The organism is Paenibacillus phytorum (assembly GCF_013141715.1).
GTDB lineage: Bacteria > Bacillota > Bacilli > Paenibacillales > NBRC-103111 > Paenibacillus_E > Paenibacillus_E phytorum.
In genome coordinates this window covers 57,672-115,342 of record NZ_WHOA01000099.1, presented here as the reverse complement: position 1 = coordinate 115,342, position 57,671 = coordinate 57,672, and the positions used below count along the sequence as shown (strand labels likewise).

The following is a 57,671-nucleotide window of genomic DNA, read 5'->3' as shown; positions in this document are numbered from 1 at the left end:
AAAATCGGTTGAGCTCGTATGGTATTTGGTAGGTGATGCCAATAAGGACACACCTAAGGTTATGGACGAATTCAATAAAATGCTGAAGAAGGATCTGAACGCAACGGTTAAATTGAACTTCACCACTTGGAACGATTGGCAAACCAAGTACAATCTGCTGCTGACAGCTGGTGAGAAAATCGATATGATCTTTGCCTCCTCATGGGCAGGATATTTCAAATATGCCAAGCAGGGTGCATTCACGGATCTGACTGCTTTGCTTCCCAAGTATGCGCCTCAGGTTCAAAAGCAAGTTTCAGCACAGGATTGGAGTGACGTCACCATTGGCGGCAAAATTTTCGCGGTTCCGAACACGAACCCGGAATACACGCCGAACGGTATTGTCTACCGCGAGGACTGGAGAAAAGAGTTGAACCTTCCAGAAATCAAAGATCTGGCTTCCATCGAGGCGTATTTGGATGGCGTCAAGAAAAATAAGCAGAACGTTATCCCGATCAACGGAAGTGCATGGAACGAAATTAGCACTTTATTCTCCGCAGTTCAAGGCTACCAGACAATCGGGGGAGAGAGCGGTGTTGTCGTAGCTAAAAACTACAACAGTCCTAGAGATATTGTCGCTTACCCATTCACACCTGAATATGAGGCTTGGGTGAAGAAAATGAAGGAATGGGCGGACAAAGGCTACTGGTCAAAGAACACACTGTCCTCTAAACAAGAAGCTGGCGATCTGATCAAGACGGGCACAGGTGCCGTTTACTGGCGCAACCCTCCGGGCGCAGCTGGATTTATTACTGATGTACAGAAGAAAGATCCGAAGATGGAGATCGGATACTTCCCGTACACACGCATGCAAGGCTTTGCGATGCCGACGATGGGTATTGCCAATGGTATGGCGATTCCGAAGAGCGCAGCCAACCCGGAGCGTTCACTCATGGTACTTGAGAAGATCAGAACAGATGCGAAGTATTATAACCTGATTACCTACGGCCTTGAGGGCTATCACTATGATTTGATCAACGACGGTAAAAATATCGTCACTCCTTCCAAAACCCAGGATGCTGCGAAGGTTCAAGGCTACGGTATCGCGGATTGGGGCTGGAGAAACAAGCCGCTTATGAAAGCAGGCGTCGGCGGTTGGGACGGTCTGGATAAGCTGAACGAAGAATTCTCCAAGATGAGCAAGCCGGACATTTTCTCGCCGATATCCATGGACTACGATGCTGTGAAGACAGAGTACGCTGCTGTCAATCAAGTCATCGATCAATACGGCAAGCCGCTCATGATGGGATTGGTACCGAATGTGGACCAAGCGCTCAAGACTTACCAGGATAAACTGAAATCTGCTGGTATCGATAAAGTTCTCGATTATGTGAAGAAGCAAGCTACGGCTTACTACGACGAAAAAGGCATTAAGTAAGAATAGAATAACAAACAAGTAAAGAGCATGGGGCCGAAAGGGCAGCAGCCGGCGTTAACGCTTGCGCAGGCCGTTGGCCTCTTGTTTTTTAGAATCTGTAGAGGAGCTGACATGATGAGCAACATACAAGTATGGCAAACGACGATTGATGAGTCGAAAAAACTGGCGCATATGGAATCGATTCCATTTTCTGGAAGCAATAAGGAGATTACTGATTACGTCATCACCATTGACGAGGCGGTCACCTATCAACAGATGGACGGTTTTGGAGCTTCTTTTACCGATGCCTCGGCCTGGCTAGTGGTTCATGCTTTATCTGAGGAGCTTAGGGATGAACTTATGAGGAAGCTATTTGACCGGGAAGAGGGTATTGGGGTTTCGTTCATACGTCAGCCGATGGGAGCTAGTGATTTCGCGTGGAAGATCTATAGCTATGACGATGTTGAGCCTGGAGAAAGCGACTATGAGCTTGCACGGTTTTCTATCGATCACGATCGGAATTACATTTTACCTGTTCTCCATCAGGCTTTGCAGCTGAACACTGAGCTGAAGGTGATGGCTTCGCCATGGAGCGCACCGGGCTGGATGAAGACATCCGACGCGATGATCGGCGGCACGTTGAAGCCGGATTGCTACGGGGTTTACGCAGATTATTTCATCAAGTTCCTAGATGCCTATCAAGCGGAGGGGATTCCGATCTATGCGGTTACCATGCAAAATGAGCCTGGCTACGAGCCGAAGGAATACCCGGGTATGATTGTGAAGCCGGCAGAAGAAGCCGCGTTTATCAAGTCACATTTGGGACCACGGCTGGCTAAGCGGGAGCAACCGACCAAGATCATGTGCTATGACCATAACTGGGATGTTCCCGGCCATCCACGCAAGATCTACGAAGACCCCGAAGCAAGCAAGTATGTCGCTGGAACCGCATGGCACGTGTATGGGGGACGGCATGAGGTGATGTCGCAGATCAAGGAACAGTTCCCGGACAAGGATGTTTGGTTTACCGAGGCGTCCGGAGGGCAGTGGATTCCGCCGTTCCACGACGCTTTCATGGACCAAATGAAGCATGTAATCCGCACGACAAGAAACTGGTCGAAGTCTGTTATTTGGTGGAACATAGCTTTGGATGAGAACAACGGGCCTACCGTTCTGTCGCGAAGCACGTGCCGCGGCGTGGTCAAGATCAATCAGCAGACAGGAGAGCTTACGTATAATCTTGATTACTACACTCTCGGCCATATAAGTAAGTTCGTGAGTCCGGGTGCTTATCGAATCGACTCGAATACGTTTGAAGATGACTTGGAAACGGTAGCGTTTCGCAATGAGGATGGTTCCAAGGTGTTGATTGTTTCAAATCGAACGACGAAGCCGAAAACGTTCGCCGTTGCAATCCATGAAAGGACTTTCGAATACAAGATTGATGGGGAAGCGGCCGTTACTTTTAAGTGGGAACAATGATGAGAAAATTAATGCGAACACCGATTGTGGTGGGCATTATCATTGTCCTGATAGCGATGCTCGGCTTCCTTAAGTACGGTCTTCATTCATCGCAAAGCCCAGTGAACGTGTGGATTACCACAGCCGATCAAAGTAAGCTGCTTCATCAAGAAGCGGATCTGGCTTGGGTAAAGGACAACACACCGAATGATTCTACCATTGTCATCTATGGAGAGAAGGTGTATCAGCAGATCGACGGTTTCGGTGCGGCTATGACGGATTCGTCCGCCTGGTTGATTGCGAACAAGCTGAATCCTGAGCAAAGAAGCGATCTGATGAATAAGTTGTTCGATCATAAGCAAGGCATCGGCATTAGTTATTTGCGGCTCCCAATGGGAGCCACGGATTTCTCGTTAAAGAGCTACACGTACGATGATATGCCAGAAGGGCAGACGGATCCGAAGCTGCAGAGCTTTTCGATCGATTATGACAAATCTTACATCATCCCGACTCTCCACAAGGCAAAGGAACTCAATCCGGATTTGAAAATCATGGGTTCTCCCTGGAGCGCACCGGCCTGGATGAAGACGTCTGGCTCCTTGATTAAAGGAAGCTTGAATCCGGACTTTTATCAAGCCTACGCTGAGTATTTCACGAAGTTCGTTCAGGCCTATGCAGCAGAAGGGCTGTCAATCGATGCTATAACGCCGCAGAATGAGCCCCACTTCGAGCCTGATGGATACCCGGGCATGAGGATGGAACCGGCGGATCAAGCCAATTTTATCAAATCCCATCTGGGTCCAGCTTTCGAGAAAGCAAAGCTTGGAACGAAGATCGTGATATGGGATCACAACTGGGATGAACCTTACTATCCGATACAGATTCTGATCGACCCGGAAACAAGCAAATACATTGCTGGATCGGCGTTCCACGGTTATGCAGGAGAAGTGTCCAGCCAACAGAAGGTGCACGATTTGTTCCCGAACAAAGACATTTACTTCACAGAGAGCTCGGGTGGAGAATGGGCACCTGATTTCGCAGGCAGTCTGAAATGGGATATGCAGAACCTTATCATAGGCTCGACTCGTTTTTGGGCAAAAACGGTGCTGAAGTGGAATTTGGCCCTTGATGAATCGTTCGGACCCAAGAACGGTGGATGTCCCAACTGTCGCGGCTTCGTGAAAATCGATCAGAAGACCGGGGCGATCTCTTATAACCCGGAGTTTTATGCATTTGGGCATGCGAGTAAGTTTGTAAGGGCAGGAGCATATAGGATTGATTCGAATACGCTCGGAAGTGGAAATATCGAGGATGTCGCTTTCCGAAATCCTGATGGATCCGAGGTACTCATCGCGTTTAATTCGGCTGCGGAGAGCCGATCGTTCAAGGTGCAGCAGGGAGGGAATGCCTTCTCCTACACGCTTCCTGCTGGCGCGGCAGCAACATTTATATGGACGGGAGAGAAGAGAGGCACGAAGTAAGGCGAGATATCCAGAATGCAGTCATAAATAAAATAAAACCGCCATGTTTGGCGGTTGACGAATTAAGGTTCATCGATATATTCTTCTTCGTTCGGGATACTGCTCAAAAGGTTTTTATCTACTTTTTTCTGATCTTGCTCGGTGTTGGTGTCGCAGTTAACGATACAATTCATTATTTCTTCGGAATTATCTTGGATATTTGTGTACTCAACCATGTATGAACCTCCTTTCATAGAAATTAGAGTTTCCAAGATCAAGCCATTTATTCGAGAAGTGTAAGCCTAACTCAAGGTACCAAGTTGAATAAAGCGACGCTCCTATAAAGAAGCGTCGTTTTCCTGTTTACTATTATCAATCACTGGAAAGTGTTGACCCAGTTTCAAGCAATGTCTTCATTCCCGAAAGTACAATAGGTAACCCCATTTCAAGAATCTTTGCGGTGTTTATTGCTTGTTCGAATTCATCATGCACGACTGTTACGAGGGTCACACCGACTAACTCAGTATGAGAATCGATTTCCCACGTAATACGTGAAGGGCTCTCAGAGGCCGTGTCTGGAAACGCGGGGAACTGCCAACTCATAACCAGCTTATGTGGAGGAGATATTTCGAGAATGATCCCATCTGCTAGTTTTTTCTCCTCTGGGTTCCATAGTTCGAAAGAGGAGCCAATTTCCCAGTTGGATCGGATTGCGCAATTGTACCAAAACTTTGATGTCTTGGACGGATCTGTAATGGCTTGCCACACTTGTTCGGGTGTCGCTTTAATAGCAATTCGGTTAACATGCCTAGGTTTGTTTTCCATATTCGTTTCACGCTCCAATTCGTTTTTAAGTGATGTTAATTCGATAGCCCAGGGTTCGGCGTATTTGCTAACCCAGCGGTCGTAAATTTGCCGTATGGGGACAGAATTTAGATAATGCAGCTTTTCTCTGCCAACTTTTCTGGTGGTTATGAGGTTAGCTTCCTCGAGAATATTAAGATGCTTCATTACACCGAATCTTGACATTTGCAAAGGGGTACAAAGATCGTTCAACGTTCGCCCATCAGTTGCGTGAAGCAAGTCTAAGAGTGTGCGACGGCTGGGATCAGCAAGTGCCTTAAATATATCGTTATCTATTTGGAACACCTCCTTCTAACAGTTTACTTACGAGCATGCTTTTTTCACCCTTGACATGTGACTTAATGGTAACGTATTATAAAGGTGACAGTATAGTCACATATTAGCACAAACAAGTTTGTTTGTCAGCCGGCGACAAATAGACCCATCTAACTCGACTAGTTATTTTAACATAATCGCTCCAAAACATTGTTGACTCAAAGTATTTCATGTAAGTACAAAAAAGGAGATGTTTTACTATGAAAACGATTGAACAGAAGAACATTGAAACGGTAACCGCGTTTATTGAGGCTTTTTCCAATCAAAATGATTTGGATTCCACCGATCAATTCTTTTCTAAACAAATAGGGGAGGCATTTCCTGATAAACACTACGCAGTGGAAGAGGTCATTGCCCAAGGAGAGAAGGTAATAGCTAGAATATTTATGACTGGTACGCATAAAGGTACGTTTGCAGGAAATTCACCTACAGGCAATTCCGTAAAGGCCACTCAGTTTCGTGAATTTCGTGTAGTAGATGGCCAGATTGTTGAGCATCGTGGATGGTTCGATACAGCGACACTTTTGCCTCAAATTAAAGCCAATTAACTTCAGATTCAGAACAACAATATGATAATAAAGGCAAACATATAAAAAAGGAGATGTTTTATTGTGATAACTATTGAACAGAAAAATATTGAGACGGTATCAGCGTTTATCGAGGCTTTTTGGAATCAAAGTGATATGGATTGTACGGAACAATTTTTGTCAACCGATTATCAAGAACACTCTTATCAATCAAAAGAAGGTCTGAAACAATTTGCTGGAAAAATATTAGAGGCGTTTCCTGATAAACTCTACACAGTGGAAGAGATCATAGCCCAAGGGGAAAAGGTAATCGTAAGAATGGTTGTGAAAGGTACGCATAAAGGGGTGTTTTTTGGAAACTCACCTTCGGGGAATTCCATTGATGTCACGCTTTACCGTCAATATCGAGTCGTAGAAGGTAAGATTGCCGAACATCGTGGTTGGATCGATATGATGACAATGTGGCGCCAAATACAAGGCAACTAATTAACTCAAAATAGAAATTCATGAGGAGGCTCTTTATATGCTGAAAATTGGAATCATATTGGGAAGTACAAGACCTGGACGGGTGAGTCCGCAAGTGGGAAATTGGGTCAAAGAAATTGCAGATAAACGAGGAGATGCAAGCTACGAGATAGTGGATATCGCAGACTACAAATTACCCTTTTTTGGTGACGCGGGTAGCGAAGAACAAATCAAAAATTGGACTGAAAAATTGAACAGTCTTGATGGTTATATATTTATTACGCCGGAATACAACCACAGCATTACTGGTGCTTTAAAAAATGCACTCGATTTAGCACGTGAGGAATGGAATAACAAAGCTGCGGGTATCATTAGTTATGGGTCAACTGGCGGGGCACGAGCGGCGGAACATCTGAGAGGGATATTAGGAGAGCTACTAGTTGCTGATGTGAAAGCACATCCAACCTTATCGATTTTTACCGATTTTGAGAACTATAGCACATTTAAGCCAGCCGAATTACATCTCAATAATATTAAACTTATGCTGGATCAAGTGATCGCATGGAGTGGAGCGCTTCAAACACTACGCAAGTAGGTACTAAACTATCACCAGATAAAAAACGCTTGGTCCTTAAACTAAGGGATCAAGCGTTTTCTATTGATTTTAACAAATATAAAAGGACTCCAGCATTGCAAATTAAACGGATTAATGATTTGATACTAATACAATTAATAAATAACATAATAGGAACAATGATGATATGAAAATTGAATTTGAAAATAATACGATAGAATTTAATGTTCAATATGGAATTAGAAAAAAGATTTCGATTCATATTGATTCTATGGGTTTCATTACCGTTAAAGCTCCTAATGATACAAGTAAAGAGATGGTTATGAGTGCTGTGAAACATCATGGTAAAACGATTTTGGAGAAATTACAACTCATAGCGGAAGCTCGAGAAACCCCGAAGACAAGAGAGTATCAAGATAACGGAAAGTTCCTTCATCTTGGGAAATATTATTATCTCCATGAGTTAATTGAGACGAATGAGCTAAATGAAGAAGAATTGAAAATGAAACTTAAGAAGTTCTATTTCTCAAGCTGCAAGAAGATTATTGGGGAACGAATCAAAATTTATCAAACACAACTAAAAGTAAAGCCCAAAACGATTGAGGTAGATGAGTCAAAAACCAAGTGGGGAAGCTGCAGCTCGGATAAAAAAATAACCTTTAATTATCGGTTAGCCATGGCTCCAATTGAAGTTATTGATTATGTCATCATTCATGAGCTATGTCATCTCCTTCATATGAATCATGATCGATCATTTTGGAGACGTGTAGGTAGCATTATGCCGGATTATAAAGAAAAGGAAGCGTATTTAGCACGGCATGGGCATGCTATGACACTTTGAGGCTATGTGATGAAATTCCAACTTTTTTCTCCCCTACATTTTATGGTAAACTCCTTTTGTAAATACTATTTTTTTGCGTGAAAGGCGGTGGAACCGATGCTGAAAATGCTCGTGGTCGACGATGATAAATTCGAACGGGACGGGGTCAAGTTTTTAATCGAAAAATACGGCTTGAACCTGGAGATTAGCGAAGCGGACAGCGGGGAAAGCGCACTAGCGTACATCGAAAGCAATGATATCGATATATTGTTTTCTGACATCCGGATGAAGGGGATGGACGGATTGCAGCTTGCAGCAAAGGTGCGTGAGCTCGGACGGCCGGTTAAAGTAATTTTTATGAGCGCTTACGGTGAGTTTGAATATGCTCAGCGGGCGATCGATTTGAAAGCGATCCGCTATATTTTGAAGCCGGTTCAGGTGAGCGAATTTATTAAGGTTGTGTCCCAGGTCATCCAATTGTGCGAACAGGAGCTGAAATCGAAGGCGCAGCAGGAGCGGATGGAAGAGGCGTATAGGAAAGAGGTCCATTACGAGAAGCAAAAGCTGATGACCGACCTCATTCTCGGCAAAGCCGAAGTGGCGGATGAAGACAGGGAGCTATCCATGCCGATCACTGGGTTCGATGGATATTGTTATGTGAGGATGCTGATGCTAGATTCGCGCAGCCGTTTTTTTGACCGGCTCGATCCCGATTTCGAACGTCAGCTTGCGGAAACGGTTCGACGAGGTTTTGATTTCATCCATTTGAATGAATTTCAAGGTTTGCTGCTCGTGGAAGCTTTTGCCGAAGAGTCGCTGGAAGCTTTAACGGATCTCGGACAGCAACTGATCCGATGGTTCCGGGACAAGTACGGACGGGAAATCTGCATAGTGGTCAGTGGTTTGGTGGACGATGTGAAACAGCTGTACAAAGAATATTACGCGATGGAATCGATGCTGGAAAACAAGTTTTTTTTCGACGAAGGAACGGTGCTGCTGGCAAACCGCACATCATTTGCCACAGGTGATGTTACCGCAGCGGTCAACGATGGACTGGAGGAGCTAACGTTGAATATTCAGCACAACCGTTATGATATCGCGAGATTGCGGTTCGAACAATTGTTTGACGCTCTGCAGGGCAGCGATCATTATTCCGTCATTTACGTCAAATATGTTTGTTCAGAAATCGTCAAAGCGATATTCGACGCTTCTGCCAAAAAGAACACGGATAAATTCAAATTGAGTTTGGAAAGTATTTATAGGACAACAAAGCTGAACGATTTACGCAAAGTGGTACTGACGATCCTGGAGGAAAACGAATCATCCGGAAGAACCAGCGCCGAAGCGATGCCGAAAGCAATTGAAGAGGTTGTTCGCATAATTGAAAGCGAATACAATACTGATTTGTCTTTGGAATTATTAGCCGAACGGATCTATTTGTCGCCAAATTATTTAAGCCATTTATTCAAAAAGCAAAAAAGAATCAGCATCAACAAGTTTATCACATTGTACCGGATGGAAAAGGCGAAGGAGCTGTTGCGTTCGACAAACCGAAAAATCGTCGACATCGGACATGACGTCGGTTACAGCAATTTTCCGTATTTCAGTTCGTTGTTTAAAAACCATTACGGCAAATCCCCGTCCCAATTTAGGGAAGAGGCGTAACCAGTGAAAAGGGCTATATTCGGACTATTCAACCGGCTGCGCTTTAACCAAAAGTTGTTTTTGTCCTATCTGACAGTTATCATCATTCCGATTTTGGTGCTTGGCCTATACGCCTACAATCAATCGAAGCAAATGCTGAATTATCAGGCGTTTCAAGGAATTGACAAAAACGTCAGTACGATTTCGGAAAGCATCAACAATTCTATCGAACGGTATAACCATACAATCCGGTCGATTGTCTTCAACAAGACATTTCAAAAAATCGTCGCCAATGATTATCTCGATCTGGTCAACCTGTCAGGTGATTTGAACAATTACTTATCGCCTTATTTCATCATGATGATGAATCTGGACAAGGAAATTGAAAAAATAACGTTTTATACGCAAAGCAATGTCCCGGAATACGGCGACTCCGTTGTTTCCTATAAACGTGTCGAAAACGAACCTTGGTACACTGAGACTGTCCAAGGAAGCGAAAATCTATGGTTTTATGATAAGGGTCTGTTTGTAACTGCTAAATTCCCGAAATTCTTCGCGGAGCGGTACACGAACATCGTCTATATGCGTATAAATGACAAAAGTTTTTTCAGAAGTGTGACCGATATGTCCAAGGATTACGCCATTGTCATCGCAGATGCTCAAAACCGGATCATTTACGCGAACCAAAGCGCAAAGATGACATCCACCTTAGACTCTAGAGAAATGATGGAGCTGAGCGAAGGAAGGTTAAGGATCGGTTCAACTGAGATGTTTCTTGTCAAAAAAACAGTGCCGCAAACGAATTGGACCATGTATTGCTTCGTACCTGCCGAGCAAGTGTCCCCAAACGCTGGAACGATTATCAATGCAACGCTGATTGTGATCCTGGCATGTATCGTCAGCTTGCTTGTCATCATTTCGATATTTTCCAAAACGATGATCCGACGCATTTTCAGGTTGAATGCAATGATGAAGCGGGTCGAGATGGGGGAATTGAACTTGCGGGTTCAAAGCTCATCAAGAGATGAAATCGGCGAGCTTACGAATCGGTTCGGCAACATGCTGATCCGGCTGAATGAATTGATTGAAGAATCGTTTCGCAGCAAAATCGTGCAAAAAGAAGCAGAGATGAAAGCACTTCAGTGGCAAATCAATCCACACTTTTTGTACAACACGCTTTCATTCATCAATTGGAAGGCGCTGCGGAGCGATGCTCATGACATCAGCCATGTTGTCACGTCGATGTCGAAATTTTACCGAACAGCACTTAATCGGGGCAATAATATCATTTCTGTACGGGATGAATTAGAAAATATCAAATCGTATGTAGAAATTATTCAGGTTATGGGTGAATATAGCTTCGATGTTGTTTATGAAATCGACGCAGCGGTTTACGAATATTCGACGATCAATCTCATCCTGCAGCCGTTGGCCGAAAACGCAATCAAACACGGCGTCAATCAGAAAACGTCTGGGAGGGGATTGCTCCAAGTGAGCGCCCGACTCGGTCATAGTACGATCGAATTCGCAATCGAAGACAATGGTCCGGGTATGCCGCAGGAGACGATCGATACGATACTGACAATGCAGTCAGTCGGATACGGGTTGAACAACGTCAACGAACGGCTGCAGCTACGGTTTGGAGCTGAATACGGCATAGGCATCCAAAGCCGGATCGGTCATGGTACGGTCATGACCGTCGTTATCCCGCAATACATGAATGCTTCATAGTGATCGTGAATCAGTTACATCATTCTCCTACCCAAGTCTGCCGCCCGGCAGGCTTTTTTTGCAACTCCGTAAAAAACTGAATAATATCATTACTATTTGATAATTTTTTCTTCTACAACCCATGCTATAGTTTAGTTATCGAAACGGAAGCGTTTACATGAAGGAGGGAAAGACAGCAATGAACGAAACTGTGGCGACCGTCAGCACGAATCGAACGCTAAAGCGAGAAAAGACCAAAAAATACAAGCAATACCGCGTGCTGCTCATCATGATGATCCCGGCGATCATCTATTACTTCATTTTTCACTATCTTCCGATGATCGGCGTGTTGTTGGCATTTAAAGATTTTAAAATTACGCAGGGCATTCTCGGCAGTCCTTGGGCAGGACTCTATCATTTTGAGAAAATCATCCATGATTCGTATTTCTACACGGTATTGAAAAATACGATTGTCATAAGCTTATACAAGCTCGTGTTCGGGTTTCCGGTACCAATCGTTTTCGCACTCTTGCTGAGTGAAATTTCGAATATGAAGTTTAAAAAAGTAGTACAGACGGTTTCGTATTTGCCGCATTTTATATCGTGGGTCGTCTTGGCCGGCATTTTCTTTACGATATTTTCGCTGGACGGTCCGATCAATGCGATCGTGAAACTATTTGGCGGCGATCCGATGTTATATTTGGCGGACGACCGCTACTTTCGGACAATCCTCGTAGTTACGAGCATTTTTCAAGGGTTTGGCTGGGGTTCGATCATTTATTTTGCAGCGATATCGGGCATTGACCCGCAGTTGTACGAAGCGGCTGTTATCGACGGGGCGGGGCGGTTCAAGCGGATGATTTACATATCCATCCCAATGCTCGTTCCAATCATTGCGATTATGCTGATTTTGTCTATGTCCGGCATTCTGGATGCGGGTTTCGATCAAATATTCAATATGTATAATGCCAAAGTGTATAACGTATCCGATATTATTGACACTTATGTGTATCGCAAAGGGTTGATTGAGCTGAATTACAGTTATGCCACAGCGGTTGGGTTGTTCAAATCGGTCGTCGCTCTGTTCCTGATTATTGCCGTAAACCGTATCGTTAAATGGATCGGCGGAAAGGAGCACGCCATATGGTAGTTTGTCGGGTGAAGGAGCGAGAAAGATGATAAATGTGAAAAAATCGATAGGCGACAAAATGTTTGACGTCCTTTTATACGTCATTTTGACTTGCATTATGTTCTGCACATTGTACCCATTCTGGACCCAGGTTGTTATTTCCTTGGACGGTGGGGGAGCCAAAAGCGCAGCTTACTCATCTGGGATCATATTTCTGCCTACACAACTGACATTCGATAGCTACAAGCTAGCCTTCAAGTTCGATGCGTTATGGATGGGCTACAAGAATACGATGGTTAGAACGGCTATCGGTGTCGTATTGTCCATATTTTTCACGGCGATCACGGCTTACCCGCTTGCGAAGAAGGATTTGCCCTTCAACAGAACGTTCACTAGCTTCATTTTATTCACGATGCTGTTCGGCGGGGGTACAATCCCATCGTATTTACTCATCAAGGAACTGCACATGCTTAACACGGTTTGGTCACTAGTCATTCCAGGCATGATTGGAGCATTTAACGTATTGATAATGCGCAACTTTTTCCGATCGATTCCTGATGAGCTGGAGGAGTCAGCTAGGGTTGATGGTGCCGGATATTTGCGGATTTTCACTCAAATCGTCATTCCATTATCGAAGCCAGTTTTGGCAACGATTGCTTTATGGGTAGGGGTTGGCCATTGGAACGCATGGTTTGACAGCATGATCTACATCTCCGATCCCAATAAACAGATGCTGCAAATCGTTTTGCGCAAAATTATTATTCAAAACAACATGACGGATATTAACAGTGTCATTCAACATATAGGCAGCAAAACGGAGTTTTCCGGCAGGCAGCTGCAAGCGACGGTTGTGATGTTTTCGATTATTCCGATGCTGATTGTATATCCGTTTATACAAAAGTATTTTGTCAAAGGCGTTATGATTGGCGCTATTAAAGGGTAATCTTCCCTATTAATAGAATCATAAAAGAAAAGAAAGGGTTGGTTAAAATTGAATAAAAAACGTTGGTTGTCTGGAGCCTTGTCCGCGGTTTTGATCATGTCCGTGATGGCAGGGTGCACCAAAAGCGAATCATCCGGAGATACTGCCGATAGTGGAAAAAAACAAAGTTCCGAGTCCACGGATAGCGGACAGAAACCGAAGCCCAAAATGAAGCTGACGTTTTGGAACCTAGATGAAAATCAAAATCCGGATTCCGTCGGCGTAAATGCGCTTAAAGAAAAATTTAGCATCGATATCGATTTTAATTCAGCCACACGTGAAGCAATGAAAGAAAAACTGAATCTAATGATTTCTTCGGGCGAAATTCCTGATTGGTGGAAAGAGCCGTCGTTCACGGAATACGACAAGTTCCTTCAACAGAACGTAGCGGCAGAAATCCCGCAAAAGCTAATCGAGCAAAATATGCCGAAATACATGAGCTGGTTAAAACGGTTTCTCGGAGACGATCCATTTAAATACGTCAGAAGAGACGGTAAAATTTATGGCTTGCCAGTCATCTGGGATATTGGCATCGACGGTTTGCAGCTGGCCTTTCGGCAAGATTGGTTGACTAAAGTCGGTATCACAAAAACGCCGGAAACGCTTCAAGAAATGGAAGCCGCTTTGATGAAGTTCCGCAACGAAGATCCAGACGGTAACGGCAAAAAAGACACGTACGGCATTACATCTTCAGGCGACAATATCGAAAGCATGTTCAGTTCGGTGTTCGGCGCATTTGACGCTTATCCGAATATTTTCCGGGAAAAAGACGGCAAAATCGTTCGTGGTGAAATCGAGCCTGGAGCGAAGCAAGCACTTGAAGTGTTGAACCGTTGGTACAAAAACGAGCTGATTGACCCTGAGTTTGTTGTCAACAAGGGCAATAACGTCGAGGACAAAGTACTTACCGACAAAATCGGTGCCATCGAATATTATTGGTGGACGCTCTTGCCGGGCAATGCATTCCTTGGGGGAGATCAATGGCATGACAAGCTGGCTAAAAACCATCCGGGGTTCAACTTTGCGATTGTTGGCGGCGTTAAAGGACCAGACGGCAAATACGGCATGTCGCAATATAACCCGGCGTATGCTTCTGGCGTCATGTTCGGTAAGCAATTGGAGAAAGATCAAGACAAACTGGTCAAATATATGCAAGTTTTCGAAGCTACCCAATTCGAACCTGAAGTTTACGAAAAAATGAACTTCGGCGAAAAAGGTAAGCAATGGAAATTAAGCGACAATGGAACAATAGAATATATTGCGCCTTATACGGATGAGAAAGAACGTAAAAAAGCAGGTCTAGGCGGCTATTCGATGGCCGGTTCGTTCAACGATTATGATTTCCAAACGTCGTATACTTCGGAAAAAAACTTGCGACAGCTGGCAAAGGACACGCGTGCGAAAGGAACGAGAAACATCGATATTTTGGCGCCGTTTAATAAACCGATTTACAACGAAACACAAGATAAGCTGAAACAGTTTACGCTGCGAACGTATATCGACTTCATTACCGGTCGCAAGTCGTTGAATGATTTCAATAACTTTGTAACCGAATGGAAGAAAATGGGTGGTGATCAAGTGCTCGAAGAAGCGCAAAAAGTATACGACAAAAACTTGAAAAAATAAGATTGATTTGAGTGTCCTTTCCAAATTCGCAAGAATTGGGGAGGACATTCGAATTTAAGGCTTTACGTTGGACAACTAAACTCGAAAAGGGATGAGAGAAAGATGTATTCATGGCAAGCTGGAAAATTGACAATAGTACTAGACGGAAAAGGCCAAATCACAGATATGACCAATGCGGTCAGTGGAAAATCGTACGCATCGGCGGCACATGCAACACCTCTCTTACGTGTTATAATCGACGGGCGTTTGGAAGCGCCTTTGACGGCAGATTATGAAGTAGGCAGTGGCGTGCTGACGTTTCTATTTGAGGAAAGCGGTGCTAAGGTAGGCGTTGTGATAAGGGTAAAGGAATTGTATATGACATTCGCAGTGACGTTCATCGATGGAGCTGATGTGGATGCAGTCGTTTGGGGACCCTATGTGACAACGATTGCCGGTTCGATTGGCGAGGCGGTTGGCGTTGTGCATAACGGGCAGTTTGCGATCGGCATTCAGGCGTTAAATGTGAAGACGATTGGCGGCTGGCCCATGGAGGCAGAAAAGCTGCAATTCGCCGATCAATCATTTGAGGATGCCAAGTTTGAATATGAATCATGTGCAGCGTGGCCTTCGAGTGAAGGAAGCCTACTGCAATTGTTCACGAGAAACCGGACCAAAGCCACAAGGCGCCCGGTTTGGAATTTGCCGGACATTGAAGTAGCTGCGATAGGCGGGGGAGAAGCGGAAATTGTGGGCTCGTCAATCGCTATGTTCGGTTGCGAGGCGAACCGGGTGCTGGATACGATCGAAGCGGTCGAGCTAGGGGAAGGATTGCCGCATCCGACGATCGAAGGTGTCTGGGGGAAAACGTCGCCTTCGGCGAACCAGTCGTATTTGATCACCGACTTCTCCGAATCGACGATGGCGGAGGCTGTTCAATATACGATGAAGGCCGGTCTGAAATATGTCTATCATCCCGATCCGTTCGGGCAATGGGGCCATTTTTCCTTAAAGCCGCACAGTTTTCCTAACGGAGATGACGGACTGAAAAACTGCGTTGAATTGGCGGAGTGTATGGGCGTTCACGTCGGCCTTCATACGTTGTCTAACTTTACGACACTGAACGATCCGTATGTGACGCCTGTGCCGGACGAGCGGCTGCAAGCAGTTGGGGTGGCAAGGCTGACTGAACCGGTCGGAATGGACGACCAGGTTATGGTTTTTGACAATCCGCGCCCGTTTGCGGCGCATTTGTACCGACGTTCAGCGCGAATCGGCAGCGAGCTGATTGAATACGATGCGATCTCCGAGAGCGCGCCATGGACGCTGCTCGGCGTGCGGCGCGGTGTGAACGGCACGGCGGCTTATGCGCATGAAGCAGGTACGGAAATCAGCCGATTGTGGGATCACGGGTACGACGTCTTTTTCCCTAAACTTGAGCTTCAGGATGAATATTGCCAGCGTATTGCTGAGCTGTTCAGAAAGACGGGACTCAAACAAATTTCATTCGATGGACTGGAAGGCTGCTACGCATCCGGACACGACGGTTATGGTGTGAATCGATTCGTGAAGATGTGTTACGAAGGCTGGGGAGAAGAAGTGATCAATGACGCAAGTATAGTTGTTCCGAATTATTTATGGCATATTTTCACGCGCTTCAACTGGGGAGAGCCTTGGGGAGCGGCAACACGCGAAGGCCAGCTTGAGTGGCGGCTCAGTAATCAGCGTTTTTTTGCCCGGAACTTTATTCCGCCGATGCTTGGTTGGTTTCTCGTCCGTTCAGCCACCGATCAATTTGAAGCGACTGTTCTGGACGAAATCGAATGGGTGTTATCGAAAGCGGCCGGATTTAACGCCGGTTTCGCGCTCGTAGCTGACATGGGCGTACTTCAGCGTAACGGCAACATTAACGAGTTGCTTGAGTCAGTAAGTCAATGGGAAATGGCTCGACAGGCCGGAGCATTTACAGAAGAACAGCAGGAACGGCTGCGCGACCCGAAAGGTGATTGGCATTTGCGGTCGGAGGGCGAAGGACGATGGAGTCTGTATCCGGTCTCTATCTCTAAGCCGTTCGTGTGTAATCCGGCAGAGCTGCAGCCTGGGCAGCCCGGTGGAGCGGATTGGACGTTTTATAACCGCCATGCCGATCAGCCGCTCAAGTTCATCTTGCGAGTGATGCCTTCGTACGGCAATGACGATGCTTCGGTGAAACGGCCGGCCTTTTTTGCGAACGGTGTTTATATGACTTTTGAAACGGAAGTTCTCGCAAATCAATATCTTGTTTGCGATGGAGACCGGACTGGCAAAATTTACGATCTAAACTGGAATTTGCAGAAAACAGTGGAAACGTCGGTGGATGCGGTGATCGTTCGGAACGGCGGACAGACGTTGTCATTCAGCTGCAAATTCGAAGGCGAACCGAAGCCGTTGGTCAGCGTCAAAGTGTTCACTTGGGGAGAGCCGGAGACGGTAGAAGCTAGTTCAAGATAAGAACATTCAGAGGTACCTGCGGATTGATTTCCGACCAGGTATCTTTTTGCATGACCGTGTAATATCTAAGAAATATTGAACCTTCTATTTGATTAGAAAGTCCAAATTATTATTGGGAATCTCCAATATGCAAATAATTCCTTGAAGGTCAAGATGAAGAACTATATGGTTAAATTTCTTTTTAAATCTGCTCTTGTATTTGGTACTCTCGTTTTTATTGTTTATTTGCTTCTATTTCTCTTCATTTATTCTAGAACACCAGAACAAGCCATACAGAAAAAAATAGGCAATTTAGAAACAACATATATCGTAAATAACGCTGACTTTATCGATAAAGACGGAAGCAATCGCTATTATATAAGTGAATTGGATGGAAAATTTACTGATAGTATTCCTCATATTTTTTACTTGAAAAAAACAAGTGCTGGTTGGATTATAGTGAATTATGGTAATGCTCCATAATGCGCTTATTGAAACAATATAGACTATTTTACGGAGATATGTTCTTGTCTTTTTGCTCAAGAGAAGAACATATCTCCTTTGCCAATTCTGGACAACATGTTGTAGCTAATGTCAAACTCGTAGCGGAGTGTATTGCTTAAAAAATGTAAATATACTTCGAAAAAAACGTCAACTTTTCATAAAACTTAATTGATATGATAAGAATCAAGAAACAAGAAGGCAATGCACTGTGGATAGAACAAAAGGAATGGTGGGATTTACATTTTGATGTTGGAACGATTGGGAGTTTTGACGGATGAGGTTTCAGCTAATTTCGAGGAAGCGTTGGATTGGGCAGTCGAACAGGGTTTAAAGCATGTTGAAGTCCGTGTCATTAACGGACTGAATGTCGTCACTCTAAATGACGATCAAGCAATGGAAGTCCGGCGTCAGGTTGAAGCCCGCGGGTTATTCATTTCCACTATTGCCTCTCCTTTGTTTAAATGTGCGCTGGATCCGAGCAGACCGATTGCCACTGGAGACACTTTCGGCCAGAAAGAAGAGAGCGTGGATGCGCACTTTGACAAGCTGAAACGCGTGATCCAGCTAGCTAAGCTGCTAGGCACGACACGGATTCGTATTTTTTCTTTTTGGCGTGAAGCGGATCCGCAGCTCTATAGGGAAGATATTGTCCATCATCTGCGCCAAGCTGTTCAAGAAGCCCAGCGAGAACGCGTGCAGCTTTTGCTTGAGAATGAGCCATCCTGCAATGGCGGCTTTGCGGAAGAAGTTGCTGCCATTGTGCGCAGTGTCGATTCATCCGCTTTAAGAGGATTGTGGGACCCGGGCAACGAGGCATACGGCGGTCGTGAAGCTTTTCCGGCAGGTTACGGATTCATGAGGGATACATTGGCTCATGTTCACCTTAAGGATGCTTATGTAAGTGCAGACGGTAAAGCTTATTGTGTGCCACTTGGCTCAGGCAGTGTACCTGTGATTCCACATCTCAAAGCTTTGTTGGCAGACGGATATGATGGACTCTTCACCATCGAAACGCATTTCATTCCTGAGGGTGGCAGTCAGATGACGGGTACTCGTATGACACTCGATGCGCTGCGTGCGCTTCTAAGTGAGGTATAACACTATGACAACGTGGAGATTTGGCATTATTGGATGTGGATCCGTCGCTGACTTTCATATCGAGGCAATCCGCGAGATAGAGGACGCAAGCTTAACCTTTGTTTCCAGCCGTAAAGAAGCAAGAGTGAAAGCGATTGCGAAGCAGGAGAATTGCGCTTGGACGACCGATTATCAAGAGTTGATCCATAGTCCGGATGTAGATATCGTCTGTGTGACGACTTCAAGCGGAAGTCATGCCCGCATTGGGCTAGACGTTTTGAACGCTGGAAAGCATCTAGTTTTGGAAAAACCGATCGCGATGAACACGCATGATGCTGCAAAACTTGTACGCACGGCAAAAGAGCGTGGAGTTACACTGTCCGTTATCTCTCAACGGCGCTTTGAAGCCCAACATCAAGCAGTCAAACGTGTGCTTGATGAAGGGGCTCTTGGCAGACTTCTACTCGTGGAAACATCACTGTCATTTTCTCGGACGCAAGCGTATTACGACGAAGCCGAATGGCGGGGGACGATTGCCGAAGATGGTGGCGTTCTTATGAATCAAGGTATACACATTTTGGATCTGTTGCTTTGGTTTGCCGGAGAGATTCATACGGTCTACGGTAAAATAGCCACTCAAACACATCAAATAGAAGTGGAAGATTTGGGGCTGGCGATTCTGCAATTTAAAAATGGCGCTTTCGGCACGATTATGGCTTCAACCAACATCCAACCTGGGTTCCCGGCAACAATCAATCTCTTTGGCGAAAAAGGCACAATCAAGTTGGAAGGTTCTACCATCGTACACTGGACAGTTCCAGGCAGAAGCGAGCCCAATTGGACGCAAGCGAGAACTTACGGAGGGGTATCTGATCCTCGCAGTATTGTTTCCGATTTTCATCAAAGCCAGTTTATTGATGTGATAGCATCTATCGAAAGCGGTATAGAACCCCTCGTTACTGGCGAAGACGGATTACGAGCTGTGCAATTAGTTGAAGCCATCTATGAAAGCTCGGCCAAAGGTGTTCAGCTCCACATGGAATAATGGCATCTAGAATGATCTCTTTCGCATAGCCATTCGGATGATCGAGAGGAGTATGGAAATATGAATGAATTACCAATCGTCTTTAAACAAACGGTCGATTCTTTGAAGGTTAACGTATATAACGACCGTCGTGCTCTAGGGGCTGCCGCAGGCGCTGAAGTTGCCGCAAGGATCAAGCAATTGCTGTCCGTAAAACATGGCATTCGAATCATTTTTGCAGCGGCGCCGTCACAAAATGAGGTTTTGAAGTATTTATCAGAGGATGAATCCATTGACTGGTCCCGAATTACAGCCTTTCATATGGATGAATATAACGGTCTGCCTTTAAATGCGGAGCAAAAGTTCAGCCGTTTTTTGAGTGAGCGCCTGTTTGATCAAGTAAAGCCGGGTACGGTGCATCTGATTGACAGCTCAAATGAGAGCGAAGAAGAATGCCGCCGTTACGGAGAACTGCTGCTGCAGGCTCCTATCGATATCGTTTGTCTCGGAATCGGTGAGAACGGGCATATCGCTTTCAACGATCCACCAGTAGCCGATTTTAACGATCCGCAGGTTATCAAAGTTGTAGAACTGGATGATGCTTGCCGGCAGCAGCAGGTGAATGACGGTTGTTTCCCTTCATTCGAGGATGTCCCCACCCATGCGCTAACGTTGACTATCCCGGCCTTGCTCTCAGGCTCACATTTGTTCTGCGTTGTTCCCGGACCTACGAAACGCAAAGCGGTCGAGCGTACGCTTAATGGATCAATCTCAATCGAATGTCCGTCAACGATATTGCGGAAACATCCGGATTGTACCCTTTATGTGGATAGGGATTCTTATGGGAATTAAAGACATGAACTTGAAGGCCATTCATTATGCAACGGGTGAGCCTGTCTCGATCTGCATGGAGCAGGGGGTTATCAAGAGCATAGAGCCGGTCAAATCGGAGAACCGAGATACGTCAGAGCTGGCGATTGTCGCTCCAGGACTAGTCGATCTGCAGATTAATGGTTATGCAGGTCATGATTTTAATCAAGTGCCGTATCCTGACAAGATGGTTGGTGAAGTGATTCGCAAGCTTTGGCAGGAAGGGGTGACATCCTGCTTTCCGACGGTCATAACTAATAGTGATCAAGCCATTCAAGAGGCTTTGGAATCGATAGCTTTGGCATGCCGGCAGGATCCTGTTGCAGATCATGGCATTGCCGGAATCCATCTGGAAGGTCCGTTCATTTCGCCGAATGACGGCGCTCGCGGAGCACACAATTGTGATTATGTAAGACCGCCGAATTGGGAGTTGTTTAACCGTTGGCAGGAAGCATCCGGTGGACGAATCCGGATTATCACTCTGTCACCAGAATGGCCAAACAGCGCTCAATTTATCTCCAAATGTACGGAAAACGGCGTAACGGTTTCGATCGGGCATACATCCGCAACACCGGAACAAATAGCAGAAGCGGTGGAAGCAGGCGCCCGGATGTCAACTCATCTTGGCAATGGTGCTCACCTGATGATGCCGCGCCATCCTAATTATATTTGGGAGCAATTAGCTCAGGACCGGTTATGGAGTTGTGTGATTGCTGATGGCTTCCACTTGCCCGATCAAGTACTGAAGGTTGTGTTTAAAGTGAAAGGTGCTCAAGCCATGCTGGTAAGTGATGCGGTTTCACTAAGTGGACTGCCGGCGGGTACTTACACATCACACATTGGCGGTTCCGTCGTTTTAACACCGGAGGGCAAGCTGCATCTCGCTGATAACGAGAACCTCTTAGCTGGATCGGCGCAAATGCTGCTTAGGGGCATTGAGCATGTAACGAATCGGAATCTTGCTGAGTTAGCGGATGCTTGGGACATGGCTTCAGTAAGAACGTCCCGTTTTATGAAGCTGCCTACTGCTGCGGGCCTGACTCCAGGAGCTCCGGCCGATTTGGTTCTGTTCCGTAGAGAAGGAAGCCGAATTCGTTTGGAACGTACGTTTAAGTCGGGCAAACAAGTCTTCTTAAGGGAGGAAACATAATGAAGTTCGCGGCATTTAGTGGCGTATTTATGGAGCATAGCATTCAAGAGGCGATGCTGCTCACTAAACGACTAGGCATGGATGGCATTGAAATCGCTGTCCGTGAGCACCATCTATCCTCATCGATCAGTCAACCCCGGATCAATGAAATTAAAGCATTGTCCGAAAGCTTGAATCTCGAGATTCCTGTTTTGGCCACCTATACAGGTGGGTTTTCTACGGCAAGCGATAAAGAATGCCAACAGACGTTCGACGAGTTTCAAAGGCTCCTTGACATTGCAAATCAGCTAGGTTCCTCGATGGTTCGTGTTTCACCAGGTGGTCCAAATGCCTTTAAGGCACAAGATTACCACTACGCTAAGGCGGCTTACTGGCTCAATCGATGTGCGGAAGAAGCGAATGCACATAAAGTCGATATTATTATGGAAATTCATAATCAATCACTCATCGAAACCGTAGATAGCAGCTTGCGTCTACTTGACCTTATCGCTTACGATAATATTGGCATGATCCATGATGCGGGAAATATGTATATAACTGACACCGATTACGGCCGCGATTCCGTATTGAAATTGGGCAAGCACTTATTTCATGTGCATGTCAAGGATGAGCTGCGTGTCAGTGAAGTTGGTGCTCCAGGCACATTTACCAATGTCACCCACCGTGGTGAAGAGATGTTCCTTCAATGTCGTCTAGGTGAGGGAGAGGCTGATCATAAGCCGTTGTTTGAGGCTCTTCTCGAAACGGGCTATGCAGGTTGGGTTACTTTGGAATGCCATGCACCGTTTCCCGCTTATGAACGATTGGCACACGATTTTCAATTCGTGAAGAAGCTGATGAGTCCATCATAATGAAATGATTGTAGGTGGTAGTGATATGGGGATGGAAGGGGAAATACCCTTTTATCAAAGCAAGGATCAGCTTAATAAAGCGTTTCCTTTTAAAATCATGCGTTACTCCAGCAGTCTGCTGAAGCAGCCCATGCATAGTCACGATTATGTTCAGATCGTTTATGTCCTTCGCGGGGTGTGCAATCATCAAGTACGCGGAAAGTCGCTTACAGTAAGCAGAGGCGATATTTTCATCATTGCTCCCAATATTGGGCATAGTCTGAGTGCGATCGAGGATAAAGAGTTCGAAGTGGTGCTTGTCGATTTTATACCTAGTCTAGTACAGGAGCAATTAAAGCCCTTTTCCGATACACTAAATCCTTTACTTCAGCATTCCGACGAGGACTACAAGATTCCTTTCATACACCAATCTTGGCTTCATTTCGGGAAAAGCAAGCAGATTTTCGTCGAGCAGCTCCTTCAGGATATTCAGGATGAATACGAGCATCGTGAAGTCGGATTCGAACACTCGATCTTGCTTAACTTAGCCAAGTTGCTGATCTTAGTCGACCGCGAATACCGAAAGGCGAAGCGGAAGCCTGCCAAACAACCAGCACTTGCGGACCAACATCCGATTGATGATGTGAAACGATACATTTATGATAACTACAGTCAAGATATTCCGATGGAGCATGGGGCATTCATTGCGAATATGGCTCCAGCTTATTTCAGCCATCAGTTCAAAAAAGAAACAGGACAAACGTTTGTAGATTTCGTCACTGAGGTACGGATTGAGAGGGCGATGGAGCTTATCCGGCGCGATACGCATACGATTACACAGATCGGTTTTCAGGTCGGGTTTCATCATCTGAGCCATTTTATCCGAACCTTCAAGAAACGTTGCGGAATCACACCTACGGAATATAAGAAAACATTCGGCAATAATCAGTAAATTGACAAAGAAAGAGGTGTACCATTTATGAGTCAAAAGGTATTGAAGGTTGGTATTATCGGACAAGGCCGCAGCGGTCGCGACATTCATGGCAATCTGCTCGTTCAAATTAAGGAATATTATACGATTGTCGCCGTAGCCGATTCGATTCCAGAACGTCAGAAGCGTGCGGAACAGGAGTATGGCTGCAAAGCCTATGATACCTGGGAGGAAATGGTTGCGAACGAGGAGCTGGATTTAGTCGTCAACGCATCACCAAGTCATCTGCATTTCCCTATCACCCTGGAGTTGTTAAATAAGGGTTTTCATGTGCTTTGCGAAAAACCGCTAGCCAAATCAGTGGAAGAAGTGGATCAACTAATTGAAGCTTCGAAGCGATCAGGTAAAATATTGGCGGTATTTCAGCAATCCCGTTATCAGCCTGCTTTTGTCCAGATTCAAAAAGTGATAGATTCCGGCGTGCTAGGCCGTATCGTCCAGATTGATTTCTCCTTGAACGGCTTCGCTCGTCGTTGGGATTGGCAGACGCTGCAAAGCAACAATGGCGGCAACCTTATGAACACCGGACCGCATCCTTTGGATCAAGCGCTGCAATTGTTCGGAAGCGATGGATTACCTCAAGTAACGTGTATGATGGATCGAACGAATACGTTTGGGGATGCAGAAGACTATGTGAAGCTGATACTCAGAAAACAAGGTTATCCGACAATTGATCTTGAAATATCATCGTGCGCTGCGTTCCCTAATGAGCAATTTAATATTCAAGGCACGAATGGCGGTCTCCACGGTACTGCTGGGAAACTAGAATGGAAATATTTCAAACCGGAGGAAGCACCGGATCAAAAGTTGACGAAAGAACCGCTATTCGACAGCAATGGAATGCCCGCTTACTGTAAAGAGACATTAACTTGGCACTCTGAAAGTTGGGACGTATCGATCCCAGAAGGCAAGTCGGCGTTTGACCATATGACGGAGAAATTATATTTGATGCTTTACCGTACTTTATGCAACGGCGCTCCGCTAGAAATCACACCGCAGCAGGTACGACAGCAGATGTGGGTAATGGAAGAATGCCGCCGTCAAAATCCGCAAATTTATATTGTTTAAATCGAGGGGGGATAACGAGCATATGCATGTTAAATTGGATACATCCCTTATGTCCGAGGCTCGGCCTATTAAGGCTGTCATTATCGGCGCAGGAAACCGAAGTCTGATTTATGCTTCTTATGCTTTAGAGTATCCAGATGAATTACAAATCGTTGGCGTTGTTGAGCCGAACCCAGAGCGTCGACAATTAACAGCAGAACGCTTTGGTATTTCTCCGGAACATTGCTTTGCATCCGTTGAGGAGCTTGTTGTTCATCCTAAATTAGCGGATGCCGCTATTAATGGAACGATGGATCGGTTCCATCTGGAGACAACGTTGCCGTTATTGAAGGCGGGATACGATGTTCTGTTAGAGAAGCCGATCGGCGTAAGTGAAACGGAAGTATTTGAACTGTACGAAGCAGCGAACTCCTATAATCGTACTGTGATGATTTGTCATGTAATGCGTTATGCACCTTTTTATTTGGAAATCCGCAAGCAAATCGAAAGCGGAATCATCGGGGATATCATCGCCATTCAGACAGAGGAAAATGTCAGCTACCACCATATGGCGACTTCTTTCGTACGGGGGAAATGGAATAGTATAGCGAACTGTGATTCCTCCATGTTATTAGCCAAATGCTGCCATTACTTAGATATGACTTCTTGGATGAAAGGCAGTATACGACCGAAGAAAGTTAGCAGCTTTGGCGGATTATTCCAGTTTCGTGCGGATAAAGCTCCGGAAGGCGCTGGTACAAGGTGTCTTGTTGATTGTCCGATTGAAGCCACATGTACGTATTCCGCCAAGAAAATGTATATGGAACAAGAGTTGTGGGGTATTTATGCATGGGACAATATGCACCTAGGTACAGTCCCTACCCACGAAGAAAAAATCGAATCGTTGCGTACGTCTAATCCATACGGACGCTGTGTATGGCGCTGCGATAACGATGTTGTCGACCATCAAACGGTCATCATCGAATTCGAAGACGGAAGTACGGCATCGCACAATCTAACTGGCGCCACCTCCAAGCCGTGCCGGACGATTCATATCACGGGGACCAAAGGCGAAATTTCCGGCACGATGGAAGATGGTTACTTCTTGGTTAGGCAACCGGATACAAGGTCCGGTCATGTATACAAGGAAGAACGTATCGAGCTTAATGTAGCAGCTGACATGCATGGTGGCGGCGATTTGCGGTTGGTTGCAGATTTTGTTCGTACTTTACGGGGAGAAAAACCTTCTCTGTCTTCGACAGCTCTGGAGAAATCGATTTATGGCCACCAAATCGGCTTTGCCGCAGAACGATCTAGATCGGAGAACAGTGTTGTGGAAATCAGTCTTTAGTAGTCATTACATAAACGAAATACACAAAACTAAATTGTCTGCTCGAGCTATTCGAATGCTCGAGCAGATTTTTTTGCGTAAGAGGAAAGCGTAGTTAATTGTCGAATAACTCTGTCAAATATGATGGATCGATTCTTAGGATTTGAGAAAGAGGGGCTTCACGATGTCCATGCGATTAAATTGGCAAAATTGGTGGTTTTCCATTTTCACAAAGCTGTTGGTCATGTTCATTCTTGTCATCCTTCCTGTATATGCCATAGCTATTCAGATGAATGATGCGGTGAACAATGAATAACCAGATACGTAGAGATCAATTATATGGGCTGCTCGGTAAACTGCCAACCAACGTGGAGTTTATTCAGGTTACTAAAATACATGAGGAAGAGCATGAGAATTATATATTGGAAAAGCTGTTGTTGGAACTCAATGGGATTCAACCGGTTCCCGCCTATTTCCTGCGCTCCAAGAAAGCGGGGAGTAAAGCGCCAACCATCCTATATAACCATTCCCACGGCGGATTCTACACCGTCGGGAAGGATGAATTATTAACGCCCGCTCCCTATATGCAAAAGCCATCTTATGGCGAAACTCTTACGCAACAAGGGTTTTCAGTTCTGTGCATTGACTGTTGGGCTTTCGGAGAGAGAAGCGATCGAACCGAAACGGAGACGTTTAAGGAAATGCTATGGAAAGGTCAAAACATGTGGGGAATGATGGTGTATGATAGCTTACGTGCACTAGATTATCTCGTATCCCGGCCTGATGTAGATCCTAACCGAGTCGGCACATTGGGCATGTCGATGGGAAGTACAATGGCCTGGTGGTTAGCTGCTTTGGATACGCGAATTAAAGTAACCATCGATATATGCTGCCTGACGGATTATGGGGCATTACTAGACGAACGTGGTTTAGATAGACACGGCGTATATTATTATGTACCTGATCTATTAAACCATTTTACAACAGCACAAATTAATGCATTGATCGCTCCTCGTCCTCATTTGAGCTTAGCAGGCAATCTTGATAAATTGACTCCATACGCAGGATTGACCAAAATTGATAACGAACTGAAGAAAGTATACTTAGATCACAATGCAACCGATGCGTGGAAATTATTAAGATACGACGTAGGACATATAGAAACGGAAGAAATGCGCAAAGAAAGTATATCTTTTTTGCGAAAATGGTTATAGTGAACAACAATAAAAGGGAAGTAAATCCTATTCGAAACATGGGAAGCTCAGTGTATTTGAACAACTGAGCTTCTTTTTTTTGCTAATAATAATTAATAGGTTGTGTAATTTCCGTTGTACAGCATTGAAGAGCCATCGGAGCGGGTGTTAGCATGCACCTTTGCACTGCCGGAAGCTACGTTGACGATATAACCGATGCCGTTGAGATTGACCGAGTTGCCGCTGAAATCATTATTCGTGCCTGTTGGATAGCTGGAGCCGTGAATGCGGTTCTGAAACGCATCTGCGATATTGCTGTTACCGTTGCGATTACCGGTGTTATTGTAAATCTTGGAATTAACTCCCTTGAAATCGATGAAGCTGTCTGCTGAGTTGGCTCCGTTGATACCTGTACCGTTAAATGTACAATTTTGAACGAGGGTGCCATCTGCACCTTCTTTGATGTCAATGTGCTCGGCGGTGACGTTTGGACCGATCGTCGTGTTAAGGATTGAATTGTTCTTGACTGTGTGGTTGTAAGAGGCTGCCTCGTCTGAACCGACGTACACTCCCTCACCATAGCCTGGATCCACTTTGCCTACGTCGTGAATGTTCGAGTTCTTCAGCGTGTTGTAAGAGCTGCCGTCACGGAAATGTATACCTTCTGCACCGATATTATATACCTCCACTCCGTCGATTGTCGTATGGTTGGAATTATCGAGCATGATGGCTTTTTGCGAGTTGGTTACCTTGATGTTTTGAACCATCCAATAATCACCTGTCACATGCAGGCCGTAACCGCTGCTGGTGCTTGGACCTTTCAAAATCGCTTTGCTCGAGGAACTGGCACTTTTGATAGTGATCGGTGCGGATGAAGTTCCGTTCACAGCACCAGTGAACTGGCCGTTGAATGTGACACCCGCAGCCAGTACAATAATGTCTCCGGGCATGGCGTTTGCCAAAGCGTTCGTCAAACAAGAACTCGTACTGCAATTGATAGTGGCGGCGTTCGTTGTGCCTGCGCCCCATAGCGAGCAACCGCCGGCCAATGCGATAGACAGTAGTAATCGTGAAGATGCCTTTACTTTTAAATTCATTAATAATTCCTCCCATTATTCAAAATGTAATCGCTTACAATTTTTGATTATATCAGAATGGATTTTTAACTGTAGGGCATCATTTATGTTTTATTGGTGTTTTTTTAAGTAGTAGGGAGGGCTAAAAGTCACGTGATCAGGCATAATGTGTGATCCAGAGGTAGTAATATCACATTTATATTACAAATTATGGTATTATGTTGAAGGGTTAATGGAATGGGGGGAATATATGGGAGCAAATAAGTTTACAGGAATACTTGTGTTAATTGTCATTGCGGGCACGATCTCTTTGGCCGTTGTACATGATGCTGTAAACCGTAAAGTTAAGGATTTTGCAATATCAATAGATAACAAAACAGACGCTTCGACATGGTTAGCCTCTCCAGAATCGTTATTTGACGGAAATGAAAACAAGAAACTTAAGCCTTTACTCGGCCTGATGTCAGGGGCAGTCGCACTACATTACGAAGGTCCTTATCAAACGGTAGAAGTTAACATTGAATACTGGAAGAACGGCGTGAAAACAAATATATCGAGTGGTATGGGAACGACCTTTCAGGAAAAAAACAATCAAGGTAATTATCAATATGACGGAGATTTCGTATATTCGTTTCAGGACCGTCATGATCCGAGTGGAACTGTATATAGCGAACTGGTTTATGCATTTGTTTCCGAAAGTGGTTATGCCAGTACGGCTGTAAGAGTTGACAAACCAGCTGGGATCAACATGACAGGGGAGATGAGATTGCAACAGAAGGAAAAAGTCCCGCTTGATGAAAGTACGATAGTTTGGGGGTTGCAGGGTAATGATAAGCAACAGATGTTCTCTTACTCTTCAATTGTTGAGACTCTTCAAAGCGCGCAGTGGGCGATGGTCGTTCGGGTTGGGTTTAATGCTAATATGAATCTATGAGGAACGTTAACTAATATAAAACGCTAATGAAGCAAGCGCCGCGGCGACCTGCTTTTTTTGTGATAAAGGACAGGTTAATGTGATGAATATCATTCCTTTTGGAAAACTTATCAATGTAGTTTAACAAAGGGGGATTATCAATGAGAAACAAATGGGTCATTGTTTGTGTTCTAATCATAGCATCATTAATTACGTGGCAAATTTCTTGTGTTGCTGCAGCAAATAAAAAGCCCGAAAAAGTGTTAAACATATAGATCGATTAAATGGGTTTCGAGGGTTTGAATTTCAGATTACACTTGAAGCAACTCCTACTGTGGGACTCGTGAAATTTGAACATTTGAAGGGACCCAACAAAAAAGACTTTCCACCGAATTATCAAGACCTCTTAAAATAAAGCATTACAGAACTAACGATTTGGGAAAAGGTGATGAAATTGATTTATCGGTGTATTAGGAGTATCGTGCTAACTCTTATTCTTCTGTTTTCTTCAAATGATTACGCTGAAGCAATTCCGACAAGTGGTACGGTTGAAGCGAAAATGTATTTTAAAGTTACATTTGTTCTGGATGGCTACGGAACGAAGGAGAAACCATTCAGTGATAAAGCACTTAAATCAATACCTAATGCACGATTAATTGTGATTGACAGTAACGGTATCATTGTAGCAAATGGATTAACAGACAAAAAAGGGGAGTGGAGTGTCAAAATAAATACGCCAATTGATCCGCGTTTTCAAATAAAGAAAATGGGTGTATTGACTGTTATTACTGTGGCCGATGGATTTAATGAGTTCATTAAGTTTAATGTGCCTGTAAACGAGAATGGAGATGGAGAAGGCACGGCTTTAATCACTCTTAGAAGGATTAGACCTGATGTTCGCAATGAACCATCCTTCGATGTTGCATTTCATCGTTTTACGGTTTTTGGTATGTTGGATTACTACGCCAATCAAATCGGACTTGCAAAACAGGAACAGATTAAAGGTGCAGATGGATTTGGTGAAGTTGATATGCCTTGGAGCGCAAAGTTGAAGTAAACAAGCAATATACAAATTTAATGATATTAATAATTAATATAGATAAATAAATGCATTGCTAACATAATCCTAATAAAACAGTCAAGCTATCGGTAATTGTCGAGGTTTGACTGTTTTTGTGTATTGCACACTAAGCCCATGTTTTCCTAACAAAAAAAATGCTACACAGCAGGAATAGACTTTATTATAATGGAAATATATCGATAAATTCTTTTGCCAAAAAAGGACAAAGGAGGATCGCCTTGAAATCTTTGGATGAACGGATCCAACAGATTATGGACAAGCATCGGATCGTTGGTCTAGCAGCCTCGATGATTTACGAAGGGCGTAAGATATGGAGTGGAGGGTATGGATGGGCGAATGTGGAAAGGCGCATACCCGTTTCGACTCAAACCATTTTCCGGATTGCTTCAATTTCAAAGACAGTGGTCGCGTCAGCGATTATGCAGCTTGTGGAGAAGGGCTTATGCGGTATCGATCAGGATGTAGGAGACCTACTCGGGTTTCCAGTGCGTAGTCCAAAGTATCCAGATAACCCGATAACGCTCAAGCACATCATGACCCATACTTCGGGGCTGCATGATGAATATGTTCGATTTGTCGGTGACTCGCGAAGTGAGAACCCGCCCCAAAAACGTCTTGCGGATATTTTGCTGCCAGACGGGACTTATTTCACGGACAACCTCTGGGGAGAAGGGAAGCCCGGGGATCCGGATTGCTTTGAATACTCAAATCTGGGTGCCGTCATTCTAGCAACTGTCGTTGAACGGCTTTCGAATGAACGTTTTGACGAATTTTGCAAGTGGCATCTGTTCGAACCGCTTCAAATGAATGAGACGAGTTTTCATATCGGCGATCTGAATGATATGGATTCCGTTGCTGTGCTGTATGAATATTCCGAAGTCGATGATCAATTTATTGTAGGAACGGACGATTTTCGTGGAAGAAAACCGGACGCAATCGATTACAGCGGATATGTTCCGGGCACCAACGGAGCGCTTTTCAGCCCTCAAGGCGGATTGCGCACAAATGTAGATGACTTGACGCGCTTTTTGGAAGCGCATACGAACGCGGGTAAATTGAACGATGTTCAAATTTTGAAGCGAGAAACGGTGGATCTCATGCACTTCCCTCATTGGTCGGGGCATAGGCAAGATGGCTTCTTCCGTAATTGCGGGCTCCAGTTTCAGATTACAGACGATCTGATCCCGGGGCACAGACTTATTGGACATTCCGGTGATGCTTATGGACTGCTTAGCGATATGTATTTTCATAAACAGGAAAAATGGGGCTTCATTCTACTCATGAACGGCCTTATCCAAAGAAAAGAACAGGGCGTTTATTTTGAGGCAGAAGAAGAACTTGCTCGGTTATTGCATGCCACTTTCGCCTAGTAAGTGATTCGTTATTTACAACATGTTAATTCGATGTTAGAATATATTACATCATTAGTGTTCTAGCTTCTGGCGGTCGTAGGAAGCACCACCCTTCCCACATCCCGCTCGGAAACCGATCAGAATGCTAATTAGGAGAGTGGTCGTTTGCTATACGACAAAGACACAATTTATGTTATCGGCGACGCTCAAGCTTCCGTGAACAATCCTATTACTCAGCAGTACAACGCATTTTTTATCGGACTTGTCGTAGATACCACCAGCCATAAAATTATCGATGCAGGATGTTCATCTACAATTCCGCTCACATCGGATTTTGTCCGCTCGATCTTTATCGGTCACAATATGCTGCTCCTTGATGTGGTGACGGAGGAAATCCGACGCAGATATCATGGATCATCCCAAAAGGCTCTGATTGTAGCGTATAAAGACGCACAAAAAAAATATAAATTAGCACTTAACGGCCGGGAAGAGCTGGGCTTCCAATCTTCCGGTACAGTGTAAGCTGCTTTATTTATCCGTATGGAAACATACCCGTAAATAAAACCCAGCAAATAGTCTCTTGGGAGGAATGTTCCCATGGCTGTTTGCTGGGTTTTTGCAACTCTACACTATGGGAGGATAATCTATGAAACTGTATATTTCCATTGATATGGAAGGCATCACGGGGCTTGTCGACAACACGTTTATCGATTCTAAGCAGTACAACTACACACGCGGGCAGCACATCATGACGGAAGAAGCCAATCATGTGATAGGAACCGCTTTTGATGAAGGCTGCAAAGAAGTCATTGTCAATGATAGTCACTCCAAAATGAACAATCTGTTGATCGAGAAGCTCCATCCCGAAACACAGTTGATCTCAGGTGATGTGAAGCCTTTTTCTATGGTACAGGGGTTAGACGCCTCTTTCGCAGGAGCGGCTTTTCTAGGTTATCACACTAGAGCGGCTACCAAAGGGGTACTAAGCCATACGATGATCTTCGGCGTTCGTAATATGTACATTAATGATCGAGTAATTGGCGAGCTGGGTTTTAATGCTTATGTTGCCGGACATTACGGCGTACCTGTTCTATTGGTAGCTGGGGACGATGAGACTGCGATTGAAGCGGAGGAGCTTATTCCAGGAATCACGACAGCGATTGTAAAAAGACGGATTTCCCGGACTTCGGCTTTGTGCCTAACCCCGGAAAAAAGCGGGCAGCTGCTCCGGGAGAAAACGAAGGAAGCATTGGCTAATCGCAGTAAGGTCAAGCCGCTCGTACCTCCAGAACATCCGGTGCTGAAGATTGAATTTGCCAACTATGGTCAAGCGGAGTGGGCACACTTGATGCCGGGTACGACCATTGATGATAATAGCCCATTTGTTACTTTTCAGGCTAAAAATATTCTAGAAGCCTACCGAGCCATGTTGGTCATGACGGAATTGGCGATGAGAACGGCATTTTGTTAAAAAGCGGGAGTGGGTGATAGCGTGGCACAATATATTCTTCGCAGATTTATCTCCATGATTGTCACACTGTGGCTAATTATTACGGTTACTTTTGCACTGATGCATGCTGTTCCGGGTTCGCCTTTCGAAAAGGAGGGCAAGAATTCGAATCCGACGGCGGTTCAGAACTTGATGGAATTTTATCATTTGGACCAACCCATTACGACTCAGTACGTGCTTTATTTAAAATCGCTGCTTTCATTGGACCTTGGACCGTCCATTGGCCACTTTCCCGACACCGTCAATTCCATGATCGACAGGGGATTTCCGGTTTCGTTTAAGCTCGGTATCGTGTCCATCCTTATTTCTATCGTGACCGGTATCGCACTCGGCACAGTCGCTGCACTCCGGCAGAACCGAATCATAGACTATCTCGCAATGATCTTTGCCGTTATTGGCATTGCGGTACCCAACTTCATTGTGGCGACCTTGCTGATCAAATATGTAGCCGTCGAATGGAAGCTCCTCCCGGTAGCTACTTGGGGAACCTGGAAACATGTCATCCTGCCTGCACTTGCGTTATCTACAGGACCTCTAGCGATTATTGCTAGATTAACAAGAGCCAGCATGCTCGAGGTATTGACCGCAGACTACATCGAAACGGCAAGGGCCAAGGGCTTGTCGCCCGCAACGATTGTCTTGAAGCATGCACTTCGCAATGCGGTACTTCCGGTCGTTACCTTACTCGGCGCTTTGGTGGCTAACGTTCTTACAGGGAGCTTCGTTATCGAAAAGATTTTCGCCATTCCGGGAATGGGCAAATATTTCGTTGATGGCATTAATAATCGGGATTACTCACTTATTATGGGCACGACAGTATTCTATAGCGCTCTATTAGTCTTTATGATGTTCTTGGTAGATATCGCCTATGGCATCATTGACCCACGCATCAAGCTGCACAGGAAGGAGGGGTAGGATGAACGTTCCAGATTCCTTATTTGTCCCAATGAGCAAGAATAAAGGTACGGCTGAAGCGATTGTCCGAATACGGCTGTCGTTCTGGCAGGAAGCATGGATTAGGCTTCGTGCAAACAAGCTGGCCATGGCGGGGTTAATCATCGTTCTATTAATGTCGCTGCTGGCCATCTTTGGACCGGTCCTTACCGACCATAGCTACTCGAAACAGGTGCTGCTCGATGCCAATCAAAAACCATCGGCAGCCCACTGGTTCGGGACAGATGAACTTGGACGCGACGTCTATGCCCGTATCCTTTATGGAGCACGCATCTCGCTATTTATCGGTCTCATGGCTGCTTTAATCGATTTTGTAATCGGCATTATATATGGCGGCATCGCCGGTTACTTAGGCGGACGGATCGACAATCTCATGATGCGGTTCGTTGATCTTTTGTACGGGATCCCTTATTTACTTGTCGTCATCCTGTTGATGGTCGTCATGGGCCCTGGCCTATTGACCATCATCGTGGCTTTAAGTGCCACAGGCTGGATCGGAATGGCACGCATCGTACGAGGGCAAGTGCTTAGTTTAAAATCATCGGAGTATGTGCTGGCGGCAAGGACGTTAGGCGGAGGCGCGGGTTATATTATCCGCAAACATTTGCTGCCCAACGCGCTAGGAGTCATAATCGTTCAAATGACGTTCTCGGTGCCATCAGCCATCTTCGCAGAAGCATTCTTAAGCTTTCTTGGCCTAGGTATTCAGCCTCCCTTGGCAAGCTGGGGCGTCATGGCCAATGACGGTCTGTCGACCATTTTGTCAGGCCAATGGTGGCGGCTGTTCTATCCGGCGTTTTTCATATCGATGACAATGCTTGCTTTTAATCTGGTGGGCGATGGATTGCAGGACGCTTTTAATCCGAAGAGGAGGAGGTAGCCAACGTGAATGCAAGCAGCACATCCAATGTTCTATTGGAAGTGGATAATCTTCATGTCTCCTTCACCACACATGGGGGAGAGGTTAAGGCGGTCCGCGGAGTCAGCTTTAAATTAACTAAGGGTGAGACTTTGGCTATTGTAGGTGAGTCCGGCTGTGGCAAAAGTGTAACCGCCCGCAGCATGACGCGTCTTCTTCCCGAGCATAGCTCGAAGATCAGCCAGGGCAGCATCCGCTATAAGGGCAGGGAACTGACATTACTCAGTGAGAAGCAGCTGCGAGAGCTGAGAGGCTCTGAAATTTCTATGATTTTCCAAGATGCGATGACAGCCTTAAATCCCACCATCTCCATCGGTGAGCAGATTATGGAAGGAATCATCCGGCATCAGAAAATATCGCGTGCAGAAGCCCGTAAACAAGCCACTGAAATGCTCGGGCTGGTAGGCATCTCCAACCCCGAGATGCGTTTGAAGCAATATCTGCATGAGTTCAGCGGAGGCATGAGACAACGGATTATGATCGCTATTGCAGCGGTATGCAAACCTTCCGTTCTTATTGCGGACGAGCCGACTACGGCACTGGATGTCACCATTCAAGCCCAAATCATTGAGCTGTTCAAAATGCTCCAGAAGAAAACCGGCGTCTCTATTATCATCATCACACATGACCTTGGCGTTGTTGCTAATATGGCTGATCGGGTCAATGTGATGTATGCCGGTAAAATCGTCGAAGCAGGGACCGTATTTGACCTGTTCCACAATCCTCAGCATCCGTATACCAAAGGGCTGCTGGCTTCCATGCCGCGTCTGGACACAGACAAGTCGCTTCCGCTTACACCGATTGCGGGAACACCGCCGGATTTGTTTGCTCCGCCACAAGGCTGCGCTTTTGCAGCGCGCTGCAGTTATGCCATGGAAGTATGCGGTGCCTATCAGCCAGAGCAGACTGCTGTATCGAGCAGCCATTCGGTAGCCTGCTGGTTTCAGGATTTGCGCTCTCAATTTGTATTCCAGCCGCCGATGAAGAGTAACATTATGTCGGCTCTAGGATAAATAAGACCATGAACGAAGGGGAGATGTGCTCATGAAAAAAGTTTCAGCATTGCTAATCAGCTCCGTATTGGTATTCGGTACGTTACTAGCCGGATGCAGCAAAGATCCAGGGTCCGGAACGCAAGATTCTGGAGCCAAACAGACGGAAGCAGCCAAAGAAACGAAGTCCAAAATCCTCCTTTACAACAATTTAAAAGAACCAACATCACTCGATCCTCCGAAAGGATTTGACCAAGTTTCCTACGACGTTGTCAACAATGCGTTTGAAGGATTGACGCGTCTTGGCAAGAACCAGGCTCCTGAGCCGGCTATGGCGAAAGAGTGGAAAGTCAGTCCTGATGGGAAAAAGTACACGTTTACGCTGCGTGACAGCATTAAGTGGTCCAATGGAGATCCCGTTAAAGCTGCCGACTTTGAGTATGCCTGGAAGCGCCTTCTGGATCCAAAAACAGCATCTGATGCGGCTTTCCTCGCATATCCTATTGAAGGTGCTGAAGCTTTCAACTCCGGTAAGGGGACAGCCAATGATGTAAAAATTAAGGCTCTGGATGATAAGACACTTGAGGTTACTTTGACACAGCCTGCTTCTTGGTTAGTTGGCATGGTTTCAAGCCCAGCATTTTTCCCAGTGCATAAGGCTACTGTGGAAGGCAATGCCAAATGGGCAGGTGAAGCGGCCACGATTGTAAGTAACGGGCCGTTCAAAATTACCGAATGGAAGCACGATAGCGAGCTCAAAATGGTGAAAAACGACCAGTACTGGGATGCCGCAAACGTAAAACTGACAGGCGTTACTTTCAAAATGATCAATGATACCAACACCGCTTACCAGCTCTTCACCACTGGTGAGCTTCATACAACTGGATCCATTCCGGCTGACATGAGCGATAAATTGTTTGCAGAAAACAAAGTGAAGGTTGAAGATGCCGCAGGAACTGCGTTCTACCGCTTTAATGTGAAAATGGCACCTTTTAATAACGTCAACATCCGTAAAGCGTTTGTTGCGGCTGTAGACAGACAAAAGCTTGTAGATTTGGTATTAAAGCAAAAGCAGAAACCAGCAGACGGTTATGTATCTCCTGGACTTAAGGATCCTGCGGGTGGAGACTTCCGCAAGGTTGGCGGCAGTCTGATCAAGTTTGATGCAGCCGAAGCGAAAAAGCTTTTGGAAAAAGGGATGCAGGAAGCCGGATACACGAAGCTGCCTGAAGTTACTTTGACTTATAACACGAACGATGTGAGTCAACGAATTGCTCAAACGCTTCAAGCTATGCTCAAAGATAACTTGGGTATCGATGTGAAACTCGCGAACAAAGAAGGTAAAGTTCTGACTACCGAACAAAAGGCTCTGCAGCTGCAATTGTCACGTTCTTCGTTCCTCCCGGACTTTGCCGATCCGATCAACTTCCTGGACGGCTTCCAATCGACGAATCCGTTCAGCCGAACAGGGTGGGTTAACGCTTCTTTTGATAAATTGATCAAAGACGCATATGTAGAATCGGATGAGGCTAAACGATACAAAATGATGCATGATGCGGAGAAGATTTTAATGGACGAAGCTCCGGTTCTGCCGCTTTACTTCTATAACTCCACTTACCTGCAAAGTGACAAATTGGAAGGCGTCGTTAGACACGCTTTCGGCTTCCTCGACTTTAAGTGGGCAGATTTGAAATAAAATTGAATGACGGAGGGATGCACCTGTTAGAGGTGCTTCTCCCTTTTTTTCAGGCGTGAAAGGAGTGCTTCATGGATGGTTGAGCTTATAAAGCCTAGGCGGTTAAATCCTGGCGATACGGTAGCCATAACGGCCCCGGCTAGTTGGGCAGACAAGGATCAAGTGAAAGCGGCTTCGTCCTATCTGGAGGAGCTGGGGCTCCATGTGCGGCTAGGAGATACCCTCTCTATGCAGCATGGCTATCTGGCAGGAACGGATGAGCAGCGGGCAGCAGAATTGAATGCCATGTTCGCCGATCCGACGATCAAAGCGATCATTTGTGCGCGTGGCGGTTACGGTACTGGGAGAATGGCGGATTTACTGGACTATGAGCTCATTCGCGCTAATCCGAAGATTTTCTGGGGCTACAGCGATATTACCTTTCTACATGCGGCGATAGGACGTTTAGCGGGATTGGTTACCTTTCACGGTCCGATGTTGATCGATCTGGGAAAAGAAGATGTGCACCCGCTCACGATTCAAAATTATGAAACGCTTCTTCGCCCGTCCGTTCTTCGCTATACGGAGGAGATTTCCCCTCTGCAAACCTTAGTTGAAGGAGAAGCGTTCGGAGCCCTCGTAGGAGGGAACATTTCCTTGATTGTTAGTACGCTTGGAACTCCATATGAGCTGGACACGAGAGGGAAACTCCTTTTTATTGAAGATATTGATGAAGAGCCCTATAGGTTGGATCGGATGCTAAACCAGCTAAGGCTTGCGGGTAAATTTGCCGATGTGGCCGGCATTCTAATCTGCGATTTTAACAATTGTATGCCGAACAAACGGAAGGTGTCGCTTACTTTAGAGCAAATATTTAACGATCACATCGTTTCTGCAGGGAAGCCGACACTCGCTGGATTTAAGATCGGCCACTGCTCTCCCAATATTGCGGTTCCGATGGGCATAGGAGCAAGAATGAGTACGTATGATAAGCTGCTGGCATGTACGGAACCCGGTGTAGAGGCATAAGCTTATGCTTCCGAAGTCGTTTTGTGGCATAAGCCCGCTTCGCTTGCATAGCTGCACAAAACTTTCAGGAGGCAAACATGAACATTCAAAGTGTTGAAGTAATGCGGCAATCGACTCCGCTCATTAAGCCATTTAAAACAGCACTGCGTACGGTGTATAAAACGGAGTCTATCATCGTTCGGATTCAGGCTAATGATGGCAGGATCGGATGGGGAGAGGCACCGGCAACGATTGTTATAACCGGTGACAGCCTGGATAGTATCCATTCAGCAATTGTAAATACGTTCACCCCCTTACTTATTGGCAAAAACCTACTGGCGTACGAACGCATTCTGCAAGAGATTCATCATTCCATGATAGGCAGCAGCAGTGCCAAAGCGGCAGTAGATATGGCTATATACGATCTAGTCGCGCAGTATTGCGGTCTCCCATTGTACCAGTTCCTCGGTGGTTATAAGGATCAGATAGAGACGGATTACACGGTAAGCGTCAATTCACCTAAGGAAATGGGAGAAGACGCTATCCGTTATGTGCAGGAAGGCTTCAATGTACTGAAGATTAAGGTTGGTAAAGATGATATTCAAGAGGATATCGAAAGAATTAAGGAAATCCGCAGCTGTGTCGGCAGCAGTGTGAAAATTCGCATAGATGCGAATCAGGGGTGGCAGGTAAAGGACGCCATCCGGACTATCCGCCGCATGGAGGATTTTGGGCTTGATATTGAATTGGTAGAGCAGCCGGTGAAAGCTAACGACATCGAAGGGCTGAAAATGGTTACAGATAGCGTGGAAACCCCCATTATGGCAGATGAGAGTGTATTTTCTCCGGCACAAGCCTTCGAAGTGCTGAAACACCGCGCAGCCGATTTGATTAATATCAAACTGATGAAATCCGGCGGTATTTACAAAGCGCAAATTATTAACCATATCGCGGAAGAATTCGGTGTCGAGTGCATGGTGGGAAGCATGATCGAATCTCGTGTGGCTGTAACAGCAGCAGCTCATCTGGCAGCTAGCAAGAAGAACATTACACGGTTCGATTTCGATGCCCCTCTCATGATGCTGAACGATATCGTGATAGGCGGTGTGAAGTATGATGGTAGAATGATGACCTTCCCGAAAGAAGCAGGTCTTGGCATCCGTGATGTGGTCCCCAGCGAAAGTGTAGTGGGGTCATGAGTATGCAGAAGAGGATGATAGTCGCTGTATCCGTCGCAACGGTTTGGACGAAGCCCGAATCTCCACGGCCTTTGGATGAACTTGCTCTAAGGCATCCGGTTGAAATTAGAGAATGGCTGAAGCGCATGACGATAGACGATAAGCTGGACTTGTGGGAAGGGAACCGGATTCAGACTCAAATTCTTTATGGTACCAACGTGCTGGTTGTGGAAGAACTGGACGATTGGCTAAAAGTGCTCATTCCTCAGCAGGGAACACGTAAGGAAGCTTTGGGTTACCCCGGCTGGGTGCCAAGATGCCAGCTGGTTACAGAGCCGGAAGCCCCTGCTGGCTCGAAGCGAGCGGAAGTGAGAACAGCTCAAGCGTGGCTGTACCGGAATCCGTCCGAGCGCTCGATCGAATTGAGTTATCTGACCTCATTACCTGTCCTTGATGAAACCGAAGAATGGGTAAAGGTGAAGATGCCAGAGGGTGCTGGTTATTTAAAAGCGAACGAGGTCCGCTTGATCGATGGCTCTTTGATCCCCGAGTCTGGTGAAGGCCATATCGGACGTGGAATCGTGGAGCAGGGGAGAAGATTTCTTGATCTGCCTTATTTATGGGGCGGGTTGTCCTCATTTGGCTACGATTGCTCCGGTTTTGCTTATAGCATGCACAGATACTTTGGGATTTCGATTCCAAGAGACGCCTCTGACCAAGCTAAGCAGGGGACGCTCATTACAAAGGAACAGCTGGAACCGGGGGATTTGCTCTTTTTCGCTTATGAAGAAGGCAAGGGAGCTATTCACCATGTGGGGATCTATGCCGGAGACAATCGGATGATCCATTCCCCTGAATCGATCAAATCAATTGAAATTGTGGATTTAAGCAGCTATAAGCTAGCCAAAGAGCACTGCGTGTCAAGGCGGTACTGGAGCTAGCTCAGTGTTCAAAAAGCTCGTAAGATGAAGATCTTACGGGCTTTTGTTATTTTAAAGGAGTGAATAGTTAAGAAAGTTCATAAAAAGCAATATTTTATATATGTGATTTAACATACTTTTTGATAACTGTATAGATTATTCACTATTAATGATAGAAGCGGCTGTGTATACTTCAGTAGAATTCTAATTCAACTAAGGGGGTACATAGTATGACGAAGTTTAATAACCTTCGAACGAAGATCATAATGGCCATTCTGATCCTTTCGATGGTGTATCCAGTCATTGCTTTACCATCTGCATCCGCAAGTGCGCTGACTGTTTTATTCGAGGATAATTTTGAAAGCGGTTCAACAAATAGGTGGACGCTTACTGGCGCGGCCAATTCGTGGTCGATCGCTACGAATGACACCGACAATGCGGCCAACAAAGTATTTTATCAGAACAATACATCAACAGAAGCTTTTGCTATTGCGAACAATCTATCGGCTGCCGACTATGCGATTGAGGCTAGGGTGAAGCTGACAGATGGAGGCGCTTATCCTGGTATAGTGGCACGATACACAGATGCGAGCAATTACTATATGTTCAGAGTAAACAAAACGAGTGAAGCCAGAGTCGAACTCAGCAAAAATGTGGCCGGCACATCAACTATGCTTGCAGCGGCTGTCCCTTTTGCAAGCGTTTCGAATAAATGGTACACGCTGAAGATGGTACTAAAGGGTACCTCAATTCGCTGTTTTATCGACGATGTCTTGGTTTTCGATGTGACGGATAGCAAATGGACGACAGGCAAGGTCGGATTTCGTACCAAATGGGGACTGGCTCAGTTTGACGACGTGAAAATCACAGACGCCTCTAACCTACCTGCCGCTCCTGCCAACTTGACTGCTGGGATTGTAACGGCGACGTCGATCCCGTTGACCTGGGATCATGTAGCTGACGCAACGGCTTACCGTGTTTACCGATCGACCAGCGCTAACGGTACGTTTGCGCAAGTCTACAAAGGTTCGGCTAACGCCTTCCGTGACACAGGCCTTAATGCGCAAACAACGTATTATTACAAAGTATCGACGGTGGTTAGTGCGCTGGAATCGACATTCTCCACAGCGAAGGACGTTACGACAACTGCGAGAGCGGCCGCTCCGACGGGTCTAACCGCATCGAATCCAACGGACCATTCCATTTCCTTGAACTGGCATGCAACAAGCGGTGCAAGCGCTTATGTTCTTTACCGGGGAGGCAGCGCGTCTGGCCCATTCACGAATGCGGTATACACGGGCACCGACACTTCGTATGTGGATACCAGTCTGCGAATGGGACAGACGTATTATTACAAGTTGTCCTATAAGGCAACGGAAGAAAATGCCTTTGATGAATCGAACTTGTCCGAAGCTGCAAGTGAGACGACCACGGTCACGCCAACGGATTCGGATGATCAAATCCCAGACCCGACGGAGCAGGGAAATATCGCCAACGGCGTCCCTTGGTTAGACACGGACGGCAATGTGATGCAAGCCCATGGCGGCGGTGTCATCAAATCGGGCGACACGTACTATTGGTTCGGTGAAGACAAGAGCCACAATTCGGCTGTCTTCAAGGCGGTATCGGTGTATGCATCTAAGGATTTGATCCACTGGGAATTCCGCAACCAGGCGCTCACGATTGCGTCGGATACGGCCAACCTCACCGACGCCAAGATCGAACGTCCTAAAGTGCTGTATAATGAGAAAACGAATAAGTATGTCATGTGGGGCCACTGGGAAGTGGGCAGCAATTACAACGAGGCGAATGCTTATGTGGCAGTATCGGATACAGTCGACGGCAATTACCAATTTGTCGCGAAGTTCAGACCTTTGGCAGATAAAGGGGTATATGAAGCAGATGGCCGGTTAGGTAAGGACAATCGGGATTTTACCGTATTTCAGGACGATGATGGTACGGCTTACTTGATTTCTTCGACGAACGGCAATAAAGATCTCGGTATTTATCAACTAACTGAGGACTACACGGGAGTAGAGAAGCCTCTTTATACGCTGTATGCCGGACAGAGAAGAGAAGCGCCTGCCATTTTGAAGAAAGACGGTATTTATTATTTGCTTACTTCCGGCCAATCCGGCTGGTACCCGAATCAAGGGAAGTATTCAACTTCTACCTCAATCAAGGAAAATATGTGGTCGGATCTGAAGAATTTCGGAGAAAATTCGACCTTTTACAGCCAGCCTTCATTTATTATTACAGTGCTTGGCTCACAGGAAACGTCCTACATTTATGCCGGTGACCGATGGTACGCAAACCAATTAGGAAGCTCGCAATATATTTGGCTTCCGCTTGAACTTAATACCGAGAGCCGGACCCTTGACATGGAATACAGCGGCAATTGGAGTTTGAACGCCGAGACGGGTATCATCGATCAGTCCCGTTACATCAACGCTTCGCAAGGGAAAACTGCGACGGCGTCAACCGAAAGCGCAGCGCTGCCATCAGCCAATGCGGTTGACGGCAATTATGCCACCAAATTCGATACGGCAAACACCAACGTGCCTTATTGGTGGCAGGTCGATCTTGGCGCCTTGTACGATCTTAGCCGAATCGATTTGAGCTTCCTGCAAGTGAATGGATCTGAAATGTATTTTCAATACATCGTGGAGGGCAGCAAGGACGGAAGCACGTACACCGTGATTTCAAATAACAGCTCGAACAAGCAAGTGGCTTTTACAAGCAACTCCTTGTCGGGAATATACCGCTATATCAAGGTAACGGTCTCAGCAATAAAAAAAGCGTCGGACAATAGCACGCAAACTTGGTCCAAGGGTTTCAATGAAGTGAAAGTTTTTGCGACGAGAGAAGTCTATGAGCCCGGCAAGGTAAAAGGACTCACCTTCTCAGATGCTCAAGGCTATTGGAACAACGGCAAGACCATCGTTCACTTCAATGCGCCTTCCGTAGCGGGGAACACGTTCAAATATAAGTTGTCGTCGGATACGAACCCGGTTCCTGCTAACTATTACGGTGACGATGCGTCTTCGTGGTCTTCTATCGTTGATGGTCAAGCCATTGATGCATCGAACGGCCAGTATATCGCTGTTGCCGAAGTGAACACCAAAGGAAAGATCGTTGCGATTAGCCAAGGTACGGCGATTGTAACAGTCGAGGAAGTTGTCATCCCTGATGCACCGACTGGTTTAACGGCTGCAGTGAATGGAGCGACGGGAGTTGCGCTGAACTGGACAGCTGTGCCTGGGGCTCAGAGCTACAATGTTTACCGTGCTGATTCAAAGAACGGAACCTTTAAGAAGATAAACGATTCTGCTGTTATTGGCACGAGCTATGCGGACATAGGTTTGACGTTGGATACGGCGTACTCCTATCAAGTGACCGCAGTTAACACAGCTGGTGAGTCGGGCTTCAGCAACGCGGCTGGATTTGATTTTATCGTGCCTCCAGTTACTGTCGCGAAGTTGGAAGGTGTGCAGTATAGCCAGTGGTACCAAACTCCTGTTACGGTAACACTGAGCGCAACGGACGATTTTTCAGGTATCGGCAAAACGGAGTATAAGCTCTCAGTCGTAACCGAGTCTGTGTATGGATCGACGGCTCCGACAGAAGGATTTGTTGCCTATACAGGAACGATCACGCTATTGGATGGTGTTTATACCATCGCATACCGCTCTGTTGATAAGGCCGGGAATGTGGAAGCTGATCAATACTTACAGGTAAGAATAGACGCGACTGCTCCAGTTGTGTCGCTGAACGCAATTGGCGCCAATCTAAGCGAAGGAGCTCAGTTTGAGAATGATCAGACCTTAACGCTGCAAGTACAAGCAGAAGATAACCTGTCGGGTGTTAACGGAACCTTCATCCTGCTTGATGGAGAGGCATATGCCGCTGGAACGGCACTTGATTTGACCAGTAAACTCGGTTCGCACACCGTTACGATTACCGTAACGGACAATGCAGGAAACGAGCGTAAAATACAATATACGTTCAAAGTAACCACAAGCGTTCGTGCGATGAATGAGCTTCTAAACCGTTTAGAAGCTTCAGGTGAATTGACGGGTCCTGTGCTCACTCAGCTTGAGAATAGCTTGCAGCAAACAGAACATCAGCTGAATAAAGGCTCGAAAGATAAAGCGGCGAAGCATATGGGCGATTTCATCAAACATCTGACTAACCGGACATCGCAGGATCATGTAACGGAACATGCCGTATCTATACTCAATGCGAGCACAAATTACCTGATCGCATTGTGGAATGTATCGTAGTGTAATATGAGAAGACGTCGTTAATTCAAACGGCGTCTTCTTTCTTTTCTGGTCGGAATGGACAAAAAGGGATCGTACTTGAATACATATATAAGCAAAAACATAAAGGGGTGATGTACATGCGCCCAGGATACGGAATGTTCCAACAGCAAGCCGCAAAAATGCGGTTGACTCCGCAATTGCGAAAAGCTATTACGATTCTCCAGCTATCAACACCGGAATTGCTGGAGGTTATCCAGCAGGAGATGAATGATAACCCGGTATTGGAATTCACTGGAAACGAATGGGATGCTTATAACGTCTCTCATAAGTTCCAAAGTACAGCAGTCAGGCGTGATCATATCTATGACCCCATACTTCACGCAGCATCGAACGAGGTATCCTTGGAAAGGCATTTAAAGGAGCAATTGGGCTTTGTAAAAAAGATCCAGCCATCCATACGTAAAATGATCGTGTTTATGATTGGAAATCTAGATAATAATGGATATCTTGTACCTTCTTTAAATGAAATATCCGACGTATGTAAGGTCGATCTTGCTCAAGCGGAGCTTGCATTAAGGATCTTGCAGGGCTTTGAGCCCGTCGGCGTAGGAGCAAGAAATTTAAGAGAATGTCTGCTTCTTCAGGTCCAGTCCTTGTCGGAGTGCTTTCCGTTAGTATCCTTACTAATTCGTAATCATCTGAAGGATGTTGCTGATTATCGCATTCATAAATTGTCGACGATGCTGCAAGTGACTGCTCAAGAAATTCAGGCTGCGATCGATGTGATTAAAGGATTGAATCCTAGACCTGGTGCTGCATTTCATACAGAAACAGTGCCATATATTATTCCTGAGGTCATCATCGAAAAGGCAGGTGAACAGCTCGTTGTGTTGATTCATCAAGCAGCGTCGCCACGTCTTTCGGTAAATGGTTATTACGAACGAATGGTGAAGGATAGCAGCGACAATAACGAGGCAACAAAGTTCCTCTTTGGTAAAATAAATTCTGCGATGTTCTTCCTAAAGTGTTTGGAGCAAAGACGCAGGACCATATTCCGTGTAGCGCAAGCCATTGTGGAGGAGCAGACCGATTTTTTCTGGAAGGGGACTTCCCATCTCAAACCGATGACTTTGAAGTGTATTGCCGATAAACTTAGTGTGCATGAATCAACGGTCAGCCGCGCGACGTCAGGCAAATATGCTCAAACGCCATGGGGCATTTTCGAGCTGAAGCACTTCTTTCCCTCCGGTTTGCAAATGGACCTTGGAAATGCTGCGTCCTCGGAACGCGTAAAAGCGAGAATAAAGGAATGGATCCACGGGGAAAACCATACGAAGCCATACTCCGACCAGAAGCTGGCAGAGCTAATGATGAAGGAAGGCATTCAAATTTCTCGCCGTACAGTAACCAAATATCGGGAGGAATTAGGCATTTCTTCTTCCCTGAGAAGGAAACGCATATAGTTTCTAAAGGGGTTAAAATCACTTCAACATTTTGGCCCACAAATTCATGTCCTCAAATTTATCGTAGATATCGCAATTTTTCGTTAGTCTGCCGTAATAACGGTACCGCATCTGGAAGAAAACGGCATTCATACCGAAAGAAAGGGCTCTGGATAAGGAGTAAGCACAAGTGATGTTTCGCGCGATTAATTCATCTTCCAAAGCATGCATAAGCAGTCTCATGAGTCCTTGATTACGATATGCAGGGAGTGTGGCACAATCCGTCATTTCCGCATTGGCGTAGACTCTATTGATCTCTGCGGAGGCGGCGCTAATCAGTTGATGCGGCGATTCTACGAGATAATAAATCGTTCCCTCCTGCATTGTTTTTTCGACGTACAATGGATCATTCATCGGTGTCGGGTACGTTTGAAATATTTGATCGTATAAAACAGAAAGCCGCTCTGCATCCTCCGTCCCAGCTATACGCAGTGTACATTGTTCCGGAACCAAAGGCCGATCTGGCTTGAGGGGAAGAGCTAGCACTTGCTTTAGAATGTGATCTTCCTCCATCCAATAATCGCTAGTCCGCCGCTCAAGATCATCATACAGAGCCATACAGTAAGCGTCCCGACCGTTGAAATATCCTTTATAAATTCCCTCCAGCATGCAGCCTTTGGATAGAAAGGTTTGCCAGTCATCCTCTCGAGATTTAATAAACACTTTGGTCAAAGCATTGGCTTTGGCAATATCGGTTATTCGCTTGCAGATGGCATCCACATTTCCCAAATAGTCATCCACCCGTAACCTTTTGTTAAAAAAATCTAGGCAAAAGCTTACGGTATAATCCTCGCCATTTTCAACCTGATTCGTATACGTTGGGAGATTACTTGGCATCCAACATTCCCCTTTTTCCCTAAAATCGTTCCATTCAACTATCTGCAAAAATAGTGCCAACTGTATACCGAGACCTCGATTGGTACAGCGTACGCGCAATACGTATGAATTATTAATTTTGGCGCCAAAAAAATAGCAACTGCAAAATGTTTGGCGGCTTTTCCCGCGAAAACTTACCCTGAAAGAAGTCTAGATGCCTATTTCGAAAAGTTGGCATTTATTTTGCATAGTAATCAGGTAGCGATAAGAATGTTCTAAACAAATATAAAGGAGGAAGAATATGAATTGCATGTGGTGTGATACGGAGGATATTCGTGAAAGTGTGAAAGATTGCTACTGGGTCTTGCCGGATGGGAGAGTGGCGGTTCAGATTTTGGATGTCCCCGCTATCGAATGTTCCAACTGCCGTACTTACGTATTGGAGAGCACCGCACAGCAAATCGAAGAGACACTTTATTGGCATGATGTGTCTGCGCTAGGAACGACATTTCGCTATGAAGATCTGTTGAAGGCTCCGCGGGTTAAGAATATGTTTCTCAAATAAAACCGTAGCGATGGTTAACAATGGGGGGTGCCTTATGAAGCGGGAGCATTTAATTAAGCCGGTTTTGGATCACCATTATCCGACCATTCAATATGGAAAAGGCGTCTTTTTGTATGATGATCAAGACAAAGCCTATATAGATGCATCCTCGGGGGCTGTGACGGCTGGAATCGGGCACGGGGTTCAAGAAATCATCGATGCGATGCTGGAGCAAGCGGGTAAGGTCTCTTTTGTCTACCGCTCTCAGTTTACAAGTGAACCAGCCGAAAAGCTGGCAAAGAAGCTCAGTGATTTGGCGCCAGGCAATGATTACTGGGCTTTCTTTGTGAACAGCGGATCGGAAGCTACGGAGACGGCGATGAAGATTGCCATTCAGCACTGGCAGGAGAAGGGGCGCCAAGGAAAAAATAAAGTTATTTCACGACGGATGAGCTATCACGGTATAACGATGGGCGCTCTTTCGATGTCAGGCCATGTACTTAGAAGAAGACGATTTATTCCGTTATTAGAGGACTTTCCAGTTGTCGTTCCCCCTTATTGCTACCGCTGCCCTTTGAATAAGACCTATCCGGAATGCAAGTTAGCGTGTGCGGACGATTTGGAAACCGCTATAAAGCGGATCGGTGCCGAACATATTGCTGCATTTATTGCAGAGCCGATCATTGGTGCTGCTGGAGGTGCTATTGTTCCACCTGAAGGATATTACAAGAGGATCAAGGAGATCTGCGAACGGAATGAGATACTATTCATCGCAGATGAAGTCATGACGGGGATTGCCCGTACTGGAGCTATGTTCGGCATGGAGCATTATGGCGTCGAACCGGATCTGATAGCTCTAGGAAAAGGCATGAGCGCCGGATATACGCCAATGGCGGCAACACTTACCAAAGATCACGTGATGGAACCCATTTTGCAGGGATCCAAAAGTATCATGTCTGGCCACACTTACAGCGCAAATCCGCAATCGGCGGCAGTTTCACTGGCGGTTCTCGCCTATATCGAAAAGCATCAGTTAGTCAGGGAAGCAGAGATCAAAGGCAGCTATTTGCTGGGCAAGATGCGCCAAATGGCAGACCAGATCGAGATCATCGGCGATGTAAGGGGCCAAGGACTTCTTCTGGCCATGGAATTTGTTTCCGATCGGACCGACAAGCTGCCGTTTCCATCTGGGCTAGGTGTCACCTCTCGAATCGTCGAAAAAGCCTTTCAAAAAGGTCTTCTCGTATATCCTGCGGCAGGCGCGGTGGACGGGGTAGGGGATGCCATTATTTTGGCCCCTCCTTTCGTGATTACAGAAGAAGAAATCGACCAGCTCGTGCGGATTTTGGATGAATCCATTCGGGAAGTCATGGCCCAGGTTACCCGATCCGAATTGGAGGAGATATGATGGAGTTGCATGAGAACACACATTCGGTCACAGGCGGAAAGGTAAAGACCTTGGAAGAGGCGCTTCAAGCGATAACCGATGACTGTACGCTGATGTATGGCGGGTTCGGCGGCATTGGAACGCCTCCGACGATGATCGAAGGAATTTTGCAAAAGGGGATGAAAGATCTCACGATCATTGGGAATGATACCGGGTTTCCGCAGATCGGCATTGGTCGCTTAATCACAGCAGGCAGAGTAAAGAAGGTGATTGCCTCCCATATCGGCTCCAATCCTAACGCTGGCCAAAGGATGGAGGAAGGGACGATGGAGGTGGTGTTTTACCCTCAAGGAACGTTAGCGGAAAAAATTCGGGCAGGCGGTGTAGGTCTTGGCGGGATACTGGTGGATGTCGGCGTCGGAACGATCATGGAGCAGGGAAAGGCGACCGTGACCATCGACGAGAAAAAGTATCTGGTGGAGCCGGCTTTGACGGCAGACGTTGCTATTGTTCATGCGAAAAAAGCTGATCCGTACGGGAATCTTGTCTATGATAAAAGCGGCAGAAATCTAAATCCATTGGTCGCCATGGCCGGGAAATTTACGATTGCTGAAGTCGATGAGATTGTACCGTTAGGTGAGCTCGACCCCGAAAACATTGTAACGCCGGGCATTTTCGTGGATATGGTGATATTGAGCAGAGGGGTGACTTGGGAATGGGTATGGGAAAAGAAACCCGCGTCCGAATAGCTAAGCGGGCTGCGGGGGAATTAATGGACGGCATGGCCGTCAATTTAGGAATCGGCATCCCGACCCAGGTTGCGGATTACGTTCCTGAAGGTATTCACGTCGTTTTTCATGCGGAAAATGGGATATTGTGTGCAGGGGGAGCCCCGCTTCCTGGGGAAGAAGATGCTTTTCTCTGCAACGCTGGAGGATACCCCGTCACGATTACCAATGGTGCTTCCTACTGCGATAGCAGCATTGCTTTTGCCATGATTCGCAGGGGATGTATCGATATCACAATACTTGGGGCGTTAGAGGTCAGTGAGCGCGGGGATTTGGCCAATTGGATCGTACCAGGGAAGCGGGTGGCAGGGATCGGAGGGGCAATGGAGCTTGCGCAAAAAGCCAAAAAAGTCATCGTTCTTATGAACCATATCAACCGGCAGGGGGAATCCAAGGTTAAAAAACAATGTGACTTACCGCTAACAGCGCAGGCCTGTGTCAAATTGATTATTACGGAAATGGCCGTGATGGAGGTCACGGAGCAAGGATTGCTTTTAAAAGAAATTATGCTGCCTTATACGGCAGAGGACGTTGTAAATCACACGGAAGCTGCATTAATCATTCCGGAGAACATCTCGTACATTCCATAAACGTGTGTTACAGACTCGTATTCTTATGCCTATCTGAAGGAGGGAATTCCTTTGCCCAATCTTAACGCTGAACTCCAAAAGAAAATTCATGAATGGATTAGTCTTCATCGTGAAGAAGGTACCTGTTTTCTGCAGAAGATAGTCAGAATCCCCAGCACGCAAGGCAATGAGAAAGAGGTTCAGGCCTTAATTGCCGATAAATTTCGCGAGTTGAGATTAGACGTTGATGTCTGGGAGCCGGATGGAGAGACCCTGGAGAAACATCTATATTTTTGTTCTCCTAGAAACCGTTTTACAGGCAGTCCCAATGTAGTTGGAGTAATGAAAGGCTCCGGAGGGGGACGTTCTATCCTACTTAATGGCCATATAGATGTCGTTCCGGAAGGAAATTGGGATCAATGGCAAGATCATCCTTTTAGCGGCAATGTGGTGGACGGGAAGCTCTACGGACGCGGGGCAACGGATATGAAAGGTGGAAATCTCTCTCTCCTTCTTGCTGTGGAGGCTATTCAGAGTCTTAGCATTAGGTTGAAGGGTGACGTCATTGTTCAAAGCGTCATTGAAGAGGAAAGCGGCGGGGTAGGGACTCTGGCTGCGATTGTGAAGGGATATCGAGCAGATGCGGCCCTTATTCCTGAGCCAACCAATTTACGCATATTTCCGAAGCAGCAGGGCTCTATGTGGTTCCGTGTTGAGATCAAAGGCCGTTCAGCGCATGGCGGAACCAGGTACGAAGGGGTTAGTGCCATTGAAAAAAGCATGATCGTGCTGCAGCATATCCGGGAGCTTGAGGAGCAAAGAAATGCTCGGATCTCAGATCCTTTGTACGCTCAAAACCCCATTCCGATCCCTATAAATATAGGTGTCATTCAAGGAGGGAATTGGCCTTCATCTGTACCGGACACCGTAAAGTTAGAGGGAAGAATGGGCGTTGCACCTGAGGAAAAGCTTGATGACGCTAAGGAGGAAATGGCCCGGTGGATGGAGGGGCTTAAGGGAAAGGACCCTTGGTTCGAAGAACATCCGCCTGTAGTTGAATGGTTTGGAGCCCGGTGGGTTCCAGGCAGCGTAGATCCGGGGCATGATTTGATGCGAGTTCTGATGGAGCAGTATCGGGAGGTTAAGCAAGAAGAGCCTACGATAGAGGCATCGCCATGGGGAACAGACGGCGGTTTACTCACGCAGCTCGGCGAAACGCCTTGTATTGTTTTCGGCCCAGGCATCACACAAGTGGCCCATTATCCTAACGAGCACATTGTGCTGGATCATGTGTTTGAGGCAGCGGAAATCATTGCATTGACCCTGATTCATTGGTGTGGTTTTGACGGAATGGAGGCATAGGATGGATCAGAACCCGATACTGACGAAATACATTGATATGAAGACGGCGATTCCGGGGCCTCTTGCTCAAGTACTGCTAGAGCGGCGCATGGCAAATATCCCGAGAGGGCCTTTCAACACGCTTCCTACCTTTGCGGCCAAAGGGGAGGGGGCGCTGCTCACGGATGTTGACGGGAATACCTTTATCGATTTTGCGGGGGCGATCGGGTCCTTAAATGTCGGTCATTGTCCGCCAAAAGTCGTGGAAGCGCTGAAGGCCCAGCTAGACCAATATCTGCATCCCTGCTTTCACGTCATGATGTATGAGCCTTACGTGGCATTGGCTGAGAAGCTCAACGCGTTGACCCCAGGGGACCATAAGAAGAAAACATTCTTCTTAAACAGCGGTGCGGAGGCCGTTGAGAATGCAGTGAAAATAGCACGTAAATATACGGGGCGCAGAGCCGTGATTTCCTTCGAGCGCGGCTTTCACGGCAGAACTTATATGGCGATGTCTTTAACCAGCAAGGTAAAGCCTTATAAGAACGGCTTTGGCCCTTTTGCGCCTGATACGTACAAAATGCCCTATCCTTACTACTATCGTGCTCCTTCCGGGATGTCTCCGGATGAGGTAGATGATCAAATTTTACAGAAATTCGAGGACTTTTTCCTGGCTGAGGTCCCGGGTGAAGAGGTTGCTGCTATCATATTGGAGCCGGTTCAAGGAGAAGGTGGCTTTGTCATCCCATCCGTCCGGTTTATTCACGGTGTGAAGGCGTTGTGCGAGAAATACGGTATTCTTCTAATTGCCGATGAAGTGCAAACGGGATTCGGACGGACAGGGAAAAACTTTGCGATGGAGCACTACGGAGTTGTGCCGGATCTGATGACAATGTCCAAATCAATTGCCGCGGGCCTCCCGATTAGTGCTGTGACCGGACGGGCAGAGATCATGGACGCGCCCGGTATCGGTGAAATCGGGGGTACCTATGGAGGCAGCCCGCTTGGCTGTGTAGCTGCCTTAAAAGTAATTGAAATGTTAGAGGAGGATCGGCTGGCTGAACGGTCAGTCTCGATTGGGTCTGCGGTCAGCGAACGTTTCCTCCGGCTGCAGCAGGAAGTTGGCTGCATTGGCGATGTGCGTACATTAGGAGCGATGAGTGCGATTGAGCTGGTGAAGGATCCGGTGACGAAAGAACCAGATAAAGAGCTAACAACTCGGATTTTGCAGGAGGCGCATCAACACGGAGTCATCGTAATGGGGGCCGGCATTTACAGCAATGTTATTCGCATTCTAAGTCCGCTGGTCATTACGGATGAGCAGCTTGCTGAAGGCTTGGATGTTCTGGAGCAGGCTGTCAAGGCGTGTACCAGTAGGAATATTCCTTCATAAGGGATGGGGGTTGCAGCATGAAGAAGCATCTATTTATCGATGGGGAATGGGTGGAAGCGGGCGAGTATCGGCCCCTATTCTCTCCCTACAACGGTGAACAAATCGCTGAGGTCGCGTGGGCAGGAGCAGCCGAAGTTAAGCTTGCGATTGAGGCCGCTGAAAGAGCCAGGCCTATAATGGCTGGTATGCCGGCGTATGAACGTGCCGCGATTTTAGAGAAGCTAGCTTCTTTGATCCGTGAGAAGTCGGAAGAGTGCGCCCGTCTGATTGCGTTTGAAGCAGCTAAACCGCTAAAAACGGCGAGGCTCGAGGTAGAGAGAACAATCGCAACCTACAAGTTTGCCGCTGAAGAGTCGAAGCGGATCCATGGTGAAACGATCCCCATGGATGCTGCCCCCGGAGGAGAGGACCGTGTTGCGTATACGATCCGTCAACCCTTGGGGGTCGTTGCGGCCATCACGCCATTCAACTTTCCGATGAATCTGGTTGCGCACAAGGTTGGCCCTGCCATAGCTGCGGGCAACACCATCGTACTGAAACCGGCAGGTCAAACGCCTTTATCCGCTTTGTTTTTGGCAGAGCTTATGCAGCAGGCTGGTCTTCCAGCAGGGGCTCTAAACGTAGTGACTGGCAGCGGAAGCGTGATTGGGGACTGCCTGGTAACAGATGAAAGAATTAAGGCTGTGACTTTCACTGGAAGTCCAGAGGTAGGGATCGCAATCCGCAATAAGGCAGGATTGAAAAAGGTGATTTTAGAACTAGGTTCCAATTCCGCTCTCATTGTGGATCAAGGGGTTGATGTAGATGCCATGGTTGCAAGGGCGGTCACAGGCGCATTTTCCTATGCAGGTCAGGTTTGCATCTCCCTTCAGCGTATTTATGTTCATGAGCAGCTTTTCGATGAATTCGTCAGGAAATTCGTAATGCAGACTGAGACACTTCGTTTAGGTGATCCTTTGGATCCCGCTTCGGATGTGTCGGCTTTAATCGGACTTCGCGACGCTGAGCGTTCTTTGCAATGGATCGCAGAAGCTGAGAAGCTTGGCGCCATAGTCGCGACCGGTAACAGGAAAGACGGGAATATCGTCCAACCTACAGTACTGCTTCATGTTGATGCTACATCTAAAATATCGTGCCAAGAAGTATTTGCCCCGATTGTGATGATCAATAAAGTATCGACGATAGAGGAAGCCATACGGCAGGTTAATAACTCCAAATATGGACTTCAAGCGGGTATTTATACACAAAATATCCGAACAGCGCTTGCCGCTGCCGAAGCTTTAGAGGTAGGGGGCGTCATGATTAATGACATTCCCACGTTCCGTGTGGACCATATGCCGTATGGAGGCGTTAAGGAAAGCGGGACTGGACGTGAAGGCGTGAAGTACGCCATACAGGAATTGACAGAGTTGAAATTGATTTGTTTTAAAAAGTAGGCTACATGTATTTGGATAGACGAGAGACGAATTATCTAGTTATTGAAAGTGGAAAAGGCACCCAGATGGGTGCCTTTTGGGGTTTTACTAGTGTTGTCGCCAAAAACTCCAGTTAATTCTGCCGATTTTGGCCATTCTAGAGAGATTTCGCCGATTTAACGGTAGGAAATCCAGTTATCCTCTCAAAGATGGCCATTTCCGCTAAATTAGCTACAGGAAATCCATCTATTCCACTTGTAACAGCGCTACTCGGATAACGAATGGTAATCGAGCGAGATTGCTCTAATTCTCTGTATCTGGAATACTCTCTTTATCCTCCTTAATCTCTTTCTGCTGAGCTTTCATCAATTTGTCCTTCATTTCATCTCTCTTTGGCCGACGATCCTTCAACGACGCGTGCTCCGGTGTATCCTGATAAATTTTCCTTCTGCCGATCCGGCGCAAATTTTCTGGCACTAGGTTAAATTTTTCATCTTTCATGAGCGCAATAATTCCTGTGCTTTCCGGCTGTTTCTCGATGCCGAATATTTCGTTGAAATATTCGTCTGCCCGGCCAGGCATATAGTTTTTCGGCTCGGGGTAACCAACGATGACACCTTCGTAATTGCGCAAAATGACCTTATCCTGGCTTTGCGAGATCAAATAGTTGGGCTGAAGCGCAATTTTTCCGCCTCCACCAGGAGCGTCGACGACGAAGGTTGGTACCGCATACCCAGAGGTATGGCCGCGAAGCGATTCGATAATTTCCAGACCTTTGGAAACGGGTGCCCGGAAATGACCGATCCCTTCAGATAAATCACATTGATAAATATAGTAAGGACGAACACGAATTTTCACAAGATCATGCATGAGCTTCTTCATAATATAGGTGCTATCGTTGATACCGGCCAGAATCACCGACTGATTGCCTAAAGGTACTCCCGCATTCGCTAGCATTTCGCAGGACTTTTTCGCTTCGTCCGTCATTTCCAAAGGATGATTAAAATGGGTATTCAGCCAAACCGGATGATATTTTTTGATAATACTGCACAAATGCTCCGTAATCCGCTGCGGGAAAACAACCGGGGCTCTCGTGCCGATACGTATGATCTCAACATGAGGAATCGCACGTAAATTTTTCAAGATATACTCCAAAATATTGTCGTTAATTAATAGTCCATCCCCGCCAGAAAGCAGTACGTCACGCACTTCCGGCGTATTTCGAATATAAGCAATCGCGTCATCCAATTGTTTCTTGGGAACCCCCATGCCCACCTGACCGGAGAAACGGCGGCGAGTGCAGTATCTGCAGTACATCGAGCATTGATTCGTTACCAAAAATAGAACCCTGTCCGGGTACCGATGTGTTAAACCAGGGGTAGGGGAGTCTTCATCCTCGTATAGAGGATCCTCAAGATCATACTTTGTTTTCAATAATTCGGCGGAAATGGGAACTGATTGCATGCGAATCGGGCACCGCGGGTCATCTGGATTCATCAATGATGCGTAATAGGGGGTAATATTTAATGGAATGGTTTGCGTTGAAATCCGAACGCCATCTTCTTCCTCGGGGGTTAAATTCACTACTTTCTTCAGATCTTCCAGAGTACGAATGGTATGTGTCAGCTGCCAAAGCCAATCATTCCACTGCTCATCCGTTACGTTTTTCCATAGCTCGACTTGCTTCCAGTCACGTCGTTCCATTATTGCACCTCCAGTAATGATGTCTTCTTATAATAAGAAGATGCAAAAATCGTGCCAACATTTCCCCGCAAACTGAAAAGCAAAAAAGACTCCTGTCGGAGTCTTGATTTGATGATGGTTAAGGCTTTTTCACGATGCCGTAGCGGCTCAATTTATATTGTAAAGCTTGGCGCTTGATTCCTAGAGCTTGTGCGGTGAGCGTGATGTTATATTGATGATTTTCCAGTGCATCGGTGATGGTTTCCTTTTCCATTTGCTTCATTTTATCGGTCAATCTACCGGCAGAGATAGTTGTCATTTGGTCACCCCACGGAGCGGATCTTAGAGAGATTGAGGCTGTTTGTAAATGATTCCCTAAGAAATAAGCGGGGAGGTGATTTTCTTCAATGATTTCACATTCCAGTTCCATCATATTGTAGGTGGATTCGATGGCATGGCTTAATTCCCGTATATTGCCGGGCCAATGGTAGTTCATTAAGCTATTCATTGCAGCTGGGGTAATGCCTGTTATTTTCATGCCGAATATGTGATTAAATGTATCAATAAAATGGTAAGTGAGCAGAGGAATATCTTCTTTTCTTTGCACAAGAGGAGGAAGGTACAGATTCACGACATTTAGCCGATAGAAGAGATCGCTGCGCAGTAATCCTTTGTCTAACGCTTCCTTCGGATCTATATTCATAGCGGTAATGATGCGGACATCGACTTGCTGTTCCTGGGTTCCCCCGACTCGGCGAACAATCCCGTCTTGAAGCACCCGCAATAGTTTGGCTTGCAAAAATAAATCCAAGCTATTTAGCTCATCCAGAAAAAGAGTTCCGCCGTTAGCTTGCTCAAATAATCCAGCACGGTCAATAGCGCCAGTAAACGCGCCTCTTGCAGTTCCGAACATAATGCCTTCCATCAGCTCGTTGGGGACTGCCGCGCAATTT

The 57,671-nt window shown here is 46.2% G+C and carries 51 protein-coding genes (2 of these 51 cut by a window edge); 45 read left to right on the top strand and 6 right to left on the bottom strand.

Annotation, left to right across the window (positions count from 1 at the left end):
- The 3 genes from GC098_RS15610 to GC098_RS15600 all read left to right on the top strand — a co-directional run.
- Positions 1–1,417 carry the 3' portion of an extracellular solute-binding protein gene (locus GC098_RS15610; RefSeq protein ID WP_171644059.1) on the top strand. It extends 161 nt beyond the left edge of the window, so 1,417 of the gene's 1,578 nt are visible here — the last part of the coding sequence; its start codon lies beyond the left edge, outside the window; the stop codon is at positions 1,415–1,417.
- Positions 1,418–1,531: 114 nt separating this feature from the next.
- Entirely contained in the window at positions 1,532–2,878 is a 1,347-nt protein-coding gene (locus GC098_RS15605; protein WP_171644058.1) for a glycoside hydrolase family 30 protein, read from the top strand.
- Positions 2,878–4,338, top strand: a complete 1,461-nt coding sequence (locus GC098_RS15600) for a glycoside hydrolase family 30 protein (RefSeq protein WP_171644131.1) — start codon at positions 2,878–2,880, stop codon at positions 4,336–4,338. Before GC098_RS15605 ends, GC098_RS15600 begins: the two co-directional genes overlap by 1 nt.
- 62 nt (positions 4,339–4,400) lie before the next feature.
- On the opposite strand, the gene GC098_RS15595 is transcribed toward GC098_RS15600, so the two are convergent.
- Together GC098_RS15595 and GC098_RS15590 are read right to left on the bottom strand one after the other, a co-directional pair.
- On the bottom strand, positions 4,401–4,553 hold the full coding sequence (locus GC098_RS15595; RefSeq protein ID WP_171644057.1) for a hypothetical protein: 153 nt from the start codon (positions 4,551–4,553) through the stop codon (positions 4,401–4,403).
- A 136-nt stretch (positions 4,554–4,689) separates the two neighbouring features.
- Positions 4,690–5,457 carry an ArsR/SmtB family transcription factor gene (locus GC098_RS15590; protein ID WP_171644130.1) on the bottom strand — a complete coding sequence of 256 codons (768 nt, stop codon included), beginning with the start codon at positions 5,455–5,457 and terminating at the stop codon, positions 4,690–4,692.
- A 239-nt stretch (positions 5,458–5,696) separates the two neighbouring features.
- On the opposite strand from GC098_RS15590, the gene GC098_RS15585 reads away from it, so the two are divergent.
- From GC098_RS15585 to GC098_RS15490, 21 genes are all read left to right on the top strand, one after another.
- On the top strand, positions 5,697–6,044 hold the full coding sequence (locus GC098_RS15585) for an ester cyclase (protein WP_171644056.1): 348 nt from the start codon (positions 5,697–5,699) through the stop codon (positions 6,042–6,044).
- A gap of 63 nt (positions 6,045–6,107) precedes the next feature.
- Positions 6,108–6,509 (top strand): ester cyclase, encoded by a 402-nt coding sequence (locus GC098_RS15580; RefSeq protein WP_171644055.1) that lies wholly within the window; start codon positions 6,108–6,110, stop codon positions 6,507–6,509.
- Between the two features lie 37 nt (positions 6,510–6,546).
- On the top strand, positions 6,547–7,083 hold the full coding sequence (locus tag GC098_RS15575; protein ID WP_171644054.1) for an NADPH-dependent FMN reductase: 537 nt from the start codon (positions 6,547–6,549) through the stop codon (positions 7,081–7,083).
- A gap of 166 nt (positions 7,084–7,249) precedes the next feature.
- Positions 7,250–7,903 (top strand): M48 family metallopeptidase, encoded by a 654-nt coding sequence (locus GC098_RS15570; RefSeq protein WP_171644053.1) that lies wholly within the window; start codon positions 7,250–7,252, stop codon positions 7,901–7,903.
- A 96-nt stretch (positions 7,904–7,999) separates the two neighbouring features.
- The gene (locus GC098_RS15565; RefSeq protein WP_171644052.1) at positions 8,000–9,547 is read left to right on the top strand and encodes a response regulator transcription factor; all 1,548 of its coding nucleotides are present in this window, start codon (positions 8,000–8,002) and stop codon (positions 9,545–9,547) included.
- A gap of 3 nt (positions 9,548–9,550) precedes the next feature.
- Positions 9,551–11,257 (top strand): sensor histidine kinase, encoded by a 1,707-nt coding sequence (locus tag GC098_RS41205; protein WP_171644051.1) that lies wholly within the window; start codon positions 9,551–9,553, stop codon positions 11,255–11,257.
- 178 nt (positions 11,258–11,435) lie between these two features.
- Positions 11,436–12,386, top strand: coding sequence for an ABC transporter permease (locus GC098_RS15555; protein WP_171644050.1), 951 nt, complete (start codon positions 11,436–11,438; stop codon positions 12,384–12,386).
- A gap of 25 nt (positions 12,387–12,411) precedes the next feature.
- Entirely contained in the window at positions 12,412–13,308 is an 897-nt protein-coding gene (locus tag GC098_RS15550; protein ID WP_171644049.1) for a carbohydrate ABC transporter permease, read from the top strand.
- Positions 13,309–13,356: 48 nt separating this feature from the next.
- On the top strand, positions 13,357–14,973 hold the full coding sequence (locus GC098_RS15545; protein ID WP_171644048.1) for an extracellular solute-binding protein: 1,617 nt from the start codon (positions 13,357–13,359) through the stop codon (positions 14,971–14,973).
- A gap of 102 nt (positions 14,974–15,075) precedes the next feature.
- Positions 15,076–17,442 (top strand): hypothetical protein, encoded by a 2,367-nt coding sequence (locus GC098_RS15540; RefSeq protein ID WP_171644047.1) that lies wholly within the window; start codon positions 15,076–15,078, stop codon positions 17,440–17,442.
- Positions 17,443–17,595: 153 nt separating this feature from the next.
- A complete protein-coding gene (locus tag GC098_RS15535) occupies positions 17,596–17,904 on the top strand; it encodes a YjcN family protein (protein ID WP_171644046.1) in 309 nt (102 codons plus the stop codon).
- Positions 17,905–18,171: 267 nt separating this feature from the next.
- Positions 18,172–19,023 (top strand): sugar phosphate isomerase/epimerase family protein, encoded by an 852-nt coding sequence (locus tag GC098_RS15530; protein ID WP_171644045.1) that lies wholly within the window; start codon positions 18,172–18,174, stop codon positions 19,021–19,023.
- A 4-nt stretch (positions 19,024–19,027) separates the two neighbouring features.
- A complete protein-coding gene (locus GC098_RS15525; protein WP_171644044.1) occupies positions 19,028–20,047 on the top strand; it encodes a Gfo/Idh/MocA family protein in 1,020 nt (339 codons plus the stop codon).
- 60 nt (positions 20,048–20,107) lie between these two features.
- Complete coding sequence (locus GC098_RS15520; RefSeq protein ID WP_171644043.1) at positions 20,108–20,878, top strand: glucosamine-6-phosphate deaminase; 771 nt, start codon at positions 20,108–20,110, stop codon at positions 20,876–20,878.
- Positions 20,850–22,046: an N-acetylglucosamine-6-phosphate deacetylase gene (locus GC098_RS15515; protein WP_246358625.1), complete on the top strand. Its 1,197-nt coding sequence runs from the start codon at positions 20,850–20,852 to the stop codon at positions 22,044–22,046. The genes GC098_RS15520 and GC098_RS15515 overlap by 29 nt, the downstream gene beginning before the upstream one ends.
- The gene (locus tag GC098_RS15510) at positions 22,046–22,897 is read left to right on the top strand and encodes a sugar phosphate isomerase/epimerase family protein (RefSeq protein ID WP_171644042.1); all 852 of its coding nucleotides are present in this window, start codon (positions 22,046–22,048) and stop codon (positions 22,895–22,897) included. Before GC098_RS15515 ends, GC098_RS15510 begins: the two co-directional genes overlap by 1 nt.
- 4 nt (positions 22,898–22,901) lie before the next feature.
- Positions 22,902–23,828 (top strand): AraC family transcriptional regulator, encoded by a 927-nt coding sequence (locus GC098_RS15505; RefSeq protein ID WP_216625287.1) that lies wholly within the window; start codon positions 22,902–22,904, stop codon positions 23,826–23,828.
- 27 nt (positions 23,829–23,855) lie between these two features.
- Positions 23,856–24,935: a Gfo/Idh/MocA family protein gene (locus GC098_RS15500; protein WP_171644040.1), complete on the top strand. Its 1,080-nt coding sequence runs from the start codon at positions 23,856–23,858 to the stop codon at positions 24,933–24,935.
- Positions 24,936–24,957: 22 nt separating this feature from the next.
- Entirely contained in the window at positions 24,958–26,265 is a 1,308-nt protein-coding gene (locus GC098_RS15495; RefSeq protein WP_171644039.1) for a Gfo/Idh/MocA family protein, read from the top strand.
- Positions 26,266–26,428: 163 nt separating this feature from the next.
- Entirely contained in the window at positions 26,429–26,560 is a 132-nt protein-coding gene (locus GC098_RS40825; RefSeq protein ID WP_281367055.1) for a hypothetical protein, read from the top strand.
- Positions 26,553–27,458: a dienelactone hydrolase family protein gene (locus GC098_RS15490; protein WP_171644038.1), complete on the top strand. Its 906-nt coding sequence runs from the start codon at positions 26,553–26,555 to the stop codon at positions 27,456–27,458. Before GC098_RS40825 ends, GC098_RS15490 begins: the two co-directional genes overlap by 8 nt.
- Before the next feature lie 92 nt (positions 27,459–27,550).
- On the opposite strand, the gene GC098_RS15485 is transcribed toward GC098_RS15490, so the two are convergent.
- Positions 27,551–28,534, bottom strand: coding sequence for a right-handed parallel beta-helix repeat-containing protein (locus GC098_RS15485; RefSeq protein ID WP_171644037.1), 984 nt, complete (start codon positions 28,532–28,534; stop codon positions 27,551–27,553).
- 229 nt (positions 28,535–28,763) lie between these two features.
- Here GC098_RS15485 and GC098_RS15480 point away from each other — a divergent pair, with 229 nt between their 5' ends.
- The 14 genes from GC098_RS15480 to rpoN all read left to right on the top strand — a co-directional run bounded on the left by GC098_RS15480 (position 28,764) and on the right by rpoN (position 46,743).
- Positions 28,764–29,447 (top strand): hypothetical protein, encoded by a 684-nt coding sequence (locus GC098_RS15480; RefSeq protein WP_171644036.1) that lies wholly within the window; start codon positions 28,764–28,766, stop codon positions 29,445–29,447.
- A 460-nt stretch (positions 29,448–29,907) separates the two neighbouring features.
- Positions 29,908–30,483, top strand: coding sequence for a hypothetical protein (locus GC098_RS15475; RefSeq protein WP_171644035.1), 576 nt, complete (start codon positions 29,908–29,910; stop codon positions 30,481–30,483).
- A gap of 242 nt (positions 30,484–30,725) precedes the next feature.
- The gene (locus tag GC098_RS15470) at positions 30,726–31,877 is read left to right on the top strand and encodes a serine hydrolase domain-containing protein (protein WP_171644034.1); all 1,152 of its coding nucleotides are present in this window, start codon (positions 30,726–30,728) and stop codon (positions 31,875–31,877) included.
- A 147-nt stretch (positions 31,878–32,024) separates the two neighbouring features.
- Complete coding sequence (locus GC098_RS15465) at positions 32,025–32,381, top strand: DUF3870 domain-containing protein (protein ID WP_057301354.1); 357 nt, start codon at positions 32,025–32,027, stop codon at positions 32,379–32,381.
- Between the two features lie 124 nt (positions 32,382–32,505).
- Entirely contained in the window at positions 32,506–33,330 is an 825-nt protein-coding gene (gene dppA, locus GC098_RS15460; RefSeq protein ID WP_171644033.1) for a D-aminopeptidase DppA, read from the top strand.
- 21 nt (positions 33,331–33,351) lie between these two features.
- Positions 33,352–34,284, top strand: a complete 933-nt coding sequence (locus GC098_RS15455; RefSeq protein ID WP_171644032.1) for an ABC transporter permease — start codon at positions 33,352–33,354, stop codon at positions 34,282–34,284.
- A 1-nt stretch (position 34,285) separates the two neighbouring features.
- Positions 34,286–35,203, top strand: a complete 918-nt coding sequence (locus tag GC098_RS15450) for an ABC transporter permease (RefSeq protein WP_171644031.1) — start codon at positions 34,286–34,288, stop codon at positions 35,201–35,203.
- Between the two features lie 5 nt (positions 35,204–35,208).
- Positions 35,209–36,255, top strand: a complete 1,047-nt coding sequence (locus GC098_RS15445) for an ABC transporter ATP-binding protein (RefSeq protein ID WP_171644030.1) — start codon at positions 35,209–35,211, stop codon at positions 36,253–36,255.
- A 31-nt stretch (positions 36,256–36,286) separates the two neighbouring features.
- On the top strand, positions 36,287–37,930 hold the full coding sequence (locus GC098_RS15440) for a peptide ABC transporter substrate-binding protein (protein ID WP_171644029.1): 1,644 nt from the start codon (positions 36,287–36,289) through the stop codon (positions 37,928–37,930).
- A gap of 75 nt (positions 37,931–38,005) precedes the next feature.
- Positions 38,006–38,938, top strand: coding sequence for a S66 peptidase family protein (locus GC098_RS15435; protein WP_171644028.1), 933 nt, complete (start codon positions 38,006–38,008; stop codon positions 38,936–38,938).
- Positions 38,939–39,015: 77 nt separating this feature from the next.
- Positions 39,016–40,116, top strand: a complete 1,101-nt coding sequence (locus GC098_RS15430; RefSeq protein ID WP_171644027.1) for a dipeptide epimerase — start codon at positions 39,016–39,018, stop codon at positions 40,114–40,116.
- Positions 40,113–41,036: a C40 family peptidase gene (locus GC098_RS15425; protein ID WP_171644026.1), complete on the top strand. Its 924-nt coding sequence runs from the start codon at positions 40,113–40,115 to the stop codon at positions 41,034–41,036. Before GC098_RS15430 ends, GC098_RS15425 begins: the two co-directional genes overlap by 4 nt.
- Before the next feature lie 209 nt (positions 41,037–41,245).
- Entirely contained in the window at positions 41,246–45,298 is a 4,053-nt protein-coding gene (locus GC098_RS15420; protein ID WP_171644025.1) for an FIMAH domain-containing protein, read from the top strand.
- A 119-nt stretch (positions 45,299–45,417) separates the two neighbouring features.
- The gene (rpoN, locus tag GC098_RS15415; protein WP_171644024.1) at positions 45,418–46,743 is read left to right on the top strand and encodes an RNA polymerase factor sigma-54; all 1,326 of its coding nucleotides are present in this window, start codon (positions 45,418–45,420) and stop codon (positions 46,741–46,743) included.
- A gap of 18 nt (positions 46,744–46,761) precedes the next feature.
- On the opposite strand, the gene ablB is transcribed toward rpoN, so the two are convergent.
- Positions 46,762–47,619: a putative beta-lysine N-acetyltransferase gene (gene ablB / locus GC098_RS15410; protein WP_171644023.1), complete on the bottom strand. Its 858-nt coding sequence runs from the start codon at positions 47,617–47,619 to the stop codon at positions 46,762–46,764.
- Positions 47,620–47,899: 280 nt separating this feature from the next.
- Between ablB and GC098_RS15405 the strand changes: the two genes are divergently transcribed.
- From GC098_RS15405 to GC098_RS15375, 7 genes are read left to right on the top strand one after another with little or no spacing between them, the layout of a single operon-like run.
- Positions 47,900–48,163, top strand: coding sequence for a YokU family protein (locus GC098_RS15405; protein ID WP_171644022.1), 264 nt, complete (start codon positions 47,900–47,902; stop codon positions 48,161–48,163).
- 34 nt (positions 48,164–48,197) lie between these two features.
- Positions 48,198–49,550 carry an aspartate aminotransferase family protein gene (locus tag GC098_RS15400; protein ID WP_171644021.1) on the top strand — a complete coding sequence of 451 codons (1,353 nt, stop codon included), beginning with the start codon at positions 48,198–48,200 and terminating at the stop codon, positions 49,548–49,550.
- Positions 49,550–50,278, top strand: coding sequence for a CoA transferase subunit A (locus GC098_RS15395; protein WP_171644020.1), 729 nt, complete (start codon positions 49,550–49,552; stop codon positions 50,276–50,278). The genes GC098_RS15400 and GC098_RS15395 overlap by 1 nt, the downstream gene beginning before the upstream one ends.
- Entirely contained in the window at positions 50,245–50,907 is a 663-nt protein-coding gene (locus GC098_RS15390) for a 3-oxoacid CoA-transferase subunit B (RefSeq protein ID WP_171644019.1), read from the top strand. The genes GC098_RS15395 and GC098_RS15390 overlap by 34 nt, the downstream gene beginning before the upstream one ends.
- A 51-nt stretch (positions 50,908–50,958) precedes the next feature.
- Positions 50,959–52,248, top strand: a complete 1,290-nt coding sequence (locus GC098_RS15385; protein ID WP_171644018.1) for a peptidase — start codon at positions 50,959–50,961, stop codon at positions 52,246–52,248.
- 1 nt (position 52,249) lies between these two features.
- Complete coding sequence (gene gabT, locus GC098_RS15380) at positions 52,250–53,620, top strand: 4-aminobutyrate--2-oxoglutarate transaminase (RefSeq protein WP_171644017.1); 1,371 nt, start codon at positions 52,250–52,252, stop codon at positions 53,618–53,620.
- A gap of 17 nt (positions 53,621–53,637) precedes the next feature.
- Positions 53,638–55,056 (top strand): aldehyde dehydrogenase family protein, encoded by a 1,419-nt coding sequence (locus GC098_RS15375; RefSeq protein ID WP_171644016.1) that lies wholly within the window; start codon positions 53,638–53,640, stop codon positions 55,054–55,056.
- Positions 55,057–55,338: 282 nt separating this feature from the next.
- On the opposite strand, the gene kamA is transcribed toward GC098_RS15375, so the two are convergent.
- On the bottom strand, positions 55,339–56,739 hold the full coding sequence (gene kamA / locus GC098_RS15370; protein WP_171644015.1) for a lysine 2,3-aminomutase: 1,401 nt from the start codon (positions 56,737–56,739) through the stop codon (positions 55,339–55,341).
- A gap of 118 nt (positions 56,740–56,857) precedes the next feature.
- On the bottom strand, positions 56,858–57,671 hold the 3' portion of the coding sequence (locus GC098_RS15365; protein WP_246358632.1) for a sigma-54 interaction domain-containing protein. 593 nt of this gene lie beyond the right edge of the window; 814 of the gene's 1,407 nt are visible here — the last part of the coding sequence; its start codon lies beyond the right edge, outside the window; the stop codon is at positions 56,858–56,860.

Bases quoted from the DNA above. Each gene is read 5' to 3' on its own strand.
- GC098_RS15605 (WP_171644058.1), top strand. From the start codon at position 1,532: ATGAGCAACATACAAGTATGGCAAACGACGATTGATGAGTCGAAAAAA.
- GC098_RS15600 (WP_171644131.1), top strand. From the start codon at position 2,878: ATGAGAAAATTAATGCGAACACCGATTGTGGTGGGCATTATCATTGTC.
- GC098_RS15595 (WP_171644057.1), bottom strand. From the start codon at position 4,553: ATGGTTGAGTACACAAATATCCAAGATAATTCCGAAGAAATAATGAAT.
- GC098_RS15585 (WP_171644056.1), top strand. From the start codon at position 5,697: ATGAAAACGATTGAACAGAAGAACATTGAAACGGTAACCGCGTTTATT.
- GC098_RS15575 (WP_171644054.1), top strand. From the start codon at position 6,547: ATGCTGAAAATTGGAATCATATTGGGAAGTACAAGACCTGGACGGGTG.
- GC098_RS15570 (WP_171644053.1), top strand. From the start codon at position 7,250: ATGAAAATTGAATTTGAAAATAATACGATAGAATTTAATGTTCAATAT.
- GC098_RS15565 (WP_171644052.1), top strand. From the start codon at position 8,000: ATGCTGAAAATGCTCGTGGTCGACGATGATAAATTCGAACGGGACGGG.
- GC098_RS15555 (WP_171644050.1), top strand. From the start codon at position 11,436: ATGAACGAAACTGTGGCGACCGTCAGCACGAATCGAACGCTAAAGCGA.
- GC098_RS15550 (WP_171644049.1), top strand. From the start codon at position 12,412: ATGATAAATGTGAAAAAATCGATAGGCGACAAAATGTTTGACGTCCTT.
- GC098_RS15540 (WP_171644047.1), top strand. From the start codon at position 15,076: ATGTATTCATGGCAAGCTGGAAAATTGACAATAGTACTAGACGGAAAA.
- GC098_RS15535 (WP_171644046.1), top strand. From the start codon at position 17,596: ATGAAGAACTATATGGTTAAATTTCTTTTTAAATCTGCTCTTGTATTT.
- GC098_RS15530 (WP_171644045.1), top strand. From the start codon at position 18,172: ATGTTGGAACGATTGGGAGTTTTGACGGATGAGGTTTCAGCTAATTTC.
- GC098_RS15525 (WP_171644044.1), top strand. From the start codon at position 19,028: ATGACAACGTGGAGATTTGGCATTATTGGATGTGGATCCGTCGCTGAC.
- GC098_RS15520 (WP_171644043.1), top strand. From the start codon at position 20,108: ATGAATGAATTACCAATCGTCTTTAAACAAACGGTCGATTCTTTGAAG.
- GC098_RS15515 (WP_246358625.1), top strand. From the start codon at position 20,850: ATGTGGATAGGGATTCTTATGGGAATTAAAGACATGAACTTGAAGGCC.
- GC098_RS15510 (WP_171644042.1), top strand. From the start codon at position 22,046: ATGAAGTTCGCGGCATTTAGTGGCGTATTTATGGAGCATAGCATTCAA.
- GC098_RS15505 (WP_216625287.1), top strand. From the start codon at position 22,902: ATGATTGTAGGTGGTAGTGATATGGGGATGGAAGGGGAAATACCCTTT.
- GC098_RS15500 (WP_171644040.1), top strand. From the start codon at position 23,856: ATGAGTCAAAAGGTATTGAAGGTTGGTATTATCGGACAAGGCCGCAGC.
- GC098_RS15495 (WP_171644039.1), top strand. From the start codon at position 24,958: ATGCATGTTAAATTGGATACATCCCTTATGTCCGAGGCTCGGCCTATT.
- GC098_RS40825 (WP_281367055.1), top strand. From the start codon at position 26,429: ATGTCCATGCGATTAAATTGGCAAAATTGGTGGTTTTCCATTTTCACA.
- GC098_RS15490 (WP_171644038.1), top strand. From the start codon at position 26,553: ATGAATAACCAGATACGTAGAGATCAATTATATGGGCTGCTCGGTAAA.
- GC098_RS15485 (WP_171644037.1), bottom strand. From the start codon at position 28,534: ATGAATTTAAAAGTAAAGGCATCTTCACGATTACTACTGTCTATCGCA.
- GC098_RS15480 (WP_171644036.1), top strand. From the start codon at position 28,764: ATGGGAGCAAATAAGTTTACAGGAATACTTGTGTTAATTGTCATTGCG.
- dppA (WP_171644033.1), top strand. From the start codon at position 32,506: ATGAAACTGTATATTTCCATTGATATGGAAGGCATCACGGGGCTTGTC.
- GC098_RS15450 (WP_171644031.1), top strand. From the start codon at position 34,286: ATGAACGTTCCAGATTCCTTATTTGTCCCAATGAGCAAGAATAAAGGT.
- GC098_RS15440 (WP_171644029.1), top strand. From the start codon at position 36,287: ATGAAAAAAGTTTCAGCATTGCTAATCAGCTCCGTATTGGTATTCGGT.
- GC098_RS15435 (WP_171644028.1), top strand. From the start codon at position 38,006: ATGGTTGAGCTTATAAAGCCTAGGCGGTTAAATCCTGGCGATACGGTA.
- GC098_RS15430 (WP_171644027.1), top strand. From the start codon at position 39,016: ATGAACATTCAAAGTGTTGAAGTAATGCGGCAATCGACTCCGCTCATT.
- GC098_RS15425 (WP_171644026.1), top strand. From the start codon at position 40,113: ATGAGTATGCAGAAGAGGATGATAGTCGCTGTATCCGTCGCAACGGTT.
- GC098_RS15420 (WP_171644025.1), top strand. From the start codon at position 41,246: ATGACGAAGTTTAATAACCTTCGAACGAAGATCATAATGGCCATTCTG.
- rpoN (WP_171644024.1), top strand. From the start codon at position 45,418: ATGCGCCCAGGATACGGAATGTTCCAACAGCAAGCCGCAAAAATGCGG.
- ablB (WP_171644023.1), bottom strand. From the start codon at position 47,619: ATGCCAAGTAATCTCCCAACGTATACGAATCAGGTTGAAAATGGCGAG.
- GC098_RS15405 (WP_171644022.1), top strand. From the start codon at position 47,900: ATGAATTGCATGTGGTGTGATACGGAGGATATTCGTGAAAGTGTGAAA.
- GC098_RS15400 (WP_171644021.1), top strand. From the start codon at position 48,198: ATGAAGCGGGAGCATTTAATTAAGCCGGTTTTGGATCACCATTATCCG.
- GC098_RS15395 (WP_171644020.1), top strand. From the start codon at position 49,550: ATGGAGTTGCATGAGAACACACATTCGGTCACAGGCGGAAAGGTAAAG.
- GC098_RS15390 (WP_171644019.1), top strand. From the start codon at position 50,245: ATGGGTATGGGAAAAGAAACCCGCGTCCGAATAGCTAAGCGGGCTGCG.
- gabT (WP_171644017.1), top strand. From the start codon at position 52,250: ATGGATCAGAACCCGATACTGACGAAATACATTGATATGAAGACGGCG.
- GC098_RS15375 (WP_171644016.1), top strand. From the start codon at position 53,638: ATGAAGAAGCATCTATTTATCGATGGGGAATGGGTGGAAGCGGGCGAG.
- kamA (WP_171644015.1), bottom strand. From the start codon at position 56,739: ATGGAACGACGTGACTGGAAGCAAGTCGAGCTATGGAAAAACGTAACG.